Origin of the sequence: Proteus sp. LHD240705, from assembly GCF_047921555.1 — a bacterium.
In the GTDB taxonomy this organism is placed as follows: Bacteria; Pseudomonadota; Gammaproteobacteria; order Enterobacterales; family Enterobacteriaceae; genus Proteus.
On the sequence record NZ_JBLRMI010000003.1, the window covers coordinates 511,775 to 569,445 of the forward strand.

Here is a 57,671-nt window from a genome sequence, read left to right on the forward strand (position 1 = left end):
GATGAAAATATTGAAGAAGTGGTTACAAAAGCGGCTAATTAAGCGTTTTGGACATATGAACCCCGACCAGTATAACGGTGCTTCTCTGTTAGGATTACGCGGTATCGTCATTAAAAGCCATGGTGGCGCAAATGAAAGCGCGTTTACAGCAGCAATAGAACAGGCTGTTCATGCCGTTGAGCGAAAAATTCCAGAGCGAATTGCTTCACGACTGACAACAGTATTACCCAAGAGCGATTGATAGAATGTATACAAAAATCTTAGGTACTGGTAGTTACTTGCCTGTACAAGTGCGAACTAATGCCGATTTAGAAAAAATGGTTGAAACATCTGACGAGTGGATTGTTACCAGAACGGGTATCCATGAACGTCGAATTGCAGCAGAAGAAGAAACTGTTGCCGTGATGGGTGCGGGTGCTGGCGAAAAAGCATTAGAAATGTCAGGTATTGATAAGCAAGACATTGGATTGATTATTGTTGCAACTACATCTGGCTCTCATGCATTTCCAAGTGCGGCTTGCCAAATTCAAAATGCATTAGGTATTAGTGATTGTATTGCTTTTGATGTTGCGGCTGCATGTTCAGGTTTTGTTTATGCATTAAGTATTGCGGATCAATTTATTAAAGCGGGCACTGTTAAAAAAGCACTGGTTATTGGTGCTGACAGATTATCTCACGCTTTAGATCCAGAAGATCGTGGCACGATTATCCTATTTGGTGATGCGGCAGGTGCTGTGGTTGTTGGCGCATCAGAAGAAGAAGGCATTATCTCTACCCATTTACATTCTGATGGCCGTTTTGGTGATCTATTAGCACTACCTTATCAGAGTAGAGAAAATGACGATTTACCTGCTTACGTGACTATGGCAGGAAATGAAGTTTTTAAAGTCGCAGTTCGTGAGCTTGCCCACATTGTGGATGAGACACTTGAAGCTAACAAAATTGATAAATCTGAACTGGACTGGCTTGTGCCTCATCAGGCAAATTTAAGAATTATTTCAGCGACAGCGAAAAAGCTGGATATGACAATGGATAAAGTAGTGGTGACATTAGATCGCCACGGCAATACGTCAGCAGCATCAGTCCCTACAGCATTAGATGAAGCTGTAAGAGATAATCGCATTCAACGTGGTCAGTTAATCTTACTGGAAGCGTTTGGTGGCGGTTTTACTTGGGGTTCTGCACTTATCCGTTTTTAATATTATCAGGAAAATAAACATGACTGATTTTGCAATGGTTTTTCCCGGACAGGGATCACAATCTGTTGGAATGCTTGCAGAACTTGCAGAGCAATATCCAATCGTGACTGAAACATTTGCTCAAGCATCTGATGTATTGGGTTACTCTCTTTGGGACTTAGTTCAGAATGGCCCAGAAGAAGAGCTAAACAAAACATGGAAAACACAGCCAGCATTATTAGCAGCTTCTGTTGCTATCTGGCGTGTATGGCAAGAAAAACAAGGCAAAATGCCACAAATGATGGCAGGTCACAGTCTTGGCGAGTATTCTGCTTTAGTGTGTGCGGGAGTTATTGATTTCGCTGCGGCAATTAAATTAGTAGAATTACGTGGTCAACTGATGCAAGAAGCCGTACCTGCGGGTACGGGTGCAATGTATGCGATTATCGGCTTAGATAATGACGCTATTGCAAAAGCCTGTGAAGAAGCAGCGCAAGGACAAGTTGTCTCACCTGTAAACTTTAATTCACCGGGTCAAGTTGTTATTGCGGGTAACAAAGAAGCCGTAGAACGTGCTGGTGTGTTATGTAAAGAAGCGGGTGCTAAACGTGCTTTACCACTAGCAGTAAGCGTGCCTTCTCACTGTGCTTTAATGAAACCGGCTGCTGATAAGCTAGCGGTTGCATTACAAGAAATCGAATTTAAACAACCTGAAATTCAGGTCGTTAATAACGTTGATGTGATAGCACAAACTGATGCAAATGCAATCCGTGATGCATTAGTTCGCCAGCTTTATAATCCAGTTCGCTGGACTGAAACGGTTGAACTTATTGCTGAAAAAGGTATCACACAATTATTAGAAATCGGGCCAGGAAAAGTATTAACTGGCTTAACAAAACGTATTTCTAAAGAAATGAACGCTGCAGCAGTTAATGATATTGCATCATTAGATGTTGCATTAGGAAATGACTGAGGGATCTCATGGGATTTGACGGAAAAATAGCGCTAGTTACTGGTGCAAGCCGTGGTATTGGCCGTGCGATTGCAGAAGATTTAGTTGCACGCGGTGCGACAGTAATTGGTACAGCAACGAGTGAAAACGGTGCGAAAGCTATCAGCGAATATTTAAACGGTAAGGGTAAGGGTTTTGTGTTAAATGTCACAGAAAACGACTCTATCGAAAAATTTTTAGCCGATGTGCGCGCTGAATTTGGCGAAATTGATATTTTGGTCAATAATGCAGGTATTACTCGTGATAACCTGTTGATGCGCATGAAAGATGATGAGTGGCAAGATATCATTGACACTAATCTTTCATCAGTCTTCCGTCTGTCTAAAGCAGTTATGCGTGCTATGATGAAAAAACGTTATGGTCGTATAATTACGATTGGTTCTGTTGTTGGAACCATGGGTAACGCAGGACAGGCAAACTACGCGGCGGCGAAAGCGGGTGTGATTGGTTTTAGTAAATCATTAGCACGCGAAGTTGCTTCCCGTGGCATTACGGTGAATGTTGTTGCTCCAGGTTTTATCGAAACTGATATGACTAGAGCATTAACAGACGACCAAAGAGCAGGTATTTTATCTCAAGTCCCTGCTAACCGTTTAGGTGATGCCAAAGAGATTGCCAGTGCTGTAGCTTTCTTAGCTTCTGATGAAGCAAGCTATATCACGGGTGAAACATTGCATGTCAATGGTGGCATGTACATGATCTAATTATGGGGACGTCTTTATATTTGCTTTTTGCGTACAATATAATGCAAAATATAGCAAATAAAGTAGTCCACACAGTCGGGATTGGTTAGATCTTTTCCTGTATTTATAAACTAAGAAAATCATCGCGCAAGCGAGTTTTGATAGGAAATTTAATAGTATGAGCACTATCGACGAACGCGTTAAGAAAATCATTGTTGAACAACTGGGTGTTAAAGAGGAAGAAGTTGTAAATTCAGCTTCATTTGTTGATGACTTAGGCGCTGATTCTCTTGACACAGTTGAGCTGGTAATGGCTCTGGAAGAAGAATTCGATATCGAAATCCCAGACGAAGAAGCAGAAAAAATTACTACAGTTCAAGCTGCTATTGATTACGTTGAAAACGCAGGTAAATAAGCTTGCTAATCTAGGCGGTCACTCGACCGCCTATATTTTTAATCCTAAACTTTTTCCCTCCTTGGAGGATAAGCGTGTCTAAGCGTCGTGTAGTTGTGACCGGACTAGGCATGTTATCTCCTGTCGGTAATAACGCAGAAGCTTCTTGGGAAGCAGTGTGTGCCGGACAGAGTGGTATCGGCCTTATCGAAGATTTTGACACCAGTCATCATGCGACTAAATTCGCTGGATTGGTAAAAGATTTCAATCACGAAGATTATAATCTTTCGCGTAAAGACGCGCGTAAGATGGATCTTTTCATTCAATATGGTATTGCAGCAGGTGTGCAGGCCATTGCGGATTCAGGTCTTGAAGTAACAGAAGCCAATGCAAGTCGTATCGGAGCTGCTATTGGTTCTGGTATTGGTGGCTTAGGCCTTATCGAAGAAAACCATACATCTATGATGAATGGTGGTCCTCGTAAAATTAGCCCATTCTTTGTACCTTCAACCATCATTAACATGGTTGCAGGGCATTTAAGCATTATGTATGGTCTTCGTGGCCCTACAATCTCTATTGCAACAGCGTGTACTTCAGGTGTTCATAATATTGGACATGCTGCTCGTATTATCGCTTATGGTGATGCAGATGCAATGCTGGCAGGTGGTGCCGAAAAAGCAACCACACCATTAGGTTTGGGTGGCTTTGGTGCTGTTCGTGCATTATCAACACGTAACGATAATCCTCAAGCGGCTAGTCGCCCATGGGATAAAGATCGTGATGGTTTTGTATTAGGTGATGGTGCGGGTGTTCTTGTTCTTGAAGAGTACGAACACGCTAAAAACCGTGGCGCTAAAATTTATGCTGAAGTGGTTGGTTTTGGTATGAGCAGTGATGCTTATCACATGACTTCACCGGCAGAAAATGGCGAAGGCGGTGCGCTGGCTATGACAAATGCACTGAAAGATGCGGGTATTGCCTCATCAGAAGTGGGTTATATCAACGCACACGGTACATCAACAAATGCAGGCGATGTTGCTGAAGCACAAGCAGTGGCAAACGTATTTGGCAAAGGCACTGATGTATTAGTTAGCTCAACAAAATCTATGACAGGTCACTTATTAGGTGCTGCGGGTGCAATTGAGTCTATCTTTACAATCCTTTCGTTACGTGACCAAATTGTACCTCCAACAATAAACCTAGATAATCAAGACGAAAACTGCCATCTTGATTTCGTTCCACATAAAGCACGTAAAGTTGAGAACATGGAATATGCTCTGTGTAACTCATTCGGCTTTGGTGGTACCAACGGTTCAATTCTCTTTAAGCGCGTATAACCCGTTTTTTGTAGAAAACTGAAAAATACCTAAAGGCCCAGGATTATTCTGGGTCTTTTATTTTGTCCTTTTACTGCCAGTTGTTTTATCATGTACAGATTGATATCAATAACATAGATGTAGGGTGTGTTAGATGTATTGGGTAAATGGACAACAGCAACAAAATGTCGATGCAAGCGACCGCGCAATACAGTTTGGTGATGGTTGTTTTACTACGCTTGCCGTTGAGTATGGCAATCCTATTTTGTTACCTGCCCACATCAATCGCTTAAAACAAGGTTGTGATGCGCTTTTTCTACCACATCCAAATTGGTCTGACTTAGAAAGGCACATTATAGATATTGCCTCAGACACTCAAACGAAAGGTGTTATTAAGGTTATCATTAGTCGTGGCTATGGTGGACGAGGATATTCCTCCAATGGATTTATAACGCCGACAGTAATAATATCACTATCATCTTATCCTACCCATTATCTCCACCAGCAAAGTGAAGGTGTATCGCTTGGTATAAGTCCTGTTACCTTAGGGCAAAATCCTTTGTTGGCAGGGATAAAACATCTCAATCGCTTAGAACAAGTCCTTATCAAATATCATTTAGAAAAAACAGAATTTGATGATGTTTTAGTGTGTGATAATGAAGGATATTTAGTTGAAGCTAATGCAGCAAATCTTTTTTGGCGCAAAGGAAATAGGCTTTTTACACCAAATCTGACTAATTCAGGGGTAAATGGCATTATGCGTCAATCCATTTTTCAATTAGCTCAAAAAAATCATTGGGAAATTGATATTGTGAGAGAAAAACCTGAAACACTTTATCAAGCTGATGAAATATGGTTAACAAATGCGTTGATGCCAGTGATCCCCGTTTCACAAATCACTTTTTCAGATGATAAGTGCTATCAATATCCTAGTAGGGATTATTATCATGTTGTTTTACAACACAGTTTGTCACTTAAATAGAATTTAATGAGTTATAAATGAAGATAAAAAAAATAGTATGGATAGTTTTTTTTGCCTTATTAATTAGCCTTGGTGCAATGGCGTTGTATGTGATGCAGCATATTCGAGGCTTAGAAGAAAATATTATTGTAAAACAAGATGAAATGTTACTTACTGTTCCAGCAGGAACGGGGCGTGTTGCCATGGAGCAACTGCTAATAAAAAATAATCTGCTTAATGAAGGAGATTATTTCCAAATTTTGCTAAAAGCAAAGCCAGAGCTAAGCCAATTTAAAGCGGGGACTTATCGCTTAACAAAGGGTATGACGTTACGTGATGTTTTACTGCTTATCAAAAGTGGTAAAGAGGCGCAGTTTACAATCCGTTTTATTGAAGGAAGCCGTTTAAAAGATTGGCAATCTATTTTTGATCAAGCGCCTCAACTAACAACCGTTGCACATACTCTGGACGCTGATAAATTACGCCAAGAAATAGGAATAAAACCTGAAATTACTAATCTAGAAGGTTGGTTCGCGCCAGATACATACCATTACACCGCAGGTACGACTGATGTCGCAATTTTAAAGCGTGCCTACCAACAAATGGAAAAAACATTAGAAGAAGAGTGGATTAAACGCGATAGTGACTTACCGTATAAATCGGCTTATGAAATGCTTATCATGGCATCAATTATTGAAAAAGAGACGGGTATTGATGCTGAAAGAACAAAGGTTGCGTCTGTTTTTGTCAATCGATTAAAAACTAATATGCGATTACAGACTGATCCAACAGTCATCTATGGTTTAGGTGATAAATATAGAGGCACGATTTACCGTAGTGATTTAAATGGCTATACACCTTATAACACGTATCAAATTGATGGCTTACCACCAACACCAATAGCAATGCCTGGTGTTGCTTCAATTAGAGCTGCTGCACATCCAGCGGATACACGTTATCTCTATTTTGTTGCGGATGGAACGGGTGGTCATAAATTTTCAACCACACTCAATGAACACAATAAGGCCGTCGCGCAATACCGACGCTTACAACAAAGATAATTATGAACAACAGCAAATTTATTGTAATTGAAGGATTAGAAGGCGCTGGAAAAACCAGTGCAATTCAAACGGTTATTGATACATTAAAAGAACAAGGTATCACCAATCTGGCTTTTACCCGTGAACCGGGTGGCACACCGCTTGCTGAAAAACTACGTGAACTCATCAAGCAAGGTATTGATGGCGAAAAAGTGACAGATAAAGCAGAGCTTTTAATGCTATATGCAGCGCGTGTTCAGCTTGTTGAGAACGTGATAAAACCTGCGCTTGCAGAAGGTAAATGGGTGATTGGGGATAGACACGATCTCTCTTCACAAGCTTATCAAGGTGGTGGACGCGGCTTAGATAAAGATCTTATGTTGTCACTTCGTAATACGGTTCTTGGTGATTTTCGCCCTGATTTAACCTTATATCTTGATTTAGATCCGGCTATTGGTCTTGCCAGAGCGCGTGCTAGAGGCGAATTAGACCGAATTGAAAAAGAATCAATGGATTTCTTTTATCGTACTCGTGAACGTTATCAGGCCTTAGCCAAAGGTGATGACTCTATTATCACAATAGATGCATCTCAAGCTATTGAAAAAGTACAAGCAGATATCCGTCAAACATTAACAACGTGGCTAGTTCAGCAGGAAAATAAATCACTATGAATTGGTATCCTTGGCTAAATCAGGCATATCGACAACTTATTAGCATGTATCAAGAAGGGCGAGGTCATCATGCTTTGCTTTTACATGCGATAGAAGGCATGGGAGGAGAAGCACTCTCTTATGGGTTAAGTCGTTGGTTAATGTGCCAGAATAAACAGGGATTAAAAAGTTGTAATGAATGCCATAGCTGTCGATTGATGCTTGCTGAAACACATCCTGATTGGCATGTTTTGCAGAGTGAAAAGGGTAAGTCCTCGATTGGTATTGAAGCAGTAAGAAAAGTGACTGAAAAGCTGGAGCATCATGCTCAGCAAAGTGGTTTTAGAGTTGTTTGGATAAAAGACGTTGAAGCATTAACTGAAGCGGCAGCCAATGCATTGCTTAAAACGTTAGAAGAGCCGCCTAAAAACACCTATTTTTTACTGAATTGTCAGCAACCAGAGGTTTTATTAGCGACATTGCGTAGCCGTTGTTTTTATTACCATTTGGCAACGCCAGATATCCAACACGCAACGCACTGGTTACAGCAACAATTACCAAACATACCTTATGCAAATAGTGTGACAGCATTAAATTTATCTCAGAATGCCCCCGTTTTAGCGCTTTCATTATTGAAAGATGAGTGGAAAGAAAGAGAGGCTTTTTGCCAAGCTTTATATGCAAGCATCCAACAACGTGATTTATATGCATTTTTACCACAATTAAATCAAGATAATGCAGAACACCGCTTGTATTGGCTATTATCACTACTGCTTGATGCATTAAAATACCAAACCAATGCACAGGTGTATTGCGTGAATCAAGACCAGCAAGCATTGATTATGGCGTTATCACAATGGCCTTCGGATATTTTATTATCCACTATTGATGGATGGAAACAGTGTCGCTATCAGTTAATGACTATTCCAGCCTTAAATAAAGAATTATTACTGGCAGAGCAACTGCTAGATTGGGAAAATCAGCTAGCCACAAAAAATTAATTAGCTATATATTAATTATGATTTAGCTGTAATAAAAAACACCTATATTCTAAATCATTCGAGTTGTAGGTAGGGGGCAAGCAAAGATATCCCGATGAGCATACTCATGTGTGTGATTCGGGTAGCTGAGCGTAGCCAACACCCCTGCAACTTGAAGGATGACGAGTATATAAGTCGTACCAGATAAATGAGAGTAAGTTATGTTTTTAGTTGATTCACACTGCCATCTCGACTGCTTAGATTATGAAAAATTACATGAAAATATTGATGATGTTGTCGAAAAAGCACAGCAGCGTGATGTTCAATATATGTTAGCAGTGGCAACCACATTACCGGGCTTTAAGAGTATGCGTGAGCTAATCGGTAAACGTGACAATATCGCCTTTTCTTGTGGGATCCATCCTTTAAATTTAGATGAAGGTCATGATATTGAAGAATTAGCACGTTTAGCCGCTGCCCCTGATGTTGTGGCTTTAGGTGAAACAGGGCTAGATTACTATTACCAACAAGAAAATGCGGCTTTACAGCGTGAAATTTTCCGTGAGCATATTCGTATTGGACGCCAAGTTAATAAACCCGTTATTGTGCATACACGCAGTGCTCGAGAAGATACTTTATCCATTTTAAAAGAAGAGAAAGTTCAAGATTGTGGCGGTGTTCTGCATTGCTTTACTGAAGATAAAGAAACTGCAACAGCATTACTTGATCTTGGAATGTATATTTCTTTTTCTGGCATCGTAACATTTAGAAATGCTGAACAAATTAGAGAAGCTGCTCGCATTGTTCCTCTTGATAGAATTTTAGTTGAAACAGACTCCCCTTATTTAGCGCCAGTTCCTCATCGCGGAAAAGAAAACCAACCAGCTTATGTCCGTGATGTTGCAGAATATATGGCTGTCTTAAAAGGCGTCAGTGTTGAAGAGTTAGCGCAACAAACAACACGCAATTTTGCTAAGCTCTTTCATATTCAAAACTTACCTGCTTAATAGAATTAATCAGGAATTAAAATAAATAATAAGGTGATGGAAATGGCAGAAGAAACAATTTTCAGTAAAATTATTCGTGGTGAAATCCCAGCCAATATCGTTTTTCAAGATGATACAGTGACTGCATTTCGTGATATTTCACCTCAAGCACCCACTCATATTTTAATTATTCCTAATAAACTTATTCCTACTGTAAATGATGTTACTGCGGAAGATGAGCAAGTATTAGGACACCTTTTTGTAGTTGCGGCAAAAATTGCACAACAAGAAGGCATTGCTGAAGACGGTTACCGCTTAGTGATGAACTGTAATAAACATGGTGGACAAGAAGTTTTCCATATTCATATGCATTTGCTTGGCGGAAAACCATTAGGGCCATTATTAAGCCAGTAATGGATGTGATGCTAACAGCAGGATAACAGGAAGTAATACATGATAAGACAAGGTAAGGCCATTTGTTCATTACTTATCGCTGTATTTATGACGACATTGCTTTCAGGATGTTTATCATCTCATTCAGATAATAAACTCTATTTCAATCGTCAGCAGGCTATTATTATGGAGCCTTCGGTATTAGTTGTAGGCGTTGTTGCTGGTCAGCCAACCATTGAACACCATGCTAATGGCACAAAAGCGACAGTCATGTTATCAAATACACAATCTTACCCTGTTTCTATTCGCTATCGTTTTTATTGGTATAACGAACAAGGACTTGAAGTTTCTCCTGCTGGGAATGTAAATGATGTGACTATTCTTGGTGATGGTGATGCCGAAATTAGTGGTGATATACCAGATAAAACCATTAGTTATGTCAGAGTTTATCTCTTTACTTAGGATAAGGTAACACGAGCATGAAAAGAGTTCTATTTGTGGCGATGTCTGTATTTTTATTAGCGGGTTGTCCATCTATGTTGCCACAACAACCGCCTGTACCTGTGGAGCCTGTGACACCTACAGAGCCAGTAGAGCCACCTAAACCGATAGAGCCACCAATTGAAGTTGTGCCAACGCCACCTAAAATCACGAGTATTAATTGGAATGCTGCTGTCACTCCTTTAATTAGAGAAATGGCGGTTACTGGTGATTTAGAGGCAGGTAAGCTTATCGTTGTTGATAATGTTAAAAATAATTCGGGTGGAAACATCCAAGCGGTAAATGCAACCAATACGATTATCGAATCAGTTAATAGTATTAGTGCGTTACAAACCGTGCCTTACACGCAAATGATGTCAGCACGAAAAGCCCTTGGTTTATCTGGTGAAGATAGCCTAGGTCTTCGTAGTGCAGCGATTGGCTTGGCCCGCTATTTGAAAGCTGATTATATTTTATTCTCAACCGTTGATGGTAAAAAAGATAACCGTGTGATTAGTATGCAGTTAATGTCGGTTTCTTCTGGTGAAATTCTTTGGAACGGGCGCCATAAGGTTGAGTGATCTGCATTACTCAAGTTTGCTTAATGCCTTGCAAGCGCTTTTCCCTGCAACGGCATTAAGCAAATGGAAAATCACAGCATTAGAAGGCGCTGGCGGTGGTGCTTTTCGTGTGCAATGTGCAGATATTGACTGGGTTGCTCGCTATTATGGCGATGAAAAAAAAGCGCTTTATGTACATGGAAGAAAAGAATACGCTATTTTAAAACAGCTATCAGGATCTAATTTATCACCTAAAGTTGCCACACGTTATAAAAAGTGGTTTTTTCTTTATTGGTTACAGGGCGAACATCTTACTCACCAATCACTTTTTAGTACTTATTTAAAACCGTTGGCTGAAAAAATAGCCATACTTCATCAACACACACCGTTAGGTTTTCCTCTTAACCTAAATCATGAATTATTAATTTATTGGCAGAGTATTGATAGAAAACGCTTATCTGCTAAATGGTTACGCTTACAACAACATTTTTTACGCCAACCGCGATGCAATTTCATAAAATACGCGCCTGCTCACATGGATTTACATGTTGAGAATATTCTTCTTAGTGATTCGGGTATAAAATTTATTGATTGGGAATATGCGGCCGATATTGATACAGCGGATTCATTGATGACGTTCTTTGCAACAAACCAACTCAATGAAGCGCAACAAAATACGTTTTTGGATTATTATTATTCGTATCATTGTCATTATGCTCAATCCAAAGAGACGGATGTTTATTCTGTGAAGGAATTGAGAAAGCGTATTCTATCAAGAGAGCCATTCATTTTTTATATGATGCTAATGTGGTATGAAGTCCGTTGGCAACAAACAAAAGATGGATCATTTTTAATAATGTCTGAACCTTTACGTCGCTATTTCAGTCTGACGAATTAAAGACATTATCTTGTCACAATTACAAAGAGAGGAATGTTATGGGTCCGGTAATGCTTGATGTTGAAGGATATGAACTCGATAGTGAAGAGCGTGAAATTTTAAAGCATCCTCTTGTCGGTGGATTAATCCTTTTTACCCGCAACTTCCACGATGCTGAACAATTAAATGAATTAGTTCGCCAAATTCGTGATGCATCTCATGAGCGCCTTGTGATTGCAGTAGACCAAGAAGGGGGACGTGTACAGCGCTTCCGTGATGGTTTTACACGATTGCCTGCGGCTCAATCTTATGCGGCACTAAATGAAGGTTATCAAGCGAGTCATTTAGCACAAGAAGCGGGATGGTTAATGGCATCAGAAATGATTGCCATGGATATTGATATCAGTTTTGCACCTGTGCTCGACCTAGGTCATAACTGTATCGCCATTGGCGAGCGTTCTTTCCATGATTCACCAGAAATTGCTATGACAATGGCTGAGAGCTTTATCAAAGGTATGCGCTCTGCGGGCATGAAATCAACAGGAAAACACTTCCCTGGACATGGTGCTGTAAGGGCTGATTCTCATAAAGAAACGCCTCGTGATGATCGCTCTTTAGATGATATTCGCCAACATGATATGTCCATTTTTAAAGATTTTATTCAACGCCAGTTATTAGATGCCATTATGCCAGCTCATGTCATTTATTCTCAGATTGATGAGCGTCCGGCAAGTGGCTCATCGTACTGGCTGAAATCCATCTTACGTGAACAATTAGGCTTCCAAGGCGTTATTTTCTCTGATGATTTATCGATGGAGGGGGCAGCTATTATGGGAAGTTACGCAGAAAGAGCACAACGTTCGCTAGATGCTGGCTGTGATATGCTTTTAGTGTGTAATAACCGAAAAGGGGCGGTGAGTGTGTTAGATAACCTGTCCTCTGTCAAAGCAGAACGCATTTCCACATTGTACCATCACCGAGGTCGTTACACATTGAGTGAGCTACAAACCTCTGATCGTTGGAAAAAAGCGAATCAGTTGCTGACCCAATTACAGGAGCAATGGCAGGAGCGAGCATGATTATATATTTACATGGTTTTGATTCCACAAGTCCTGGAAATCATGAGAAAGTTTTACAGCTACAGTTTATTGATCCTGATGTCCGCTTTTTAAGCTACAGTACGTTGCATCCTCGTCATGACATGCAACACTTACTGAAAGAAACGGATAAAGTGATTAAATCCACGAAAGAGCCAGTATTAATTTGCGGCGTAGGATTAGGTGGATATTGGGCAGAGCGTATTGGTTTCTTATGTAATATTCGTCAGGTAATGATTAATCCTAATCTTTTTCCTTACGAAAACATGACAGACAAAATCGACAGACCTGAAGAATATTTAGATATCTCAACGAAATGTATTAAAGATTTTCGTTCTAAAAACAAAGATAACGCTTTAGTGATTTTATCTCGTAATGATGAGGTTTTAGATAATCAGCGTTCTGCTGATGAATTATCACCTTATTACTCCGTAATTTGGGATGAAGTGCAAACGCATAAATTTAAGAGCCTCTCTGAGCATCTATTTAAAATTAAAGCATTTAATCGTAAAGAGTAAGACTAAAGTCATATGTTTAAAATGGATGGTGTTTGTTCCATCCATTTTTTTATCTAACGTAGCTAAAACGTTCATACCGTCCTCTCTATCTATCTCTTTTCAACATTTTTCCGACCCCTTATTTTTATCACCTCAATGATCACGACTGATTTTAACAATCCTTTTATGCTTATTTTTCTAGTTCATTGTATTAATTGATAAAACCAATATCCCTATGTTTTAAATGGTGATTTATTTGTCACTAAAAGGCAAAAACAACTATTTTCTTCAAAAAATAGATATGAATATTCAAATATTTTTGATATAAATCAACTTTGGTATGACCATCTTTCCAATTAACTTGCTTAAGAACAAAAATAACAGCAGAAACGATTTAACTGTCATTATTTAAGTAGATTTCACTAAGGCTATTTAAATAACAACAGTAAATATCTTTATGGAGTGACGTTAAATGTCATTAAAAAAAATTGTTATTGTCGGTGGCGGCGCTGGTGGTTTAGAACTGGCGACCAAATTAGGCAATAAATTAGGACGCAGCAAAAAAGCAGAGATCACCTTAGTGGATCGCAACAACAGTCATCTATGGAAACCCCTTTTACATGAAGTAGCAACGGGCTCTTTAGATGATGGTGTTGATGCTTTAAGTTATCTAGCACACGGCTATAACCATCATTTTAATTTCCAATTAGGCTCATTAACAGGGCTTGATCGTGAGCAAAAAAATATCACATTGGCTGCTATTTATAATGAAGAGCAAGAATTGCTCGTACCTGAACGTACATTAGACTACGATATTTTAGTGATGGCGTTAGGCAGTAAATCAAACGATTTTGGCACACCAGGTATTAAAGAGAACTGTATTTTCTTGGACAGTCCTCAACAAGCACATCGTTTCCATAACGAAATGTTAAATTTATTTTTAAAATACTCAGCAGATACCAATGCACAAGAAGAAAATCGTAAGGTAAATATTGCGATTGTGGGTGGTGGTGCAACGGGTGTTGAACTTTCAGCTGAATTGCATAATGCAGTACGTCAGCTTAATAGTTATGGATTAAAAAAATTAGCACCTTCAGCATTAAATATTACTTTGGTTGAAGCTGGAGAGCGTATCTTACCTGCATTACCAGTGCGTATTTCTAGTGCTGCACATCAGGAATTAACCAAATTAGGTGTGCGAGTGATGACCAAAACCATGGTCACAAGCGCAGATGAAGGTGGATTAAACACCAAAGATGGTGAGCATATTGATGCTGACTTAATGGTGTGGGCAGCAGGTATTAAAGCACCTGATTTTATGAAAGAGATTGCTGGCCTAGAAACTAACCGTATTAATCAGTTGGTCGTTAAACCTACCTTACAAACAACCTTAGATGAGTCTATCTTTGCAATTGGTGACTGTTCTTCTTGTCCAAGAAAAGAAGGCGGTTTTGTTCCACCAAGAGCACAATCCGCACATCAAATGGCAAGTCGTTGTTACAGCAATATTTTAGCAATGTTAAAAGATAAACCGCTAAAAGATTATGTGTTTACCGATCACGGCTCATTAGTTTCACTCTCTAAATTTAGTACCGTGGGGAGTTTGATGGGGAATTTGATGAAGGGGGACATGATGATCGAAGGGCGCATAGCGCGGATTGTTTATATCTCTTTATATCGAATGCATCAAATAGCGTTGCATGGTTATATCAAAACTGGACTTATGATGTTAGTCGGATCAATCAACCGAGTAATTAGACCTAAACTAAAACTTCATTAATTTATCTTTTGCTTTACAGATAAGACAAAAGTTACTTTTTTAAACCCTCATATTTTATGAGGGTTTTTTATCTATTTTTTATTTTAAATTAAATAATTAAATGAGAATATCCAAATAAAATAAATAAACATAGCATAAAGCACTAGATGATTTGTCTGCCTATATCAGAAATAATCGGTAACGCTAAAGCTCAATAGAGTAATGATAAATATAATTTTATTATTAAGGTTAAACTTGTAATATTAAAGATAACATTTATTTTATTTATTACGCTAAATTATTTAAGACTTTTCTTAAATAAAAAATGATGTTTAATTCATTAATTCATCAAATAAAATGTTATGGTGTTTCGTAGATTTGTATTAGAAAGATAATAAGTGAAAATTATTAGAAATAAGCTTAACTTGTTATTTTTACTCGTATTTAAATGGGTAAAATAATTTTACAAATCTTAAAAGTAAATTTTATAATATGCGTTAAATATGGAATATCGCCTATTTTTAGGCGACATTTGTTAACTTAGTGTTATCATAATGATGTATCATAAGTAGCATGACGATTTTTATTTTTTCAGCTTAATAAATTAAGATCTATCTTAATATAATGTGTAAGTCCTAAGAATGTAGTTAGTATTTAATTAAGTAATTAAAACAGAAATAAGTGGTGTATTTAACATGTCATAAATACGTGGTTTACTTATTATGTTAATCAGCATGGATGTTGAATTAAGCTATCAGATTAGAGAATTCATTTATTGAATAGTAAATATATTAGCCAGTTAGAGTGAAACCGTGGCTTTTATTACGTATCTGTGGCAATTAAGGATAAAACAAATAAAAAGGGGTAAAAGTGGGTGTTAATGTCAGAAAGTACACACTAATAGGACTAATCATTGTATTAGCTATTCTTTCATTTATTGCATGGAGGTGGGTATTTCCCCAGCCTCAATACGCTCATGTCGTTTCGGCTACACCTATTAAATCGACTGTTTTTGTAACAGAAGAGTATTGTCATCGAATTGGCTTACCTACACCTTTTACACCAGAAAAATTGTCACGATTTCATCCCGCAGAGCAAGAGTGTCGAGTGTTTTATATGATTGAAGCACTCAATAACAGCAATATTGCTAATTTCCCTTATCCTCAATTTAAAGAGTGCATCCCGATTTATCGTCAAGAGCGTAGAATTGTTGGTTATGATGTGCTTTATACTATCGATGGAACACCGGGCAAAGTACGTACCACGTTTAAACCTGGTGAAATTATCGCATTAGATTCTGATGGTAGGCTGATTTTAGAACAAGAACCTTATTGTTCTATGAATGAAAAAGTACCTTGCCGTAAAGATTAAATCTAAAGAATAAAAAAGGCGTAATGAAGGAGTGAAACCACTTCAATTACGCCTTTTTACTGATTCAAAAAATCATAAATATGTGGTTATTTGATCTTATGATCATTGAACGCACTTAACATATCATCAATAAAGGTGAGTCGTTTCTCACGCTCAGTGAGATCTGTAATAAATTTCAGTTTTGATGGACCATCTAAACGGAAAATAGCAGGTTGTTCTTGAAGTAGGCTGATTAAATATCCTGGTTCAACCTTATTCTTTTCACCAAACTCAATAAATCCGCCTTTATCATGAGCTTCAATTCGAGTGATACCCAAGCTCATTGCACTTAAGCGAATAGCAGCATTACGCAGTAGATAACGCCCTGCATCAGGCAGCTTACCAAATCTATCAATTAACTCTGCTTTTAGATCATTAAGCTCTGTTAAGTCGATCGCACTGGCAATTCGTTTATAGAATGAAAGTCTGACATTTACATCAGGAATGTAATCATCAGGCAACAAGACAGGCATTCTTAATTCAATTTCAGTTTGTTGATTGGTGAGATCTTCAAGTGATGGCTCTCTACCCTCTTTAAGTGCTTCTACTGCACTTTCTAGCAATTCCATATAAAGAGAGAAGCCGACGGTATTCATTTGACCGCTCTGCTCTTCACCTAATAGCTCACCCGCACCCCGAATTTCTAAATCATGGGTGGCTAATGCAAAACCAGCACCCAGATCTTCCAGTGAAGCAATCGCTTCTAAACGTTTATGAGCATCCTTTGTCATTGCTTTAGGATGAGGTGTCAACAAATAAGCATAAGCTTGATGATGAGAACGACCTACGCGACCACGTAACTGATGCAATTGCGCTAAACCAAAGTGATCTGCACGTTCAATAATAATGGTGTTCGCGGTTGGTATATCGATACCTGTTTCAATAATTGTGGTGCAAAGTAACACATTAAAACGTTGGTGATGGAAATCATTCATCACACGTTCAAGTTCACGCTCACGCATTTGTCCGTGACCAATACCAATACGTGCTTCAGGAACGAGTGCAGCCAGTCTCTCACGGGCTTTTTCGATATTCTCAACATCGTTATACAAGTAATAAACTTGTCCGCCACGCAATGTTTCACGCAAGATAGCTTCGCGCACCACTAAGTCATCATATTCTCGCACAAAGGTTTTCACCGATAAGCGACGTGCTGGTGGTGTTGCAATAATAGAAAGATCACGCATACCGCTCATTGCCATATTCAACGTACGAGGAATAGGCGTTGCTGTTAGCGTTAATATATCGACATTAGCACGCATGGCTTTTATTCGCTCTTTATGGCGAACACCAAAGCGGTGCTCTTCATCGACAATTAATAGCCCCAAATCTTTCCACTGAATATTTGGTTGAAGCAATTTATGTGTGCCAATGACAATATCAACTGTACCTTCGGCCAGTTTTTCTGTGATTTGCTGTTGCTCTTTTGCGCTACGAAAACGTGAGATCATCTCAATGTTAACGGGCCAATTAGCAAAACGATCACGGAAATTATCAAAATGTTGCTGAGCCAATAGGGTGGTTGGTACTAAAATAGCGACTTGTTTATTGTTGTTAACGGCAAGAAATGCAGCGCGCATCGCCACTTCTGTTTTACCAAATCCGACATCGCCACAGACGAGTCTATCCATTGAAATGGCTTGGCACATATCGCTAAGCACAGCATTGATAGCCATTTCTTGATCAGGTGTTGTTTCAAAAGGAAAGCTTTGGCGGAATGATTGGTATTGCTCTTTATCCATTTTAAAGGCGAAGCCTGTTTTTACTTCGCGTTGAGCATAAACATCTAATAACTCTGCTGCGACATCTCGCACTTTTTCAGCAGCTTTTTGGCGAGCTCTTACCCATGCATCGCCACCCAATTTATGTAGTGGGGCATTTTCATCTGCGCCACCAGAATAACGACTGATTAAATGCAGTGATGAAACAGGAACATAAAGCTTGTCATTACCCGCGTAGCTTAACATCAAATATTCAGCTTTAACGCCACCAGCTTCTAGTGTTGTCATTCCTTGATAGCGACCAACACCATGTTGAAGATGAACAACGGGCTGTCCTATGCTTAATTCAGCAAGGTTGCGAATTAAGGTATCTGTATTAATAGCACGACGATTGTCTTGGCGACGACGATTAACGCGTTCACCTAACATATCACTTTCACAGATCATGGCTAATTGGCGATGGTTATCAATAAATCCATGTTCAGCAGCACCAATGATAAAGTAAAAACCTTTCTCTTGAGCATCAGATAATTCAATGATTTGCTTAGGTGCTATTTTTATCCGCGATAAAAGCTCTTGTACGGTTTCGCGTCGTCCTTCACTTTCAACGGAGAAAATAACACTACCTGAAAATTGTTCTTGGAATCGGCGTAAGTTATCTAAAGGTGATTTGCTTTGAGCGTTAATCGATAAATCAGGAAGAGGTTGATAGCCTAAATTGGTCTGTCCCGCTTTTTCTGGCAACGTTTCTGTTTTAAGTTGAATACGAGGCCACTGTTTTAACTCTTTATTAAATTTATCAACATTCAGCCAAATATCATCTGGTGGTAACAGTGGTCGCATAGGATCAACGCGACGGCTTTCAAAACGTTGATTAATGTCTTGCCAAAATTTTTCTGCAAAATCTTGTAGATCTTGCGTCACTATCAATGTGTTTTTAGGGAAATAAGCAAATAAGTTAGATAAAGGCTGTTCAAAAAACAGGGATTGCCAATATTCAATTCCCGTTGGCAATATGTGTTTACTTACTTGCTGATAAATATGTTCAGGATCACGTCTTACATCAAACCGTTCACGCCATTGGCTACGGAAAGTTTCTATCGCATTTGCATCTGTTGGGAATTCATGTGCAGGCAGTAAATTAATTTGATCAACTTCAGCTAATGTCCGTTGTGTATCGACATCAAAAGTACGCAGGCTATCTATTTCGTCATCGAAAAAATCAATACGATAAGGAAATTCACTTCCCATAGGAAATAAATCTAATAATGCACCACGCGTTGCGTATTCCCCATGTTCTAATACTTGTTCGACATGGCGATATCCCGCTTCATCTAATGTTTTACGTAAATTATCACGAGAAAGTACCTCTCCTTTTTGCATTACCAACGCATGACTTGCGAGATAATCCGTTGGGCAGACTTTCTGCATTAACGTATTGACAGGTAAGATTAAAATTCCCTTGAGAAGTGATGGAATACGGTATAGCGTAGAAAGGCGGTTTGAGATGATTTCTTGGTGAGGTGAAAAACTGTCGTATGGCAGCGTTTCCCAATCCGATAATGTCTCTACTGGATAATCACAAAACTGACGGATTTCATCTTGTAAACGCAATGCATTTTGCATATCACGAGTAACAAGAACGACTAATCCAGAGTGACGTTTGATGATCTCGGCACATTCTAGAGCACAAGCGACACCAGTCAGTTGACCTAGCTGACGAGTATCCCCTTGTTTTATAGGAAGTTGATAACGATATTCTGAGGACATAAGCGTGTAATGTGAACTCTTTGTTGTAGTTAACTCCCAACACATCTTTAGCTTAATGGCTAAAGCTTAAACTGGCGGGCAGGTTAAGATAAAAGAAAAAACCACAGTTTGGGAATAGAGTGGTTCCATTCAGTAAGACTACCCTTTATTATCCCTGAACACTTCGCATTAGCAACAGGAACAGCACAGATTTCATGTACAATTCTGTCTCATTTTATATAGGGCTCCGTTATATGCGGGGTCGTGCGGTCGATAAATTCGGTCGCTTCGTCTCATGGCTATCCGCTTTAGGGATTATGTTAGGTGTAGCGGCACTGATTACAGTGACTTCTGTCATGAATGGCTTTGAACGTTCATTGCAAGAAAGCATTCTTGCTTATATTCCACAAGCCATCGTGACATCACCTAACGGGCAATTACCCCGAGATTCAAATATAGCTGAAAGATTACTGACGCGTGAAGGTATCATAAACGTTACCCCTTTAGTAGAAGGCGATGTTGTTTTGCAAAGTAAAGACAATATCAGCGTTGGTGTTATGTTGGGTATAGAAAAAGAGCAAGATGAACCTTTAACGAAACATATTCGTTATGGCGATTTTTCTATGCTGAAAGCGGGTGATTATGGTGTGATTTTAGGAAGTGGCCTTGCTAAACAGTTAAAAGCAAAAGAAGGCGATAACATCCGCCTTATTGTGCCAAGCGTAAGCCAATTAACACCAATGGGAAGATTACCTAGCCAACGGTTATTTACCGTTAAAGGTATTTTCCAAAGTGGTGGCGATGCAGATGCCTCACAAATCTTAGTTAATCAGCAAGATGCGGCACGTTTAATGCGTTATCAGCCGGGTAATATTACAGGATGGCGTCTTTTCTTTACTGATCCTCTCAATATTGAAAAATACAGTGCACAATCTTTAGATAAAAATCTAAGTTGGAGAGATTGGCGCGAACGTAAAGGTGAATTTTTCCAAGCTGTAAAAATGGAAAAAAATATGATGGGATTATTATTAAGCTTAATTATAGCAGTGGCAGCTTTTAATATTATTACCTCACTTTCTTTGTTGGTCATGGAAAAACAAGGTGAAGTTGCTATTTTGCAAACTATGGGTTTAAAACGCTCTCAGATTATGTCCATTTTTATGCTACAAGGTGCAGGTGCAGGTATTTTAGGGGCGGTAGCTGGTGGTCTGTTAGGCGCATTACTCTCAAGCCAATTAAACGTTATTATGCCAGCGGTAGGACTTATCCCTCAAGGTGTGGAATTGCCCGCAACACTTGATTGGGGACGCGTCTTTATGATTGGTTTCTCCGCTATTATCATTTCCCTTTTATCCACTTTATACCCGTCTTGGCGGGCCGCGGCTATTCAGCCAGCAGAGGCGCTACGTTATGAGTAATTCTTCTTTGAATAAACAACCAATGGCATCAGAAAAACAAATGCACATTAATAAAGATGGTTTATTGGATTGCCACGCCCTATGTAAACAATACCAAGATGGTTCTATTTCCACACAAGTGCTGAAATCAGTCTCTTTTAAAATGGATAAGGGCGATTTTCTTGCCATCGTGGGGAGTTCTGGCTCAGGAAAAAGTACCTTATTACATTTACTGGGTGGATTAGATTCTCCAACATCAGGTGAAGTCTTTTTTAAAGGGCAATCACTTAATAAATTATCCTCTTCTGAAAAGGCTGATCTACGTAATAGCCAATTGGGTTTTATTTATCAATTTCATCATCTATTACCTGATTTCACCGCACTTGAAAATGTTGCTATGCCACTGATGATTGGCGGCACGAGCGCTTCAGTTGCAAAAGAAAAAGCGATGTCTTTACTTGAAGCTGTTGGGTTAAAAGATCGCGCTCATCACCGTCCTTCAGAGCTTTCTGGTGGTGAGAGACAACGCGTTGCGATTGCGAGAGCATTAGTGAACGATCCTGCATTAGTCCTTGCTGATGAACCAACGGGTAATCTTGACCAGAAAAATGCAGAAGGGATTTTTGAATTGTTGATTAAGTTAAACAAAGAAAAACAAACCGCTTTTCTGGTCGTAACGCATGATTTGTCACTGGCGGCTCGTTTTCAGCGCCAACTTGAAATGAAAGATGGTCAACTACAGTCACAAAACGCAATTTCAGGAGTGAAATAATGGCGCAATTGCCACTTGCATTAGTGACCGCATTACGTTTTTCAAGAGGGCGAAAACGTGCGGGAATGGTTTCTTTAATTTCAGTTATTTCAACACTGGGCATTATGCTGGGTGTTGCTGTCTTAATTATTGGCTTAAGTGCCATGAATGGCTTTGAGCGTGAATTAAAAAACCGTATTTTATCAGTTGTGCCTCACGGACAAATTTATTCAGTAGAACAGCCATTTGTACAATGGCAATCAGCATTACCTCGTATTGAAAATACCCAAGGTGTTGTCGCTGCTGCTCCTTATATTTTACTCACTGGATTGTTAGAAAAAGGAACAGAGTTAAAGGCAGTGCAAGTGATGGGGGTCTCACCTGAAAAACAAGGTGATATCAGCCTGTTGCCTCGATATGTACAAAACAATGCATGGCAAAATTTTAAGGCAGGTAAACAACAAATTATTATAGGACAAGGTGTTGCCAATGCGTTGAAAATAAAACAAGGTGATTGGCTGACGGTATTAATTCCTAATAATGATGATCCTACTAAGCTTTTACAGCCTAAACGTATTCGCTTACAAGTGAGTGGTATCTTTAAACTCAGTGGAATGCTTGATCACCAATTAGCGTTAATTCCTTTAGCCGATGCTCAACAATATATGGATTATGGGCAAGGCATTACAGGGATTGAAGTGAAAACAGTAGATCCTTTTTTCGCGAATGAAATTATTCATAATGCGGGTTTAAACAGTAAAGAATATGTTTATGCGAAAAGCTGGATAAGTGACTATGGCTATATGTATAGCGATATTCAGATGATCCGTAGCATTATGTATTTATCGATGATCTTAGTGATTGGTGTTGCTTGTTTTAATATTGTCTCAACGCTGATTATGGCGGTAAGAGATAAAAGTAGTGATATTGCTATTTTACGAACGTTAGGTGCACGAGATAGCCATATTCGTAATATCTTTTTATGGTACGGTTTATTATCAGGCATGATTGGTTGTGTCGCTGGTGTGATATTTGGTGTATTGGTTGCTTATAATTTAACGCCATTAGTGTCTGTTATTGAATCATTAACGGGACACAGTGTGTTGTCAGGCGATGTTTATTTCGTCGACTTTCTACCTTCAGAAGTTCATTTAATTGACGTTTTCTCTGTATTTATTACCACTGTGATCTTAAGCCTGATTGCAAGTTGGTATCCTGCACGTCGAGCCACTAAACTAGATCCTGCAAGAATTTTAAGTGGACAATAAGTTTATTGACATACAAAGAAGAAAAAACGCTTAAACTAGTGAAGATAAGAAACGCGATATTTAAATTTGAAAACCAAGGATTGTAATGATGAAACTTAAACTTCGTCATCGTCGGCTTAGGAAGTTTCGTAAGATCAAAAATTTACGTAGGCAGCATTCACGTTGTCGTTATTTTCATCTCACCCATAAAACGGAACATGAAATGAATTTACCCAAAGTTGTCGTATTAACAGGGGCTGGCATTTCTGCTGAATCAGGAATTAAAACATTCCGATCAGAAGATGGATTGTGGGAAGAACATCGCGTTGAAGATGTTGCAACACCTGAAGGTTATCAACGCAATCCCCAATTGGTTCAGCAGTTTTACAATGAACGTCGCCGCCAATTGCAACAACCTTCTATTCAACCTAATGAAGCGCATTATGCATTAGCTAAACTAGAGCAACGTTTAGGTAAAGACAATTTTTTACTCGTTACGCAAAATATTGATAATCTGCATGAAAAAGCAGGTAGTAAACATATTTTGCATATGCATGGTGAATTGCTAAAAGTGCGTTGCCCTCAATCTCGTCAAGTATTTGAGTGGAAAGGGGACTTAGAAACAACCGATCGTTGTCATTGCTGCCAATTCCCATCGCCACTACGCCCACATATTGTCTGGTTTGGTGAAATGCCAATTGGTATGGAAGAGATTTATCACGCTTTGGCTGAGGCTGATATTTTTATCTCTATCGGTACATCTGGAAATGTTTACCCAGCAGCTGGTTTTGTCCATGAAGCTCGATTAACAGGCGCTCATACTGTTGAGTTAAATCTTGAACCCAGTTTGGTTGAAAGCCAGTTTGAAGAGAAACATTATGGCCCTGCAAGTCAGGTAGTTGATGAATATGTTCATAAATTGTTTGAATTAATTAATGATCCTAAAGCTGATTTGACGCAATAATTATTTTATAGAGTTCCCTATTATTGTTCTTAGAGAGATCTTAGGGGGCAAAATGGATAAATTATTAGAACGTTTTTTTGAATATATTAATTTTGATACACAATCAAAACCATCTTCAAAAATGTCACCAAGCAGTGATGGACAATTAAAACTTGCCAAGGCATTGGCTCAAGAATTAAAAAAGCTGGGCTTTTCCGATGTAATGCTCAGTGACAAGGGATGTGTAATGGCAAGTTTACCATCCAATGTATCTTGGCCAGTGCCAGTTATTGGCTTTATTTCGCATCTTGATACATCTCCTGACTTTTCAGGAAAACATGTAAAACCACAAGTGCTTGAAGATTATCGTGGTGGTGATATTGCTTTAGGTATTGGTGATGAAGTGTTATCGCCAGTTATGTTCCCAATCTTACATTCAATGATTGGTAAGACATTAATTACTACTGATGGCAAAACATTACTGGGTGCGGACGACAAAGCAGGTATTGCTGAAATTATTACTGCGATGGTGCGCTTAAAAGAAACGAATCGACCTCATGGGGATATTCGCATTGCTTTCACTCCTGATGAAGAAATCGGGCGTGGCGCGCATTATGTAGACTTAAAAGCATTCGGTGCAAGCTGGGCTTATACCGTTGATGGTGGTGGTGTTGGCGAACTGGAATATGAAAACTTCAATGCCGCATCCGTGAATATCAAAATTGTAGGTAACAATGTTCACCCAGGCAGTGCAAAAGGGGTGATGGTTAATGCATTAGGATTAGCAACACGTATTCATCAAGAATTACCTGTTGACGAAACACCAGAAAATACCGATGGTTATGAAGGTTTTTACCATCTGCAAAGTATCAAAGGCTCGGTAGAAAGAGCGGAAATGCATTATATTATCCGTGATTTTAATCGTAACTTATTTGAAAAACGCAAACAGAATATGATTGCGATTGCAGAGAGAGTGGGTAAAGGCCTGCATCCTGATTGTTATATTGAGCTAACGATTGATGATAGCTATTACAATATGCATGATAAAGTTGTTCAATTCCCTCACATCATTGAAATAGCCAAACAAGCCATGATTGATTGTGATATTGAGCCAAATATCAAGCCTATTCGTGGTGGTACAGACGGTGCTCAACTTTCTTACCGTGGATTACCTTGCCCTAATATTTTCACAGGCGGCTATAATTTCCATGGTAAGCATGAATTTATCTCTTTAGAAGGCATGGAAGCGGCGGTGAGTGTCATTATGCGCATTGCTGAAATAACGGCTGAAAGAGAAAAGGCTAAAGTAGTTAGCTAATCGCTTATTGAGCTTCGAAATGAAAAATAATAGCCGAAATATCGGCTATTATTTTTTTAGTAAAAAGAATATATTAAGTTTATTTACGTTTTTCGTAATCTTGTTCAACAGAAGATTTCCAATCTTGATTTAACTCTTTTCCTTCAATTTTAGATTGAACGGCTTTATTAACAGACTCATAGGCATTTTCATAGCCTTTAGCATCTTGGATATATTGAGTTGAGTTGGATGATTTAATGCCAATACTTTCAGCCGCACTTATTGCATCAATGTTGGCACCTAAAAAGATAAATTCCCAACCTTTCTCTTTTTCTGCTGAATTAATTAATGATTTTACTTTTTCTAGCGAATATTCACGGCTACTATTTTCTTCGCCATCGGTGATGATCACCATCATGACATTCTTATAGGGTGAATTTGGTTTATTTCCTTCAGTGATCGCATTTCCCACAGCATCTAACAGTGCGGTATTACCCGATGCAAAATAATCGTTAGTCGTTAAATTCTCTATCTTATTAATATCAATACGGTTATGTAACTTTTTAGCCTGACTATCAAATAAAATAGTGGTGATATAGACTTTTTCAGGGCGATTTTTATTTTCTGCTAAAATAGTATTAAATCCACCAATAGTATCTTTTTCATACCCTTGCATTGAGCCACTTTTATCTAACACAAAAATGATATCCGTTTGTGCTGGTGGTGCCTTCATATTTGCTGTTTCTACTGTTTTTGCAAATACCACGGTCGGTAAAATAAAAGCAGCGATTAAAACAATAAATTTTTTCATAGACGACTCCATTGTCGAAAAAAGAAGTAAAAATCTAATTTTATCTTAGGGGCAATTGATCAAATAAAATAGGAGAAACGGCTGAAAAATAAACGAGATATTAATGAAAAAATTTACTTAATTAAAAATAGAGTGATTTTATAATAATGGGCTAACATATTGTTTATTATTAAGCTTTTAATATAGGCTTAATATTAATAACTCTTTGATAAATTGAGTTTCCTGAAATTCCCTTATAATTAAAGAGAAATAAATATAATATAAGGATATTGAATGAAAACCATAACAGGAAAATTATTAAAACCTGTAATAGAAGAGCAACTAAGCTCTCATAAAAAGAAAGTGATTAAAAAATCTGAGCAACAATCATTTATTATTATTTTTAGTTATTTTCTAATCACTTATTTAATCTCATTTTCTCTTTATGTGACAAATAGCAAACATACATTATTACTTTTTTTCTTACAAAGTACATTTTTTGTTGTGATTCCTTTTTTCTTTCGTAATACAAGAGTACTTTTAAAAGAGTCGATAATTTATTTAATTCGTTAGATTTTAAAATAAGACTTATTTTAATATTTCTAGTAATAAAAAAGCCCTGCAATAATATGTCAGGGCTTTATAAATTATCATTGATAATTAATCTTCAAAATACCAATAACCTTGGTTTACCAAGTGTGTTAATAAACGTACAAATTTGGGATCGGTTAATGCATCACCTAAGTGTTGTTTATCAATATAATCATATTGACAAAGCGCATCAGCAGCTTCGATATAATCAGTATCTATCAACTCGCCATTAACAAAACAGCTATCACCAACACGTAGCGCACGAAGACCATTTAAGCGGTGAAGTTGTTCACCTTGTTGCAGCAAATCATGAATTTCTGCGTTTTCGTATAAAGGTTCTGGCACTGCAAGATCAAGCTCATGACGAGATTGAGAAATAAACTCACCAAACCAATGACGGAATACTTCTGGTTGAGCAAGTAGATCTTCCATCATGTCATGAAGTTTATTTAACTCTTGATGTTGCACTAATGCTGGGTTTTCACGCGGAGTTAGATCAGGATCGCTATAACGATAGCTGCCTAAATCATTTGCTAACACATAGTCAGCGAAACCACTGAAAAGTTCACGAGCATTAGGTGATCTGAAACCAACAGAGTAGTTTAGCGATTCTTCAATCGCATATCCTTCATGTGGGAATCCAGGTGGGATATAAAGAATATCACCCGGTTCTAATTCTTCATCAATAATTGCTTCAAAAGGATCAACTTGAAGCAGATCAGGGTGAGGGCAGTGTTGTTTCATTGGGATTTTTTCACCCACACGCCAACGACGACGACCTTGTCCCTGAATAATAAAGACATCATATTGATCAAGATGTGGGCCTACACCACCACCGGGAACAGAATAAGAGATCATTAAATCATCAATGCGCCAATCGGGTAACACACGAAATGGCTTCATTAATGCCGCACTAGGAAAATGCCAGTGATCGACGGCTTGTACAAGTAAAGACCAATCTTTATCACCAAGTCCTTCAAAGTGCTCGAAAGGCCCGTGTTTGACTCCCCATTGTCCGTCTTGACAGCTAACAAGACGGCTATCTACTTCATCTTCCATTGCAAGACCAGCAAGTTCGTCAGGAGATAAAGGATCAACAAAACGAGAGAAGCCGTTTTTAATTAATAAAGGGCGTTTTTGCCAATGGCTTTCGAGGAATGATTGCCAATCTAAATTAAGTTTATAGTCCATTGTGTATATCCTGAATTCGGGAAGCCTGAAGCCATAGTATAATGAATTCTAACTTCCTGCTAAACATTCCTTTGAGCAATGTGAGTAATAGCGAGTAACTCGATAACAACTGAACAGATATCATACATAACGCCGTATATTTGGCGATAACTTTAAAAAGAGAGGTTTTTTTATAAATAAGGGTTATTCGCGTTCTGTAGTGAGTTGTTGCTCAGCAAATGTCACAGTGATACGAGCGCCTCCTAACGGGCTATCGGTAATAGTAATTTCACCACTGTATTGTTCAATAATATCTACCGCGATAGATAATCCTAAGCCTTGCCCAGGACGCAGAGTATCTGCTCTTGTTCCTCGTTGGAAAATGGCCTCTCTTTTTTCAGGGCTGACGCCTGGGCCGTCATCATCAACAATAATCATTACACTACTTTCATTATTGCTAACATTGATTTCAACAAATTCTAAGCAGTATTTACAGGCGTTATCAAGAATATTACCCATCACTTCCATAAAATCATTTTTCTCACCTAACCACATGATTTCAGGTGAAACATTGAGTGTTAAATCAACCCCTTTTGACTGATAAACTTTACTCAATGCACTGCAAAGATTATCTAGCAATCCTGACAGTGAATGAAGTTTTCGCGTGGTAATATCGTGATCACCGTGGATGGATGCTCGATGCAGATAATAACCGACTTGTTGCGAAATTCGTTCTATTTGATCGAGCATGATAGGTTCAGCTTGCTCTATCGTCATCTGTTTGCCCGAACGTAAAGAGCGTAATGTTGATTGCAACACGGCAAGTGGTGTTTTTAGGCTGTGGGTAAGATCAGATAAACTTGTGCGATATTTACTATAACGACTGCGTTCATTACGCAATAACACATTTAAATTTCGGACTAAGCCTTTTAGCTCGGTTGGCGGGTTTTCATCCAAATCATTGCGAGTCCCTTTTTCTAATGCACTAATTTGTTCAATAACTTGTTTTATCGGTCTTAAACTCCAATGTGCAGCTAACCAAATTAAGGGTATAACCAAAAATAGATTTGCAAGAATGATATATAAGAACCAATCCCAAACTTGACTGACTTTTTGCATACGCTGAGGAATAGGATCGATAACCGCGATCGCCATATAAGGCATATTGTCAGCCGCAGGATAATGATTAATCACAACTGAGTGAGTCAAAAACTCATTACTAGAGTATTCCTCAAGACGTTTGAGATAAACACGATATTGCGGTAACTGCTTTAACATTAACCGTGTTGTTTTGATATCAACTGAGATCTCAAATAAGCCTTCTTCATGACGCCATTTATGTTTAATGCTATCGGGAATGGCTTTGGGGAGATCGGGAGGCATCCACAATACACCGCCTTTATCATCAAAAATGATCACCAGCGAGGTATTGTTGTTATTGAGATTAGTTGGAAATTCAATGTTCAGCTTTCCCTTATTCCACTGCGCTAAGCTGTAATAAAGATTGCTTTGGCTACGCATTAGCATAAATGTGGTTTTATCTATACTCACAATCGAACCAACAATTGCCACTAACCCATATGAGAGTGTGAGTGCCAAAATAATGGCACTGGTAGCAAGTAAAAAGCGTGTTCGTAATGAGAATGGGGAGCGCTGTTTTTTTTGCATATTAAGGTTTCATATCGAAACGATAGCCTTGTCCACGTACGGTAACCACCACATCATCAGGATATTTTTCTAAGATTTTTTTACGTAGTCGTCCCATAAGTACATCAATAGTATGGCTTTCTTTGAGTTCAGCATCAGGATATAGCTGGCGCATTAATGCATCTTTGCTAACGACTTTGTTTTGATTGCGCATTAATGTTTCTAAAATCGTATATTCAAATGCAGTTAACTTAATTTGTTCTCCTGAAATCATGAACTCTTTACGTGACAAATCCAACTCAAAAGGTTCAATGACGAGTGTTTGTGACGCAATTCCCATGTTTCTTCGCATTAATGCCTGAATACGTGCGACAATTTCCTCAAAATGAAAGGGTTTTGTCACATAATCATCAGCGCCCGCATTTAACGCTGAAACTTTTTCTTGCCAACTTTCGCGCGCAGTTAATACCATTATTGGCAGGGTAATATTATTCTCCCGCCATCTGCGAATAAGGCTAATGCCATCTTCATCTGGCAATCCTAAGTCCACAATGGCAACATCAGGTGTACCTTCTGCAATAAAATTATCTGCTTCTTTGGCATCTTCTGCGGCATCAACCTGATGTCCTGCGTCACGAAATTGCACAGATAAGTGATGGCGAAGTAAAATATTATCTTCAATAATTAAGATCCGCATATTCCACCTTGAGTACAATCAGCAAAAATTCACTGTTGTAAAATAAATATAGGAAATGAATGTCATCCTATAAGATAAAAAATATATTGTTATCATAGTCAATCTATCACTTAAAAAATACCGTAGCGGGTAAAGTGTTTAAGTTACAGAGAGTTTTCTAATTTTTTGATATAAAAAAAGGCAGAGATTATCTGCCTTTTTAGAAAGATAAATTAGTTTAATTTATCAACAAGTTGAGTGGCAAAACCAATATAGCTTTCAGGTTTCATTGCTTTTAAGCGCGTTTTTTCATCTTCTGGTAGTTCTAAACCATCAATGAAAACTGCCATATCTTGTTCAGTGATTCGTTTGCCGCGAGTAAGCTCTTTTAGCTTTTCGTAAGGTTTTTCAATGCCATAACGACGCATTACAGTCTGAATGGGCTCGGCTAATACTTCCCAGTTACAGTCTAATTCTTCACGAAGGTGGTTTTCATTCACTTCAAGTTTATTAAGACCTTTCATGGTTGATTGATAAGCAATCAGCGCATAACCCATCCCAACACCTAAATTACGCAGTACCGTTGAGTCTGTTAAGTCACGTTGCCAACGTGAAACGGGTAGCTTGCTAGAAAGGTGTCCCATTACTGCATTTGCTAACCCTAAGTTGCCTTCAGAGTTTTCAAAGTCAATTGGATTCACTTTATGAGGCATGGTTGATGAACCAATTTCACCTGCAATTGTTTTTTGCTTGAAGTGGTTCAGTGCTACGTAACCCCAAATATCGCGGTCGAAATCGATCAAGATAGTGTTGAAGCGACTAATGCAATCAAAAAGCTCCGCAATATAATCGTGTGGTTCAATTTGAGTTGTGTATGGGTTCCATGTAATACCCAATGAAGTTACAAATTCTTCACTAAATTGATGCCAGTTTACTTCAGGATATGCAGCTAAGTGTGCATTGTAGTTACCTACTGCACCATTGATTTTACCTAAGATCTCAACTTGTGTTAGTTGACGATATTGGCGCTCCATACGGTAGGCAACGTTAGCAAACTCTTTGCCAATTGTAGATGGTGTTGCTGGTTGACCATGTGTGCGAGAAAGTAATGGCAAATCACGGTATTCTTGAGCCATTTTGCTAATGGTATCAATAATTTCACGCCATGCAGGCAGTAAGATCTCTTGGCGTGCTGTTTCCAGCATAATGGCATGAGACAGGTTATTAATGTCTTCAGAAGTACAAGCGAAGTGAATAAATTCAGAAACCTGATGTAAAGCAGGGATAGTCGCCACTTTTTCTTTTAAGAAATATTCTACGGCTTTTACATCATGGTTAGTGGTACGTTCGATCGTTTTAATACGTGCTGCATCTTCTTCATTGAAGTTAGCAACAATCGCATCAAGGTAATCGTTTGCGTTTTTTTCAAAGGCTGGAACTTCTTTAATGTCGGCGCAAGATGCCAGCTTTTGTAGCCAGCGAACTTCTACCTGTACACGGAATTTCAGAAGACCGAATTCACTAAAAATAGAACGTAACGACGAGGTTTTACTTCCGTAACGACCGTCAATCGGTGAAATCGCTGTCAGCGAAGATAATTCCATTGTTGGCAACTCCCAGGTTGAATTTAAAGTATTAACATTGAGCGAGAAAATCATCAGCTTGTCGTAGGATAGCCTTTTGATGCAGTAAAAAATCAAAACGACGACCACCGACTTGACGCCAGAGCACAGCACTTCGAATGCCAGTCAGTAATAACGCTCTAACTTTAGCTTGAATAATAGGGGTATTTAATAGATCAATCGAGCCATGAACCTGAATGCGAGGGCCAACAGGGCTAACTGCATCAACATAAACGCCAGCAAGGGCATTAAATACACCTTCGGACATGGGTTCAAAATAACTTTTTTGACGCTCTAATTGAGAAATTTTTTGCGATAAATGTGAGCTGTAATTATCATTTCTGCTGATAATACGCTCTAGGTTGATTAAACCTTGTTGGTAAGTCATTAACTCAAGCGTTAACTTTTCTCTTCTTACCGCTTGATGAATGGCTTTCAATGTTTGAAAGCCTAATTTTAGGTGACTGATTTGATTACCATAAACATCAAGTGTTGAAGTCGGATTGAGGTTAAAAACACTGTTAACCATCACTTCAACATCATTCTCGTTCGCATTACCTTGGTAAGCAACTTGTTGAACAAGACGACTTGCTTGGCAGATGCCTGCCAATGCAAGTGTTATATCACGAAAATCTTTAGCCACGTCTACTCCTGAATACGGGTTTCAATAATACCGCCACCTAAACAGACTTCGTCTTGATAAAAGACGGCTGATTGTCCCGGGGTAACTGCTGCAACAGGATAATCAAAGCGGACTTCAATTTTGTCTTCACCTAATGGTGTTACTGTACACGCAATATCAGGTTGGCGATATCGTGTTTTAACAGTACAGCGGAAAGCCTCAGTAATAGGTTCCCTTGATACCCAATGTAATTGTTGAGCAATCAAACCTACAGACATCAATCTTGGGTGTTCATGACCTTGAGCAACGATAAGAATATTGTTTTCAACATCTTTATCAACAACATACCAAGGGGCATCGCCACCGTCTTTCGTTCCACCAATACCTAACCCTTTACGTTGACCTAATGTGTGATACATCAACCCTTGGTGTTCACCAATGGTTTCTCCATCAACCGTGATGATAGGACCAGGTTTAGCAGGTAAATAACGCGATAAGAAATCGGTAAATTTACGTTCACCAATAAAACAAATACCAGTTGAGTCTTTTTTCTTTGCTGTCGCTAAATCAAGTTTTTCAGCAATTTTTCTCACTTCAGGTTTTTCCATTTCACCCACAGGGAAAAGGCTTTGTGCAATTTGCTCGTGACTTAACGTATATAAAAAGTAGCTTTGGTCTTTGTTGTTATCAACACCGCGAAGCAATTGGCTTTTGCCATCAACATCACGACGACGAACATAGTGACCTGTTGCGATATAGTCAGCACCCAAATCTTCCGCTGCATATTCTAAAAATGCTTTAAATTTTATTTCTTTATTGCAAAGAATATCGGGGTTAGGGGTACGACCTGCTTTATATTCAGATAAAAAATGTTCGAAAACATTATCCCAATATTCAGCAGCAAAATTGATGGTATAAAGCTCAATGCCAAGTTTATCGCACACAGCTTGCGCATCGGCAAGATCGGTAGATGCTGAGCAATATTCTGTATCGTCGTCTTCTTCCCAGTTCTTCATAAACAGACCAACGACCTGATATCCCTGTTCCTTAAGAAGATAGGCTGAGACGGATGAATCTACGCCACCGGACATTCCTACGATGACTTTTTTTTGGCTGTTATCTGACATGACTGGATCTCACTGCGGAAAAATAAGCGCCATACTTTACCATATCACTGACACAGGTGCATCATGTCTTACTCTGTTTTTGATGCTTTGTTTTTTCTTTAATATTATTTAATTAAAAGGAACACCAAAACTGCTTAATAGAGATAGGGGATAACGTTCACCTTGTTGATAACATAGCAGGCTTTCTCTGACTAAAGGTGAACGTAATTGTTGGCTATGAATAATTTCATCGGCACTGACCCAGTGACAACAATCAATATCACTATCATGAGGATGAGTTTCATATTGCTCTTGCGCTTCAATAAGAAAAAGAAAACGTAGAAAAGGTGTTTTATCAGGCGCAATCCATTGGTGTAATTTTAGAAAATGTTGAACAGGAAGTGTTAACCCTGTTTCTTCCCATAATTCACGTTGAACCGCCTGAATAAGTGTTTCATTGGCTTCAAGGTGTCCAGCGGGTTGATTCCACGTCGCTTTTCCATTGACCATTTCTTCAACAACGAGAAACTTATTTTTTGCATGAACGATACATGCGACAGTCACATTAGGTTTAAACAAAATCAATCTCCTTCCATTCACCGGGTAATAAATTATCCAATGTAATATTTCCCATACTAAAGCGGATCAAACGCAATGTTGGATAACCGATATGCGCCGTCATTCGTCTCACTTGACGGTTTTTACCTTCAAATAACGTTATTTTTAACCAAGTTGTCGGGATAGTTTGACGTTCTCTAATAGGCGGATTTCTCTCCCATAGCCATTCGGGTTGTTCAACTATTTCGACTTGTGCAGGTAATGTTTTGCCATCTTTAAGCTCTAATCCATTTCTAAATTGTTGTAATGAGGCAGCACTTGGAATGCCTTCAACCTGAGCATAGTAGATTTTTCCTGTTTTTTTACCCGGTTGTGTTAATTGTGCTTGTAGCTTCCCATCATTTGTTAAGACTAAAAGTCCTTCACTATCTCTATCTAAACGTCCTGCCGCATAAATATCACGAATAGGAATAAAATCTTTTAGTGTTTTTCTGCCATTTTCGTCTGTAAATTGCACAAGAACATCGAAGGGCTTGTTGAAGATAACGACTTTACGCTCACCTCTTGGGCGCACTGGCTTTCTTTGTGCGAGTGGCGTGTGATGTTTTCTCGATTTAGCGCTATTTTTAAGTTGATTTGCCATAGTTAATTTTTGTAAAAAATGGGAGATTGATTATACCTTAAAAGAGAAGCGATTGGCGTTAGCTGAATAATCAAGTAGTATTGACAGGTCTCTTACAAAAAATTAACAAAGCGTGCGCTTACATGAAAGGAGAGGTAAATGGAAAGCAAAGTAGTTGTTCCGGCTAATGGCGCTAAAATTACACTAGATGCTAAAGGTAAGCTTGTTGTTCCAAATAATCCGGTTATCCCTTATATCGAAGGGGATGGTATCGGTATCGATGTTACGCCAGCAATGTTAAAAGTTGTTGATGCAGCAGTTGAGAAAGCTTACGGCAAAGAACGTAAGATTGAGTGGATGGAAGTTTACACCGGTGAAAAATCAACGCAGGTATATGGTAAAGATGTTTGGTTACCAGAAGAAACCTTAGATCTTATCCGTGAATATCGAGTTTCTATTAAAGGTCCTCTTACTACGCCAGTTGGCGGTGGTATCCGTTCATTAAATGTTGCATTACGCCAACAACTTGACCTCTATATTTGCCTACGCCCAGTACGTTATTACAAAGGCACTCCAAGCCCTGTTAAACAGCCAGAACTAACCGATATGGTTATCTTCCGTGAAAACTCAGAAGATATTTATGCTGGTATTGAGTGGAAAGCGGGCTCAGCAGAAGCAGATAAAGTGATTAAATTCCTGCAAACTGAAATGGGTGTTACTAAAATCCGCTTCCCACAAGATTGCGGTATTGGTATTAAGCCTTGTTCAGAAGAAGGTACTAAGCGTTTAGTTCGTGCCGCAATTGAATATGCTATTGATAATGATCGCGATTCAGTCACATTGGTACACAAAGGTAATATTATGAAATTTACCGAAGGTGCCTTTAAAGACTGGGGTTATGAGTTAGCTCGCGAGGAGTTCGGTGGTGAATTATTAGATGGCGGTCCTTGGGTCAAAATCAAGAATCCAAAATCAGGTAAAGAGATTATCGTTAAAGACGTTATCGCTGACGCATTTTTACAACAAATTCTGTTACGCCCAGCAGAGTATGATGTTATCGCATGTATGAACCTAAATGGCGACTATATTTCTGATGCATTAGCAGCTCAAGTAGGTGGTATTGGTATCGCACCAGGTGCAAATATTGGTGATGAGTGTGCATTGTTTGAAGCAACACACGGCACAGCACCAAAATATGCAGGCCAAGACAAAGTTAACCCAGGTTCGATCATTCTTTCCGCAGAAATGATGCTACGCCACATGGGTTGGACAGAAGCTGCTGACTTAATCATTAAAGGTATGGAAGGCGCAATTGCCGCTAAGACTGTAACTTATGATTTCGAACGTCAGTTAGAAGGCGCTAAACTGCTGAAATGTAGCGAGTTTGGTGACGCAATTATCAAACACATGTAATTGTTGATTTGATAAATAGTTAACGGGAGCTTATTAGTTCCCGTTTATTTTTTGTACTATAAAATTCTTCCCCAAAATATCCCCAAAACTCTTCCCCAAAACTGTTCAATTAAACAGCAATAATTTGCCATTCTTTGCCTCTATCATCGTGGTATTTATCAGTCATATTTTGTGTTTTATGACCCAATAATTTTTGTGTATTAATTCCTTGCTCACGATAAAGTCGCTCAGATAAAGATCGTTGTTCATGGAAAGTAGGGGCAGCGCCTTTTTCCCAAGTTAACCCACATTTATCTCGTGCCTTTTTAAACGTTGTGGTTAATGTATTTGGTGTGACTTGTTCACCGCGTTTCGCTTGCGCGGTGGTATGTCGATAATGCACGAGATATTTGCTCACAACCGCGTCACGACATTGAGCAACAACATCCCTTAAGGAGAGATTGATAGCCTCACATTTTAGCGAGAGAGGGATGGCCAACTTACTGCCCGTTTTCTCTTGCTGTATATGTAACATATCATCCCAAATATCAGAGAATTTCATTTTACAAATATCACCGATCCGCTGACCTGTGGTTAAAGCCAATAACATGCCACATTGCAGGTAAGGAGGGTGGTTCTTAGCTTGCTGGTAAATAGTGCGCCATTCGTCCAATGTCATGCGTTCTCTTTTCACTCTGTTCCGTGGTTGTTTAGTTGCTTTCGCAGGATTGTAACCAGGCGGAACATAGCCTGCATGTTGAGCTTCTTTAAATACATCAATAAGCACCATGCGAACGACTTGAGCCATTCTTGAATGTCCTAATACTTTGATGGAATCTATTATTTCAGCGATATCTAATGCGGTTATCTCTTTTAATATTTTCGTACCACAATATTGACGGAATAAATTAATAGGTTTCATTTTTTGTCGATAAGAATTAATTTTTAATTCACCGATATCTAATCTTTCTTTTTGAATATCTAAATATTTATCCACCCATATATCGACAGATATTTCAGACTTATTTGTCTTAATTTTTGATAACCGTTCATTAATACTTAATAACTGTCGAGTATGTTGTTCAGCAATAATTGTATTGGCTTGAATGGCGGTTTCTCTCGCTTCTTGCTCGTCGGTGCCTAAGCTATGAAATTTACCGGTGATGGGATGTTTATATTGCCAATAAATTTTGCCGTTACGTTTATCTAACTTTCGATATAGATTAGGGATGATAATTTTATGGGTTCGAGGTCGGGCAGCCATCTGTAATTATCCTCTTAAGTCGTTCCGTTGATTTAGTAGGAATTTGAGGGAGAGACAGATAGCCCACATAACGAGCTTCTCTATCGACCATCCACTTGCGACCCACTTTCATTGCAGGTGGTGCAATAAGGTTATTCTTTGCGTATTTTTGTAATACCGTCATGCAAGGAGAGGCATCTCCAAATTCCAACCTTGCCCACGCTTCAAGAGTCACCATTCTTGACATATTTTCTCTCCATACTGCCGTATACAGTTTAAATAGACGTTAATAATGCTGGTGGTATTTATTTAAACTTTTTAGAACTGTTTATTTAGCTCCTTTTACTTAATTCATTAAATCTACGTAAAAATAAAACTTTGGCTTGTAGTGGGGTTAATGGATTAACAATAAAATCACTCGTAGGAATACCTTCAAGCATTAGCCAATTGCTACCCACATCAATTTCTAAATCTCGTTTTTCGGTTGCTAACATCATTAAGTCGGCTAAATGAACGGAGTCCGACATAACGGGTGGTAAGTTATATTTTTGACGAATAACAGCATCAATTCTTTTTTCTATCTCCTTATATTCAGGTAATAGCTTTTTAAGCGGTGATGGCAGATCTTTTACATAGGCCTCACTGGCATCATGAAGTAAGGCTTCTAAAGCATATTCAGGAGCAACTAAATAGCTGACATATACTGAGTGTTGAGCAACAGAATAGAAATTATCAATCTGTCCATTAAAGCGACATTCATTAGCTAAACCTGTCGCGATGTCTTGAATATCTATATCCTCGATCCGTACATCGAGGTAATAGAAGTGCTTATTCGTTGCAGTTGCAATATAAGACATTATTCTCTCCACATAATTTAAGTAATAAAAATCCCTCTCGAATTAATCGAGATTAAATTTCCCTGATGTTGGTTAATGGTAAATAAAGACTTATTTTTTATGTTTCAATTATTGAACTTGATTATTGCTTACCTCAAGTTGTGGCGGTTTCTGCTGTTTTCTATGAAGTGGGAAAGACTCTTCATCTAATACTAAGTTTTGTTAGAATCAAATCTAATAAAACTTATATTTTATGTCAACACAAATCTAAGTAAATTTAGATTTGTGTGATGGTGAGATTACAATTCGTACTGAACACCTTTTACAACACCAACAATTTCACAATTGCCATTGATCGGGATGTTTGGATAGCGGGGATTGAGTGGAGATAGGTATTTATTAGGGCCATCAATAATTAATTTTTTAATTGTTACCTCGTCACTTCCTGTAAGGCGAGCGACTACAATTTTGCCACTAATTACCTCTGCTGCGGGATCAACAATAACTTTCGCACCTTCTGGAATAGAAGGCATACCCGAAGGATTAGTCATCGAATCACCTCTCACTGTAAGGGCGAAGCTTGAAGGTGATACCTTTAAAGAAGTTTCTAGATATTCCAACGTTTCATCATAAATCTCTGTTGCTAGGTATTCCGTGAATTTACCTGCTTGTACATATGACAAAACGGGAAGTTTTCTCATTGTTGTAATCACAGAAATATTTTCCTTCGATGATATGCCGTAAAGGATGTAAGACTCAGTTGTATTAAAAAATTGAGCAAGCTTTATTAGAGCATCGCCATTTGGCAAATTAAGATCTTTTTCCCAATAGCCAACCGCAACACCCGATACGCCACAGTATTTCCCTAGTTCATTTTGTGTCGTCTTGGTTGTCTTACGAAGCTTTTTTATTCTGCTTCCAACAGTATCCATTTTTATTCCGAGGTTAGTTTTTAACTAAGTTATCTTAGTTTTTATTGATAAAAGAAAACTTATATTTTAATATCTAATAAAACTTATATTGGAGGTGCTTATGACAACTAATGAAGTTGAAGTTTACTTTGGTGATGCTAGTAAAGTCGCTAGTTTTTTTAAAATTACGCCAGAAGCCTTTTATCAATGGAAGAAAAGACCAGGTCAATTAATACCTAAAAATCGAGCAATTGAAGCTGACTTACTAACTGAGGGAAAACTTAAATATAACCCTGAACTTTATAGAAAAAATACCAAAACAGCATAAGGCAATTAACTACCAATAAAAGATAGAGCAGGTAGATATGAGCAAACATTCAATTAAAGAAGTTATTAAAGAAATGTGCAAAGCACTGCCGGGTGGACGTTCTGCTATGGCAGGGGCTCTAGGTATGTCACTCGAGACGTTTAATAACAAGTTATACGAAAAAAATGGCTGTCGTTTCTTTGATATTGATGAACAAGAAGCCATGGAAGATATTTCGGGCACTAAGTTGCTGGTGGAATATCACCTAGAACGTCATGGCATGAGTGCATTACCAAAAATAGAAGCAGAAAAGATAGATCAAGTAGAGCTATTTGATATGCGAATGACATTGGCTGCTATGCAAGGATCACTCGCCGTTTTAATTCAAGAAAGCCTTGTTGATGGTGTTTTAACGGATGAAGAAATAGGGCGTATTTATCGAAAAACAGGGAAAGTTTTTGCGTATGCAATTGGGTTCTTGGATTCACTGAAAGTGTTATACGGTGAAAAACAGGAAGCGACTAAGAAAGGGTGAAGCCAAAGGTATACGGCCTCTGGCTTCGGTTGCCAATTTCAATGATGTGAAGAGAAATAAGCATGAGTAGATTAGCGCATCTAATACCTAAAAAGCAATTTCGCTGTTTACCCTTAACTAAAGAGGGAACATTTCGCTATATAGAAAGCATACCGAGTGACAATCGATCACACAACTACCGAAAAAATATCGATTTGGTAGATAAGAGGACACTGAAAAAGTCATGGGCTGATTTCTATTTCTTGAGTGGAGGAAAATGCAATGCGAAATGAAGATCCCAATCGTCTTGATCGCTATTACAGAAACCCTCGAGGGCTCCTTGTTCATGTCATTCGTTATGATCGAGAAAAACAGCGCGTTATTTTTATGATTGATGGTTGTGAATACGAACAATGCGAGCCAGTTCAAAGATTTAAAGAGAGATATACCCGAGTTAAGTGAGGCCTCTTATGAGTGTTAAATTATCTAGTTATGTTTGGGATGGTTGCGCCCATGCAGGTTTAAAACTCACATCAGTCGCTATCATGGCAAGATTAGCTGATTTTTCTAATGATGAAGGCATTTGTTGGCCTTCTGTTGTGACAATTGCTCGTCAAATTGGTGCGGGTGAAAGCACGGTGCGCACAGCAATAAAACAGTTGGAAAAAGAAGGGTGGTTAACCAGCGAAAAGCGTAGAAAAGGCAATCGCAACGCAAGCAATATCTATCAGCTGAATGTAGAGAAACTATACCAATCAGCAAAGAAAGCACTTTCTCAACCAATAAAATCTGACGCGTCAAAATCTGATGCATCAGGAGTTGACCCATCAAAATTTGTTGCATCAAATTCTGTTCCCTCAAAATCGAGCAAAAATAGGGATTTTGACCCGCCAGCTCCTGAGGGCGATCCATCAGTAACTTCAAAATATGATCCATCAATAAATCATTCTTCGTCGCAGAATTCTGGCGAATCCAGCGACCAGCCCAAAAATGATTTTTTAACTCGTTATCCTGAAGCTGTGATTTACAGCGCCAACTTTCAAAAATGGGGCTCCGCTGACGATTTGAAGTGCGCTAAATGGTTATTCAGCCGTAAATGCGAAGTGTTTCAAGAGATGGGATTAAAAACGCCTAAAGAGCCAAATTTCACTGATTGGGCTAATGATATTCGCTTAATGGCAACGATTGATGGGCATACTCACAAAGAAATTTGTCAGTTCTATAAACGAATTACGCAAGATGATTTTTGGAAAAAGAATGTTCAGTGTCCTCGTACACTTAGGGCTCAATGGGATGATTTAACCTTACGTTTGGCGGGTAAGAAAAAAATCACCATCGACTCCGTAGAGCGTGATGAAACATTCCGGCTTATCTGGGGTACGGGTTGGAAACCTAAAAATAAAATCCAAGAATTAGCCGCTATTCAGGCAAAGAAAAATGGTCTAGGCCGAATGAATGAGGTTGCAGGTTTAGCTGCGTGGCGAGGTATTTGGCAACAAGTTGCAGAACAAGTTGCTCAGGAAGTTTTGCTATAAACGAGAGTGGAGAAAAATAACATGAATGGACTAATTGTTATTGATGGTGTTCAAATTCGTCGAGATACCGCAGGGCGTTATTGTTTAAATGACCTTCATCGAGTCTCAGGTGGTGAAAAACGGCATCAACCTTCGAATTGGAGTGCTTTAACCCAAACTAAAGAATTGATTGATGAAATTTCAACCGCTCCTGAGATCACAGGAGCGGTTCCCATTATGACCATTGTTGGTGGGCTTAACCAAGGAACGTATGTTTGCAAAGAATTAGTGTATGCCTATGCAATGTGGATAAGCCCATCATTTCATTTAAAAGTGATCCGTACTTTTGATGCATTGATAACACAGCAACACGACGAAAAGTTAGCCGATAAAGTTCAAGCTGGGGTTATATTGCTTGAATCGATGGCTAAGAGCCTAAATTTCTCAAACTCTTCAAAATTAGGGGCGTATCAAAAATTACAAGCCATGGCAGGCTTACCCGAATTAGCCCCTGTGTATGCGATTGATGCGCCAAGTGGATCAATGGATGGTTCAAGTCGTCCAACAGTAGCTTTATCAACACTGATTAGAAAACACCAATTACCTGTTTCAGCGCAACAAGCTTATAAGCGGTTGGCTGATCTCGGTATTGTTGAACGTTCATCTCGTCCAAGTACGAAAACTGCCAACAAAATGAAAGAGTTCTGGTCAGTGACTGCCCGAGGCTGTCAGTTTGGGAAGAACATGACCAGCCCTAATAATCCTCGTGAAACCCAACCCCATTTCTTTGAAAGTAAAACGGATGAATTGATCCGTATGGTGATGCTGAATAAGCAGGTGAGTGCATGAAATTATTGTTAACACCCTATATTCAGTCCGATCTTGGTGTTGTTTTATTGAAGCCTGAAGCGGAGTTGTTTGAGCAACTTAAACAACATTCTCGTGTGATTATTAGTGATGTACCAAAGAGTTTAAATAAATGGCCTTCTGGTGAATTAACAGGGAACGAACAGCCATTATTGAATAACAAGAGCATTGTTGATTTTTTGAATAATGAAAAAGTGATCCAAGCTATGGGCGGGCTGGTATCGATGAATATGTGGATAGGCAGGAATATCCATTGCTGCCAGATTAACGATAAGCATGACAGTTATCATCATCATGAATTAACAACCACATGGCATAAAGACGGTGTGATACGAACCTGTTGGTACCATGATAATCATATTCGTAATTCATCGGCGGGGTGGGTTGCTGAGTTAGCGTATAAAAATCGTATTGCTTGGATGATAGATACTATTCGCAGTCGTTTGAGATTAGATGATAGCCATTCGCTGACGATACCTGACTTTTTTGCTTTTGCCGTGATGCATAAACTGGTTAATGAATTACCTGATGCTATATTACGTCGTATTCTAAATTGGTCTGATAAACCTAAAGATCGTAGAGTGCATGGCGGTTTTCCTGAAGCTGATATTGTTCCCAATGAAGTAACAGCACTATCAGCAATGAATGCGCGTTTAGATGCCATAAAACCCGTTATTAATGTGACTGTCGATCCTGAACCTCCAGCCTCATTTCTTCTTAAACCTAAAATGTGCCGTTGGGAGAATTCTCAATGGCTTCAATGGGTAAAAACACAGCCTTGTTGTGTTTGCGGACAACAAGCTGATGATCCGCATCATATTATCGGACATGGTATGGGAGGCATGGGAACGAAAGCTCATGATTTATTCACTATTCCATTATGTCGGCAACATCATGATGAGTTGCATCGTGATCCGAAATTGTGGGAAGCCAATTATGGTAACCAAATCGAATTGTTATTTTCTTTTTTAAACCGTTCATTAGGAATGGGGGCATTGGTTTAACGTGTATACGGCACGGGGAGTATTAGTATGAGAGATATGCAGGAAGTTTTATCACGTTGGGGTGCGTGGTCAGCTAATGAGGGAAATAGTATCGATTACTCATCAATCGCTGCTGGTTTTAAAGGATTAATTCCAAGTTCAAGACGAAGCCGAGAGCAATGTTCAGATGATGATGGCTTGAAAATAAATAAAGCGGTATTACATTTAAAGGTAAATAATAGTTACTTGTTTCAATTGGTTATTATGTACTATGTGAAGAATTATCCTTTGCGTTCAATGGCTTCAAAACTTGGTATTTCGCATAATGAAGTGGCTAAGCGATTGCAGACAGCGGAAGGATTTATTGAAGGGTGTTTATCGGTTGATAACGTAAAATTAGATATGGATAAAATAATTAGAAAACACCATATTTATAGTCTTGCGTAATTACAAAACACAATATATTGTGTTAATAATGGTTTTGATGTTACACCTCTTATCAATTAAAAACCTCGTGAGTATAGTGGGGTTATGTTTTTTAGAGGCACACTTAAGCTGATTTATCGCTAAAAAATAAAGTTTGCTATCTGAATTTTTCTATGGCTTAATAGCGTCACTGGTTTGGAAGTACAGACCTATTTATGTTAGTAAGTTTAAAGTTGTTCCCGTTTAGCGTTATCCTCGATACCTCTTCATTGTGAATTCCTTCTAATTAATACCCATAAGTAAAAATACAAAACAAACCGCATATGCCTTATGGAAAATTAAATAAATTAAAGGAAATTCTATGTCTAATACAATGACTGGTACAGTAAAATGGTTCGATGAAGGTAAAGGTTTTGGTTTTATTACTCCAGCTGATGGCAGCAAAGATGTATTCGTACATTTCTCTGCAATCCAAAGTGATAGCTTCAAAACATTAGCTGAAGGGCAACAAGTTTCATTCACCATGGAAAATGGTATGAAAGGCCCAGCAGCAGGCAACGTGGTGGCTCTCTAAAGGCGCTATTACTATTCGCCTCTATTTTAAATGCCCTTGTTGTAGCGGTTCACAATATAGAACATCACAATTCGATGTCACAGTGAACAATCCACACGGCGCAAAATGTATCTTTTGCAAAAGTGTGATGACAGCTCAAATGAGTTAAGCATTAAATAGTTGAATATACAAAACCTCGCTTCGGCGGGGTTTTTTGCTATCTACAATCTCATATTGGTTAAAGATAAAAAATTTAGATTTTAGGGCTTGAAAAATACTTGCTCGTTCATATTTATATTTTGGGTAAATAAGATACCGCCCATAATTCACTAAATACTGAAGGAGGAGTTATATGCCTAACATTAAACCTTTTTCATTATTCCCAACATTATCTGACAACTTACTTTCAAATCGTTTTGATCAGATAGATCGCCTGTTTAGTCAGTTAACAGGCAGTAAGCCAATAGCATCACCTATACAGACTTATAACCTGAAACAGATTGATGATAACCATTATGAACTGACAGTGAGTGTGCCTGGATATCAAGAAAATGACTTATCGGTTTCATTAAAAGGTAGTCGTCTATTGATTGAAGGGAAAAAAGAAGAAAAATCAGAAGAAGACAATGATAAATGGATCCACCGAGGCATATCTCAAGGACAATTTACGTTGCAATTTGACCTCGGTAAAAATGTTAAAATAGAAAAAGCCGATTTATCAAGTGGACTTCTGACCATCGCTATTGAGTATGAGTTGCCTGAAGAAGAAAAACGGCAAACAATAGCGATAGAAAATAAAGATAAAAAATAATTGAGTTAGATAACGTGAATAAGATTAAGGCTACGCATGATGTGTAGCCTTAATTGTTTTTGTCAGGGGCTCTAAATTGTATTAACTCAGACTAGGGTATCTGCGGACTAACTAATGTACTCACTGCTACGAGGTTATCTGAATGCTACATATAAAAAAACATGCAATAAATTATACTTTAAATTTATTTTTTGCCGACTGAGACCGTAAGAGTCTCAAAGAAAGTTTTTTGTTTAGAGTTGTTTAGAGTAAAGGTGGTTGAACAACCACCTTTACTCCTAGGATAGCCGACGTATGTTTATACCATTGTCACAACAGGCCCCATTTTGCGCTTCTTGGCTGTATCTTCTGAGCGTTTGTGTGTTTGGGCACGCCAACTCTCTAGAGCGATAATATCAGCAAGAAGTTCCTCTGGTTCAGGAACTGCAACTCCGCCCGTCATGGCTTTGTCATGGGCGTAGTTAGAGCATTTACTCATCCCAGCATGGACTTGTGCATAGTCATTATCGTCAACAATAACACCAATGAGCCTTTGCGTTTCTACGCCCTTGCGGAAGCGAAGAATAACCTCGCGCAGGAGAACTTCTTCTACCGCTCGTTCCCATGCCATACGTAAGCGAAAATATGCGTCAACTGTTTGTCGTTGATGTTCTTGCTCATTACCTTCTTTGTATAGTTTTGCGATTAATTGTTGCTGCGCTTTCAACGTGCCAACGCGTTTACTTGTATTTTTTCCCTCAAACGGCAGCTCAGGATCTGCAATACCGAAACCTTCTGCGCGGCGAGTAAGGCTTTGTGTGAACACTGTGGCGCCTGCTTGTTTTGCTTCTTCGGTCAACAAACAGAGGAAGTAGATGTCATGGGTGAAAATGATAACTTGTCGCTGCAATGCTTCAGTTGCGAGACGTTTGGCCACGCGTTCGCGTCTGCGATGGTCTAGGGAGGATACAGGATCGTCGAAGACTACACCTCCTTTACTACCGCTCAATTCTACTTCAGCTAGAAACGAGCCGAGTGCAATGGCTCGTTGTTCACCTTCGCTCAATATTTCTCCTGGAGAGCGACTTTGCGGCAAATGAAGTTTAAGTTTGTGCAGTGCTTTTCCTCGATCTGTACGGCTTTGCAGGGAAACACTCAAACTACCAACTCCCAATGTTTTAAATTCTCGGTTCAATGCGTCAGCTAGTTCTTTGGATACAACCTTTTCCGCTAGTTCGGATGCTTTAATGGATATCGCATTTGTTCTGACTCCACTAAGACAGCTTTTGAGTTTTGCTAGGTGTCCAAGTTTCGTCACAGCAGTAAGTACGGCTTCTTTGACTTGACTGAGTTTTAGTCGCGCATCCAATTCTCCAAGTTGTTTCAGTAAAGCAGCGCGAGCTTCTTCATTTGAAGCTTTTTCCAAGGATTCTGCTTCAGTATTCAGTTTGCTTGCTAGCTCTTTTAACTTATCTACTGGGCTGTCTAATACTGTATCTAGTTTAGTCCAGTCATGCGAAGTAATAGCTGTTTTGATTGCTTCGTGCCGGACTGCCAATGCAGCTTCGAAAGACTTAATATCGAGTACTAATGATGGGGCAAATTCGGCTATTTCCGCCTGTGTTATTTCATCGAAGTTTAACGTGATAATGGCGGCATTGAATGGGCGATATTCATCAGCGAGTGCCTTGCGGCATATCTGAGCAGTTTTTTCGGTCTCTGCTTGTATAAACGACTCAAATCGAAGCAATCTTTCCGCACCTTTAGCCAATGGTTGCTGGCATAACGGGCACGGATCGTCTTGTTCGAGATTCGGGAACTGCTTATTTGGATGAGCTTCTAAAGCAAATTTTCGGGCTGCATCAAATAGTTCTCGCCATGCTTCTCCACCTGTTCCTGGTAAAAGGTTTTCTCCCTCCTTGAAGCTTTTTGCAGCGAGAGCAGCAGCAGCTTGGGCTGTACGGAATTTATCAGCAAGGATTTTAAACTTTGCAATAGCTTCTGGGCCAACGATAATCCCTTTCTCGACTGTATTTGTAGCAAGTGCTATAACACGGCGTGCACGTAAGCGCAATAAACCAGCTTTTTCCTTTGGGTTGTTCTCTTTAAGGCTTTTCTCTAGGGTCTCTCGTAATGTAAGTTCATCTGGCTTGAGAGTTGCGAGGGCTTCAATTTTTAGAATGTCGGATTTTTCAGAGAGTGTAGAGATCAGCTTGCCCACAGCTGTTTCACCATGCAGATGAGCAAATGTGGTGAGATCTACTGCTGATTGTTTTTGTTCTGCCTCAATAGAGGTTCTCAGTTGCTGGCATACTTTTGCAAGAGCCTCAAATACTCCCAAACCGTATGGCACATAAGAAAAATCATCCTCATTATCTAAATAGGCACGAGCGCAACGCGTATCGAAGATAGAGAAAGAAGAAAGTTCAGGTGGTGCTTCTTTTCCTTGATGCCAAGTTACCTCCTTATCAGTGCCATCAATAGTGATATTGAATGATGCCTGAGCATTGCCCGCTTTGACGTCTGGTAAATTAGCATTGGGATGAACCGGTTCTGACTGATCGCGGGCACGGCAGGCTTGTTTCAGAACTCGCGAATATCCCGATTTTCCAGAACCATTATCGCCATAAATAATAGTCATGCCTGTTGAACCTATCACTAACTGTTGATTTCCGGCAATGGCATTAACATTGTGAAGATTTTTGATGGCGGATAGTTTGATATCTGTGTCTTTCTTAGCCTGTACTGGAATTTGATCGGCAGTTAGCGGCTTAGCATGGCGATTTTTGGGGTCAGGAATGCCAAAATTAAGTTTGAGTAACGCATACAAATCTTCATGATCCTGTGGCGTAAGCGCCTGTTTTACTAATAAGCGAGAAACTGCATCGCTTTGCCACGCAGGCAGTCCCTGCGTCCAAGTTAATATTTCCTGCAATATTGCCATAGTTCCACCTGTAGTTATCATTTTTAAATGTAAAACCAAAAAAAATTCATAACGTTAGAGAAGCATAGCACATTACTCTGTAGCACTTTGGCGACAATTTATTAGTTGTGACAACGGCTAAGTTTTTGGCATACGGTTTTGTTCTTTACTAACTATAATAAACCAGATTTTTGAGTGTTTTTTAGTAATGATAATCAAGGATGTTATTGTGGATAAAAGAGAAACTGAAATTCATATACTGGAGCTTTCATTAGATTCAGCCTTGGATTATCGTTGCATCAGGTTAAATCTAAGTATATACATCTGAATTTTTAGTACGAAATTATCCAATATAATAAAAAAATGCCGATACGCTAGGAGTCATATCGGCATATAAAATAAACGCAAGAAGCAATGTAAGTCATGTCGTACTAATTCGTATCAAACCTGTCAATTTGATACATATGTAATGATAATTATTCTCATTAATATATTCAACCCTAAATTAAATAAGGTTACTTTGTAGCCTTTTCATCTACGCCGACCACAGAATCAACACCCACTTATACCGTTCACACAAGAGCTGTGAGTCGGCACCTTATTAACTAAAATAAATCGGTAAATGTTATGGCGGATTATAGTTTTAGTTTACAGTATGCCTTAGAAATAGATGGTGAAATGAACCTCTGTCATTAAAAGTAAGTCGTTTATTGATTGAAAGGAAAAAGAAGAAAAACCAGAAGAAGACAATGATAAATGGATCCACTGATGCATATCCCGAGGGTAATTTACGTTACAATTTGACCTCAGTAAAAATGTAAAAATAGGCAAAGCCGATTTATTAAGTAAATCATCCAATAAAAAAAGCCCCCAAGATGAGTTGGGGGAAGTGGGTTATATAGTTATAATAAGAAAAAGATTATGAATTTTCTTTATATTATAAAATAATTTAAATTTCCATGGTTTTTGTTTTTTTTATTAAGATGAGATAAAAAAATATCAAAGTATTATAAAAATAATCGTATCTTTTTTATGGGTAAGGATTTTTAAGGATAAAAAAAATCCATCAGGAGAAGATGGATTAAAAGTACAACTAGTACCAATCATATAATGAAGAGAACATATCTACAAAAAAGAGGACAATTAAATGAAATAAATATTTAAATGAGATCTAATGCATTAACAGTGTTATTAATAAAATAAACAAAATAAAAATGCAATAACTATATGGTAATAAAGAAGGGTTGTAATAAAAAAATATCAAAAAATCATAAAAACAAGAATAATAAAAAAAATCCATCTGAGTGAGATGGATTTAAAAAAACAAATAAAATATGCAGTGGGAAGGAATTTAAATACTTGTTTTAAATAAGTATTTTTGAAATCAATGATTACACATTTTGTATAAATAATTAATTTCGATATTATTAATAAATTATTTTTTTATAATGGTCAATATTTGTTGTTAATGATTTTATTGATTTTGATCACAAATTTATATTTTTAATTTCCTAATTTTAAATGTAAAAAATCATTAATAAAGATAGCTTGAATAATAAAAAATAAAACGTTGATAAATAAAAAAACCACCTACGGTAAGTAGGTGGGAAAAGGAAGAATTAATGTGAGTTGTAATGTACATTATTGAAAATAACACGAAGTAAGTAAAAAACAACAAAAAGAATGAAAATTATCATTTGGAATTATAAATTTATCATTTTTAGTTTGAATGTGATTTAACAAATAAGCTTATAATTTCTAGGATGTATTTTTATTAGACTTTGTTTAATTGAATCCTTTCATATTTCATGAGGATATTTTCATTATGTAAGTATAAAAAAAATCCATCTGGGATAGATGGATTAAACGGAAAATCATGCTGATTTATGTAACATATAAAAAAGAGATCATATTAACTAAATGAACAAATTAGAATATATAAATCTACAGCATTAATGACATTATTATTAAAAACAAAATAAAATGAAAACTCAATAACTATATTGCAAAAATAATTAATTGTAATATAAAAATATCAATATGTTTCATCTAAATAAATCGGTAAATATTTATGTCAAAAGAGATAAGCGAATTACAGTTTAGTCTTCACTATGCATCAGAAACAGACAGTGAAAAGAATACCTCCGTCATTTTAACGGCGAATATCCATACGGCTGATGGCGAAACTCAACAACTCACACAACTAATTTGCACGACATCTCCCGCAGGTAAAAAGCAATATCGAATCGGCTTGCAAAAAATTAGTGATGCTGGTGCTCCATTGCTGGTGGCGATTGAATCCTATTGGCGCAAAAACACACAAGAGAGTTGTGTTTATTTGTTAGAGAAAGCGAGGCAATTTATTCAGGGACACTTACAACAAACGAATACATGGATATCCATGTACGGTCTTGTGATTGTTTCTAATGCCTCACTTGAAGAGCAGGTGCCTGAAGGTTTATTAACATTAATTCATTCAAAATATGCTAGTCTTTCTTGAATGTAACTTATTGGTTTAAATTAACTTTATAAGCTATCTAATATATGAGTCTTTTAATGATCGTGATCTTATAATAAAAACATCTTTAAAGTAAAAAGACTAATAAGTATTATTTTTATATTGATGAGGCTTGAATAACAATAAGAGGCGATATGAAAATTAAAGAACCAGATGAGCTTATAGCTGATGCGGATAAATATGAGTCAAAAGTAATGTTTAAATCAATGAGAATAGCTTGGTTGATATTTACCATTGTACTACTTAATTTAATACCAATGCTTATTCATGGCGGAGTATTATCATTATATAACTTTTTGATTTTTAATGTATTTGTTATTTGTATTATGCTATGGATATATATCAAAAAAATATTTTATACATATTCCAAGAAAAATTCACATTAAGATAATGTTACTCATAATGTGAGTAAAAAGAATTTTAAAAACAGTTTTTCTAAAGGTATTACTTAAATTTTAGAAGAGACAACCTTACCTTAGATAATGAATGCTGTGATTTAGGGAGAGTAACGATCGTTTCATGAGATTTATAAAAAAGAAGCCCTCGGACGAAGGCTTTAATAGCGATACTATATAATAATTAGAAGCAATCGATAACTAAAATAGATTAGCTATATATCAACTAAACTTTAGCCATCTCTCATAGTTTACTCGTTTTACTAATATAGAAATTTGCACTAAGTCAAATAAGTTTTTTTTGTAAAAATATTATCCTTAATAGAACTGTAAACTTTCGTTTTAATCTAAATCATAACGTTAGTTCAAGTTTCACCTTCACATGTTTAACTCTCTCTCACTAATTATCAACGGACACTCCTCAGGGGGTGACTATGCGCATGGAAAAATTAACCAATGTAACTTATGGAACAGCAGGCCTAACGGCCTTTTTTGCCAGTCTTTCGTTATATGAATGGGGATTTGTCATCGGGATGGCGTTCAGCATGGTTTTGGGTTTAGCCACTTATTTTATGACACGCCGAGAGCAACGAAAACGCACTCAATTATTCGAAGAGCTTGTTCGTCATGTTGATCCACAAAATCCGACCGAAACGTTAAAAAGGCTTGCTGAATTAATGGTGAAAGCACCAAAGGATATTTAATGTCTCTCAAACAGAAAATAGCGGCGATAACAACAGCAGGAGCAACAGCAATTGCGTTAGTAGTAATAGCCCATTTTGAAGGTGTACGTTATGAACCTTATCGTGATGTGGCGGGTGTTCTAACAGTTTGTTATGGGCATACAGGGAAAGACATTATTCAAGGTAAGAGATACACACAACAAGAATGTGATGCGTTATTACAACATGATTTTATTAAGACACAACAGCAAGTCGATGTATTAATCAAAGTACCACTCGATGACTACACCAAAGCCGCTTTATATTCCTTTGCTTTTAATGTGGGTACAACCGCATTTGCTCGCTCAACATTACTTAAGAAACTAAATGTTGGTGATAGAGCGGGAGCCTGTGAAGAAATGAAACGTTGGGTTTATGCAAGAGGAAAGGTCTGGCGAGAGCTTGTCAGTCGTCGAGAGGCGGAGTCAGCACTATGTCATGGAAACCTTTAATCGTCATTATCGGCTTTATTCTTGCATTACTCATTACAGTCGCTGGTGGCATTTATCTCTTGATTGATAACTCATGTACTAAAGACCAAGTTAGTTTAGAAAAGCGCTGTCAGATTGCACTCTCACATCATCGGTACTAATCATGAAATACGGGAAACTCTATGCTGTCATTGTGATGGTAGGCATCATTGTGGGTAGTTATTGGGTGATTAACAGGCAAGCTAACAGAATTAATCTGTTAGTAGAAACAAACAAAGAACTAACGATTGCTCTCGAAGAACAGAAGTCTATTAATACTGATTATCAAGCACGCATAATGCGGTTAAACCGACTGGATATTCAATATACGCAGGAGTTAGCGAATGCTAAGAATGAAATTAGCCGCTTGCGTGATATTAGCGAGCATCATCCTAAGCGGGTGTATATCAAAGCCGAGTGCCCAAAAAGCAAAACCACTTCCGCCACCAGCTTGGCTTCTGCAACCACCGCCAGACCTACTGACACCGCTATCCGAAATTATTGGTTACTCAGAGAGCGAATTGCCGAGTCAGAGCAAATGATTAAAGGGTTGCAGGATTATATAAGGCTGGAGTGTTTGAAATAAAAAAAGACTTAGTTATGTATTCGCCACTAAGTTAGCAACAATGACACCTGTCAGTTATTTTTTCTAGGAGTATTACTTATGGTAGTTGTGTAACTCGAAGGATATTCTGTGAAAAATTAATTGCTGAGGTCATAGACATGGGTATTCTTTCTAGAATAAGTAACTTATTGTTGGTGATTATAGGTTTGTCGATGATATCTGTTTCTTCTTATGCTGATCCAGATAATGGGCATGGAAGAGGTCAAAGTAAAGGATATCAAGGAGAGAAGCCAAACAAATGGCATAATAAATCACAAAATAATCACTTTGATAATGAAACCTCTTTCTCAATTTCTTTATCTTATAATGAGGCTAGAGCAATTGCGTTGAATGGTGGATTTACTGGATATTCATCACTCCCTCCAGGTATTGCTAAAAATTTAGTAAGAGGAAAGCCATTGCCTCCGGGTATTGCGAAGAAAATGGTTCCTGAAAAAATGCTTAGCCAATTACCTTACTATCCTGGTTACGAATGGCGCATTGTTGGAAATGATTTGGTATTGATCGCATTAAGTACAGCGATAGTCACTTCAATTATTAATAATGTTTTTGATTAAAACATAGTGGGTTAAATATATTCGGTATCATTGTGGGGTTTTAATCTATAAAAATAACCTTGTGAGTTTGAGCTCTCACTAGTATTACCAATATCCACTCAGCCAATCTGTTAATAATCAAAGTAATTTTTATATTTTCCTTGAATAAATATCCATTAAAGGATCATGGTAGATAGAATATTGCTATAAAGGCCATCAGTTCAATATCGCTGGTGGCTTTTTTTATACACATTTCATCGCTCATTCACAGAGCAATTCACAAACGTCGGATCCAATCACTTTGATATGAGCCTTCGAGGAAGTCAGTTATAGCTGGCGAGCTTCGACGGGCTGATTTTCTATGTGAACGAGGGTTCATTTCAAATGAAGGTAATACGCTATGAATAAATCCTTAGTTTTTAAAGGTAACAAAATCACCCCATTTGATAAGGGTGATGGAAAAATCTGGTTTACCAACAAGCAACTTTCAGAATTACTTGGGTACAAAGATGAGTCATCAGTAACTCGTATCTTTAATCGAAATAAAGATGAGTTTACCGATGGCATGTCTCAGACGGTCAATTTGACCGTTAGTAATAAAAACAATGAGATACAAAATAAAAGAGTGCGGATATTTTCGGTTAGAGGTGCTCATTTGGTCGGTATTCTCTCTAAAACTGATATTGCTAAAGCACTTCGACGCTGGTTACTAGACTTAGCTGAGAAGGAGTCAAAACCTCAAGCAGAGCTAGCGAATCTTGATATGGATGAGCTCAAAAGCCTTACCATTAACGAAATGCAAAATAGATTAGTAGCAGCGGATAATTGGTCTTTCGAAAATTTTGGTAAGAAAGGTAGTGACCTGATGAATTTGCGCAAGCGTCATTTGAAGAAAATACGCAAAGCAAAGAAAGCCATTATTGATTTATCACAACTTACTTTACCTGATATGGGTGATTTTCCAGATGGAGGAGAACCCGCATGAATCACGAACAATTCATAGAAAAGAACATACAGGCCGAGTTAAAGAAGCTCGGCTTTTCTTTATCTGTCACCCAGAGAGCAAGCTACATGGCAGTAGATCATTATCGCCGAATCGCTCAAGCGAGTAAGAAAGGGCGAATGTTTGACGATTGCTTGCATATCGCCAAAGTATGGGCGAGTAAATTTGCTAAAGAGAAAACAAAATAGACCCTAGTGGTCTTTTTTATTGGAGAACATTATGTCAGATAAACAGATTAACTATGAAGCCATAGGACGTTGTAAAGTCTTGTTTGACAAAATCAAAGTACAGCATCTTGAAAGATCTAAGGCTATAAATGAACTGCGAGCAGTAATCTATTCTCTTCACCAGAAAGGGAATATCAATCATGTCCCGCCAGAAGTCGTTGTTTTTGATACTGAGAGCTTAACTTTCTTAGTTGATAAGATTGGACGGACGGATAGTGATCTCATGCGTGCTGTCAGTGAATATAATAATTGGTGTCATGAGGCTGGTGAGAAACCAGTTAAACTGATTGAGGTAGAATGAGCAGTAAAAGAGAATAATAAACAGAATAAACCATGAAAAAACGCAATGTCTATGGTGGTCGCTGGGCTAAAGTGCGATTAGCGTTTCTTAATGAACATCCACTTTGCGTCATGTGCCAAGAGCAAGGGCGCATTACTGCTGCCACAGTAGTTGACCACATTACTCCGCATCGTCTTAAAGAAGCGCTTGAATCAGGTGATAAAGAACGTATCGCAAAAGCCCAAGCCTTATTCTGGGACACAAAGAACTTCCAAAGCTTATGCGAACTGCATCATAACTCAACCAAACAACGTATCGAAAAGAGTGGCAAAGTCATTGGCTGTAATGCGGATGGCATTCCACTCGATCCCAATTCTCATTGGCATCAATAACACCATGAAATACAGGGTGGGGGCGGGGTAAAAGTTCAAACACTTTCGCTCTGATTACCTAGCGCCCTCATTTGTGTGCACAACCGCGAAATGAAAAGTTTTTTTCTGGGAGGTTCCGATGGCAGGAAGACGCCCGAAACCGACCCACTTGAAGGTGGTCACTGGTAATCCGGGAAAACGAAAACTCAACGATAAAGAACCCCAACCCAAACGTGAAATTCTAAGCCCACCCGAACATTTAACGGATTGGGGGAAAATGGCGTGGGCAAAATTAACCTTATTACTCGATGGAATGGGCGTTTTAACCGTGGCTGACACGCTGGCATTAGAACGGCTGTGTGATATCTACGCTGATATTCTTCAATTGCGAGACACCATTGCCATTGAAGGTCGGACATACACCACAAAAACGCAACTAGGGGATTTTTTAATTAAAGCGAATCCTGCTGTTGCCATGTTGGCTGATGCAGATCGCCGTTTTAAAAGTTATTTAGTCGAGTTTGGTTTAACCCCCGCCGCTCGTTCGAAGGTGAAGATGGATGGTGGAGAAGAAGAGGAAGATCCGCTCAACCAATATTTCGGTTGATCCCGCAACGCAATACGCGCAAGACGTGCATCAAGGCAAAATCTTAGCGGGGCCTGATATTCGTCATGCATGTGCACGTCATCTCAAAGACTTAAACGAAGCCGAGCAACGAGGATTAGTCTGGGATGTCGAAGCCGTCAAAAGAGTGATCGATTTTTTTGCGAAAGTCTTAAAGCTCAATGGCGGGGAGCATGAAGGCAAACCGTTTATTTTATTGCCTTGGCAATGCTTTGTGATTGGTTCTATTTTTGGCTGGAAAATGACAGACGGCACACGCCGATTTCGCATGGTGTACGTTGAATCAGGCAAAGGTTCAGGAAAATCACCGATGGCGGGTGGCGTTGGGTTGTATTGTTTAGTCGCTGACAGTGAACCGCGTGCCGAAGTGTATGCAGCAGCCACGAAAAAAGACCAAGCCATGATTTTGTTTCGTGATGCGGTGGCGATGGTTGATCAATCTCCCGCATTAAGTCAGCGGATCACCAAATCAGGCGGAACAGGCAAAGAGTGGAACTTGGCTTATTTGAAAACGAGTTCATTCTTTCGCCCGATTAGCTCAGATGATGGGCAATCAGGGCCTCGTCCCCATTGTGCGTTGATAGATGAAATTCATGAGCACAAAAATAATACCGCTGTCGAGATGATGCGAGCGGGTACTAAAGGTCGGCGACAAGCCTTGATATTTATGATCACCAATAGTGGGCATGATAAAACCAGTGTGTGTTATGACTATCATGAATACGGACGAAAAGTTGCCGAAGGCACTATCGAAGACGACAGCTTCTTTTCCTATATTTGCTCACTGGATGAGGACGATGATCCCTTTAAGGATGAGTCTTGCTGGGGGAAAGCCAATCCGTCATTGGGCTACACCTTTTCTGATCGCTACTTACGTGAACAAGTGACACAAGCTCGAGGTATGCCCGCAAAAGAAAGCATTGTGCGTCGGCTTAATTTTTGCCAGTGGGTGGATGCCGATAATCCGTGGATTAACAGTGAAACATGGATGCAGTGTGAAAACACGTTCACCTTCGATGATCTTCAAGGTGAAGAATGTTATGGCGGATTGGACTTATCGGGAACCAAAGATTTGACCGCATTAGCCCTGTATTTTCCTCGCCTCAAACGTCTTTATGTTGAATTTTGGACACCCAAAGACACTTTATTGGATAGAGCGAAAACCGACCGAGTGCCCTACGACTTATGGGTAAGGCAAGGTTTTATGCATACCACTCCAGGGAATGCGGTGAGGTATGAATTTGTGGCAGAACGCATTGCTGAAATGGCGATGCACGTCAGCATGAGAGCCATTGCCTTTGACCCTTATCGCATTAAATACCTTGAACCCAAACTCGATGAAGCGGGTGTGACGGTTCCTTTAACTCCGCATGGACAAGGATATTACAAAGCCAAAGATTCAGGGCTATGGATGCCACACTCTATCGAACTGTTTGAACAGCTAATTGATGACAAGAAGATTGAGATCCACACCAATCCTTGTTTGAGATGGAATGCCGCATCTGCTGTGCTTGAGGCTGACCAAAAAGATAACCGCGTCTTTGCCAAGAAAAAAAGCACTGGTCGAATTGATGGTGTGGTGGCATCAGCAATGGCGATTGGGGCTGCGGAAGGTGAGGTTGATGATGGCAACCTTGATGATTTTTTCTCTAACCCATTGAGTATGTGATGACAGATAAACAATATTCAATCGATTTGCGCACTAATCATGGTTGGTTTGCGCGTCTGGCTTCCTTCTTTGTTGGGGGAAGACTTGTGACACCTGAACAAGGTTCACAATCAGGCGCTATCTCAGCGCAAGGCTCGCTTGGTGATTCTTCTGTAAATGATGAGCGAATACTCCAAATATCCACGGTTT

The 57,671-nt window shown here is 38.6% G+C and carries 64 protein-coding genes (2 of these 64 running past the window's edge); 49 read left to right on the plus strand and 15 right to left on the minus strand.

Annotation, left to right across the window (positions count from 1 at the left end):
• From plsX to umoD, 19 genes are all read left to right on the plus strand, one after another.
• Window positions 1–241, plus strand: the 3' portion of a protein-coding gene (gene plsX, locus ACNART_RS08640; protein WP_088493193.1) for a phosphate acyltransferase PlsX. It extends 797 nt beyond the left edge of the window; 241 of the gene's 1,038 nt are visible here — the last part of the coding sequence; its start codon lies beyond the left edge, outside the window; its stop codon occupies window positions 239–241.
• A gap of 4 nt (window positions 242–245) precedes the next feature.
• A complete protein-coding gene (locus ACNART_RS08645; protein ID WP_198620648.1) occupies window positions 246–1,199 on the plus strand; it encodes a beta-ketoacyl-ACP synthase III in 954 nt (317 codons plus the stop codon).
• A 19-nt stretch (window positions 1,200–1,218) separates the two neighbouring features.
• Window positions 1,219–2,151, plus strand: coding sequence for an ACP S-malonyltransferase (fabD, locus tag ACNART_RS08650; protein ID WP_151434798.1), 933 nt, complete (start codon window positions 1,219–1,221; stop codon window positions 2,149–2,151).
• A gap of 8 nt (window positions 2,152–2,159) precedes the next feature.
• The gene (fabG, locus tag ACNART_RS08655) at window positions 2,160–2,894 is read left to right on the plus strand and encodes a 3-oxoacyl-ACP reductase FabG (RefSeq protein WP_196533127.1); all 735 of its coding nucleotides are present in this window, start codon (window positions 2,160–2,162) and stop codon (window positions 2,892–2,894) included.
• Window positions 2,895–3,051: 157 nt separating this feature from the next.
• Entirely contained in the window at window positions 3,052–3,288 is a 237-nt protein-coding gene (gene acpP / locus ACNART_RS08660) for an acyl carrier protein (RefSeq protein WP_004247087.1), read from the plus strand.
• 74 nt (window positions 3,289–3,362) lie between these two features.
• Complete coding sequence (gene fabF / locus ACNART_RS08665) at window positions 3,363–4,604, plus strand: beta-ketoacyl-ACP synthase II (protein ID WP_368926950.1); 1,242 nt, start codon at window positions 3,363–3,365, stop codon at window positions 4,602–4,604.
• A 133-nt stretch (window positions 4,605–4,737) separates the two neighbouring features.
• Window positions 4,738–5,565: an aminodeoxychorismate lyase gene (pabC, locus tag ACNART_RS08670; protein ID WP_368888047.1), complete on the plus strand. Its 828-nt coding sequence runs from the start codon at window positions 4,738–4,740 to the stop codon at window positions 5,563–5,565.
• A gap of 17 nt (window positions 5,566–5,582) precedes the next feature.
• Complete coding sequence (gene mltG / locus ACNART_RS08675) at window positions 5,583–6,605, plus strand: endolytic transglycosylase MltG (protein ID WP_368926949.1); 1,023 nt, start codon at window positions 5,583–5,585, stop codon at window positions 6,603–6,605.
• Window positions 6,606–6,607: 2 nt separating this feature from the next.
• Window positions 6,608–7,255 (plus strand): dTMP kinase, encoded by a 648-nt coding sequence (gene tmk, locus ACNART_RS08680; RefSeq protein ID WP_109372884.1) that lies wholly within the window; start codon window positions 6,608–6,610, stop codon window positions 7,253–7,255.
• Window positions 7,252–8,235 carry a DNA polymerase III subunit delta' gene (gene holB, locus ACNART_RS08685; protein ID WP_368926948.1) on the plus strand — a complete coding sequence of 328 codons (984 nt, stop codon included), beginning with the start codon at window positions 7,252–7,254 and terminating at the stop codon, window positions 8,233–8,235. The genes tmk and holB overlap by 4 nt, the downstream gene beginning before the upstream one ends.
• A 200-nt stretch (window positions 8,236–8,435) precedes the next feature.
• On the plus strand, window positions 8,436–9,221 hold the full coding sequence (locus ACNART_RS08690) for a metal-dependent hydrolase (protein WP_196533132.1): 786 nt from the start codon (window positions 8,436–8,438) through the stop codon (window positions 9,219–9,221).
• Window positions 9,222–9,263: 42 nt separating this feature from the next.
• A complete protein-coding gene (gene hinT / locus ACNART_RS08695) occupies window positions 9,264–9,614 on the plus strand; it encodes a purine nucleoside phosphoramidase (protein WP_036913377.1) in 351 nt (116 codons plus the stop codon).
• A 39-nt stretch (window positions 9,615–9,653) separates the two neighbouring features.
• Window positions 9,654–10,055: a YcfL family protein gene (locus ACNART_RS08700; protein WP_109372888.1), complete on the plus strand. Its 402-nt coding sequence runs from the start codon at window positions 9,654–9,656 to the stop codon at window positions 10,053–10,055.
• 17 nt (window positions 10,056–10,072) lie between these two features.
• The gene (locus ACNART_RS08705; protein WP_109372889.1) at window positions 10,073–10,654 is read left to right on the plus strand and encodes a penicillin-binding protein activator LpoB; all 582 of its coding nucleotides are present in this window, start codon (window positions 10,073–10,075) and stop codon (window positions 10,652–10,654) included.
• Complete coding sequence (locus tag ACNART_RS08710; protein WP_368926946.1) at window positions 10,647–11,531, plus strand: phosphotransferase; 885 nt, start codon at window positions 10,647–10,649, stop codon at window positions 11,529–11,531. The genes ACNART_RS08705 and ACNART_RS08710 overlap by 8 nt, the downstream gene beginning before the upstream one ends.
• A 38-nt stretch (window positions 11,532–11,569) precedes the next feature.
• Window positions 11,570–12,589, plus strand: coding sequence for a beta-N-acetylhexosaminidase (gene nagZ / locus ACNART_RS08715; protein ID WP_109372891.1), 1,020 nt, complete (start codon window positions 11,570–11,572; stop codon window positions 12,587–12,589).
• Complete coding sequence (gene ycfP / locus ACNART_RS08720; RefSeq protein ID WP_109372892.1) at window positions 12,586–13,125, plus strand: alpha/beta hydrolase YcfP; 540 nt, start codon at window positions 12,586–12,588, stop codon at window positions 13,123–13,125. The genes nagZ and ycfP overlap by 4 nt, the downstream gene beginning before the upstream one ends.
• A gap of 451 nt (window positions 13,126–13,576) precedes the next feature.
• Window positions 13,577–14,884 (plus strand): NAD(P)/FAD-dependent oxidoreductase, encoded by a 1,308-nt coding sequence (locus ACNART_RS08725; RefSeq protein WP_109372893.1) that lies wholly within the window; start codon window positions 13,577–13,579, stop codon window positions 14,882–14,884.
• Window positions 14,885–15,733: 849 nt separating this feature from the next.
• Window positions 15,734–16,234, plus strand: a complete 501-nt coding sequence (umoD, locus tag ACNART_RS08730) for a flagellar biogenesis regulator UmoD (RefSeq protein WP_109372894.1) — start codon at window positions 15,734–15,736, stop codon at window positions 16,232–16,234.
• Window positions 16,235–16,320: 86 nt separating this feature from the next.
• Here umoD and mfd read toward each other — a convergent pair whose 3' ends face one another.
• Window positions 16,321–19,764 carry a transcription-repair coupling factor gene (gene mfd, locus ACNART_RS08735; RefSeq protein WP_368926943.1) on the minus strand — a complete coding sequence of 1,148 codons (3,444 nt, stop codon included), beginning with the start codon at window positions 19,762–19,764 and terminating at the stop codon, window positions 16,321–16,323.
• A 194-nt stretch (window positions 19,765–19,958) separates the two neighbouring features.
• On the opposite strand from mfd, the gene lolC reads away from it, so the two are divergent.
• The 5 genes from lolC (at window position 19,959) to pepT (ending at window position 25,399) form a co-directional block, all read left to right on the plus strand.
• Window positions 19,959–21,161, plus strand: a complete 1,203-nt coding sequence (lolC, locus tag ACNART_RS08740; RefSeq protein ID WP_198626534.1) for a lipoprotein-releasing ABC transporter permease subunit LolC — start codon at window positions 19,959–19,961, stop codon at window positions 21,159–21,161.
• A 40-nt stretch (window positions 21,162–21,201) separates the two neighbouring features.
• Window positions 21,202–21,912, plus strand: coding sequence for a lipoprotein-releasing ABC transporter ATP-binding protein LolD (lolD, locus tag ACNART_RS08745; RefSeq protein ID WP_232799426.1), 711 nt, complete (start codon window positions 21,202–21,204; stop codon window positions 21,910–21,912).
• Window positions 21,912–23,159 (plus strand): lipoprotein-releasing ABC transporter permease subunit LolE, encoded by a 1,248-nt coding sequence (lolE, locus tag ACNART_RS08750; protein WP_198629777.1) that lies wholly within the window; start codon window positions 21,912–21,914, stop codon window positions 23,157–23,159. The genes lolD and lolE overlap by 1 nt, the downstream gene beginning before the upstream one ends.
• An 85-nt stretch (window positions 23,160–23,244) precedes the next feature.
• Window positions 23,245–24,102, plus strand: coding sequence for a Sir2 family NAD+-dependent deacetylase (gene cobB, locus ACNART_RS08755; RefSeq protein ID WP_196736451.1), 858 nt, complete (start codon window positions 23,245–23,247; stop codon window positions 24,100–24,102).
• A 52-nt stretch (window positions 24,103–24,154) separates the two neighbouring features.
• Window positions 24,155–25,399: a peptidase T gene (gene pepT / locus ACNART_RS08760; protein WP_109372899.1), complete on the plus strand. Its 1,245-nt coding sequence runs from the start codon at window positions 24,155–24,157 to the stop codon at window positions 25,397–25,399.
• Between the two features lie 79 nt (window positions 25,400–25,478).
• On the opposite strand, the gene ACNART_RS08765 is transcribed toward pepT, so the two are convergent.
• Window positions 25,479–26,201 carry a vWA domain-containing protein gene (locus ACNART_RS08765; protein ID WP_269812697.1) on the minus strand — a complete coding sequence of 241 codons (723 nt, stop codon included), beginning with the start codon at window positions 26,199–26,201 and terminating at the stop codon, window positions 25,479–25,481.
• Window positions 26,202–26,462: 261 nt separating this feature from the next.
• On the opposite strand from ACNART_RS08765, the gene ACNART_RS08770 reads away from it, so the two are divergent.
• Window positions 26,463–26,741, plus strand: coding sequence for a hypothetical protein (locus ACNART_RS08770; RefSeq protein WP_368926941.1), 279 nt, complete (start codon window positions 26,463–26,465; stop codon window positions 26,739–26,741).
• 87 nt (window positions 26,742–26,828) lie between these two features.
• On the opposite strand, the gene ACNART_RS08775 is transcribed toward ACNART_RS08770, so the two are convergent.
• From ACNART_RS08775 to rluE, 8 genes are all read right to left on the minus strand, one after another.
• Window positions 26,829–27,950, minus strand: a complete 1,122-nt coding sequence (locus ACNART_RS08775; RefSeq protein WP_109372901.1) for a cupin domain-containing protein — start codon at window positions 27,948–27,950, stop codon at window positions 26,829–26,831.
• A 183-nt stretch (window positions 27,951–28,133) separates the two neighbouring features.
• Window positions 28,134–29,597, minus strand: a complete 1,464-nt coding sequence (gene phoQ, locus ACNART_RS08780) for a two-component system sensor histidine kinase PhoQ (RefSeq protein WP_198620638.1) — start codon at window positions 29,595–29,597, stop codon at window positions 28,134–28,136.
• A gap of 1 nt (window position 29,598) precedes the next feature.
• Window positions 29,599–30,273 carry a two-component system response regulator PhoP gene (gene phoP / locus ACNART_RS08785; protein ID WP_198620637.1) on the minus strand — a complete coding sequence of 225 codons (675 nt, stop codon included), beginning with the start codon at window positions 30,271–30,273 and terminating at the stop codon, window positions 29,599–29,601.
• 212 nt (window positions 30,274–30,485) lie between these two features.
• On the minus strand, window positions 30,486–31,856 hold the full coding sequence (gene purB / locus ACNART_RS08790) for an adenylosuccinate lyase (RefSeq protein ID WP_109372904.1): 1,371 nt from the start codon (window positions 31,854–31,856) through the stop codon (window positions 30,486–30,488).
• Between the two features lie 31 nt (window positions 31,857–31,887).
• Window positions 31,888–32,517 carry a high frequency lysogenization protein HflD gene (gene hflD, locus ACNART_RS08795; protein ID WP_198620636.1) on the minus strand — a complete coding sequence of 210 codons (630 nt, stop codon included), beginning with the start codon at window positions 32,515–32,517 and terminating at the stop codon, window positions 31,888–31,890.
• 2 nt (window positions 32,518–32,519) lie between these two features.
• Window positions 32,520–33,623, minus strand: a complete 1,104-nt coding sequence (gene mnmA, locus ACNART_RS08800) for a tRNA 2-thiouridine(34) synthase MnmA (protein WP_349443365.1) — start codon at window positions 33,621–33,623, stop codon at window positions 32,520–32,522.
• Window positions 33,624–33,731: 108 nt separating this feature from the next.
• Entirely contained in the window at window positions 33,732–34,181 is a 450-nt protein-coding gene (locus ACNART_RS08805) for an NUDIX hydrolase (protein ID WP_349443366.1), read from the minus strand.
• Complete coding sequence (rluE, locus tag ACNART_RS08810; RefSeq protein WP_196533145.1) at window positions 34,174–34,803, minus strand: 23S rRNA pseudouridine(2457) synthase RluE; 630 nt, start codon at window positions 34,801–34,803, stop codon at window positions 34,174–34,176. The genes ACNART_RS08805 and rluE overlap by 8 nt, the downstream gene beginning before the upstream one ends.
• Before the next feature lie 138 nt (window positions 34,804–34,941).
• Here rluE and icd point away from each other — a divergent pair, with 138 nt between their 5' ends.
• A complete protein-coding gene (gene icd, locus ACNART_RS08815) occupies window positions 34,942–36,195 on the plus strand; it encodes an NADP-dependent isocitrate dehydrogenase (protein WP_023582546.1) in 1,254 nt (417 codons plus the stop codon).
• A 109-nt stretch (window positions 36,196–36,304) separates the two neighbouring features.
• Here icd and ACNART_RS08820 read toward each other — a convergent pair whose 3' ends face one another.
• The 4 genes from ACNART_RS08820 to ACNART_RS08835 all read right to left on the minus strand — a co-directional run bounded on the left by ACNART_RS08820 (window position 36,305) and on the right by ACNART_RS08835 (window position 39,185).
• Complete coding sequence (locus ACNART_RS08820; protein ID WP_416303565.1) at window positions 36,305–37,438, minus strand: site-specific integrase; 1,134 nt, start codon at window positions 37,436–37,438, stop codon at window positions 36,305–36,307.
• Window positions 37,413–37,664, minus strand: coding sequence for an excisionase (locus ACNART_RS08825; RefSeq protein WP_196570574.1), 252 nt, complete (start codon window positions 37,662–37,664; stop codon window positions 37,413–37,415). The genes ACNART_RS08820 and ACNART_RS08825 overlap by 26 nt, the downstream gene beginning before the upstream one ends.
• Before the next feature lie 85 nt (window positions 37,665–37,749).
• Window positions 37,750–38,274 carry an HD family hydrolase gene (locus ACNART_RS08830; RefSeq protein WP_196726978.1) on the minus strand — a complete coding sequence of 175 codons (525 nt, stop codon included), beginning with the start codon at window positions 38,272–38,274 and terminating at the stop codon, window positions 37,750–37,752.
• A gap of 278 nt (window positions 38,275–38,552) precedes the next feature.
• Window positions 38,553–39,185 carry a LexA family protein gene (locus ACNART_RS08835; RefSeq protein ID WP_196563448.1) on the minus strand — a complete coding sequence of 211 codons (633 nt, stop codon included), beginning with the start codon at window positions 39,183–39,185 and terminating at the stop codon, window positions 38,553–38,555.
• Between the two features lie 100 nt (window positions 39,186–39,285).
• Here ACNART_RS08835 and ACNART_RS08840 point away from each other — a divergent pair, with 100 nt between their 5' ends.
• From ACNART_RS08840 to ACNART_RS08880, 9 genes are all read left to right on the plus strand, one after another.
• Window positions 39,286–39,492, plus strand: a complete 207-nt coding sequence (locus ACNART_RS08840; protein WP_006537203.1) for a Cro/CI family transcriptional regulator — start codon at window positions 39,286–39,288, stop codon at window positions 39,490–39,492.
• Between the two features lie 37 nt (window positions 39,493–39,529).
• Complete coding sequence (locus ACNART_RS08845) at window positions 39,530–40,006, plus strand: YmfL family putative regulatory protein (protein WP_072062657.1); 477 nt, start codon at window positions 39,530–39,532, stop codon at window positions 40,004–40,006.
• 261 nt (window positions 40,007–40,267) lie between these two features.
• On the plus strand, window positions 40,268–40,447 hold the full coding sequence (locus ACNART_RS08850) for a DUF4222 domain-containing protein (protein WP_017628377.1): 180 nt from the start codon (window positions 40,268–40,270) through the stop codon (window positions 40,445–40,447).
• 8 nt (window positions 40,448–40,455) lie between these two features.
• Entirely contained in the window at window positions 40,456–41,520 is a 1,065-nt protein-coding gene (locus ACNART_RS08855) for a helix-turn-helix domain-containing protein (protein ID WP_237612525.1), read from the plus strand.
• A gap of 21 nt (window positions 41,521–41,541) precedes the next feature.
• The gene (locus tag ACNART_RS08860; RefSeq protein WP_416303566.1) at window positions 41,542–42,348 is read left to right on the plus strand and encodes a KilA-N domain-containing protein; all 807 of its coding nucleotides are present in this window, start codon (window positions 41,542–41,544) and stop codon (window positions 42,346–42,348) included.
• Entirely contained in the window at window positions 42,345–43,370 is a 1,026-nt protein-coding gene (locus tag ACNART_RS08865; RefSeq protein ID WP_049219745.1) for a DUF968 domain-containing protein, read from the plus strand. Before ACNART_RS08860 ends, ACNART_RS08865 begins: the two co-directional genes overlap by 4 nt.
• Before the next feature lie 27 nt (window positions 43,371–43,397).
• Window positions 43,398–43,796, plus strand: a complete 399-nt coding sequence (locus ACNART_RS08870) for an antiterminator Q family protein (RefSeq protein WP_049219743.1) — start codon at window positions 43,398–43,400, stop codon at window positions 43,794–43,796.
• A 340-nt stretch (window positions 43,797–44,136) separates the two neighbouring features.
• Window positions 44,137–44,349, plus strand: a complete 213-nt coding sequence (cspA, locus tag ACNART_RS08875) for an RNA chaperone/antiterminator CspA (RefSeq protein ID WP_004244726.1) — start codon at window positions 44,137–44,139, stop codon at window positions 44,347–44,349.
• Between the two features lie 331 nt (window positions 44,350–44,680).
• On the plus strand, window positions 44,681–45,139 hold the full coding sequence (locus ACNART_RS08880) for an Hsp20 family protein (protein WP_075672634.1): 459 nt from the start codon (window positions 44,681–44,683) through the stop codon (window positions 45,137–45,139).
• A gap of 298 nt (window positions 45,140–45,437) precedes the next feature.
• On the opposite strand, the gene ACNART_RS08885 is transcribed toward ACNART_RS08880, so the two are convergent.
• Window positions 45,438–48,062: an AAA family ATPase gene (locus ACNART_RS08885; RefSeq protein ID WP_087802753.1), complete on the minus strand. Its 2,625-nt coding sequence runs from the start codon at window positions 48,060–48,062 to the stop codon at window positions 45,438–45,440.
• Window positions 48,063–50,112: 2,050 nt separating this feature from the next.
• Between ACNART_RS08885 and ACNART_RS08890 the strand changes: the two genes are divergently transcribed.
• The 14 genes from ACNART_RS08890 to ACNART_RS08955 form a co-directional block, all read left to right on the plus strand.
• Complete coding sequence (locus ACNART_RS08890; protein ID WP_416303567.1) at window positions 50,113–50,541, plus strand: hypothetical protein; 429 nt, start codon at window positions 50,113–50,115, stop codon at window positions 50,539–50,541.
• 152 nt (window positions 50,542–50,693) lie between these two features.
• Window positions 50,694–50,945 (plus strand): hypothetical protein, encoded by a 252-nt coding sequence (locus ACNART_RS08895; RefSeq protein ID WP_416303568.1) that lies wholly within the window; start codon window positions 50,694–50,696, stop codon window positions 50,943–50,945.
• 443 nt (window positions 50,946–51,388) lie between these two features.
• Window positions 51,389–51,658, plus strand: a complete 270-nt coding sequence (locus tag ACNART_RS08900) for a bacteriophage protein (protein WP_046334538.1) — start codon at window positions 51,389–51,391, stop codon at window positions 51,656–51,658.
• A complete protein-coding gene (locus ACNART_RS08905; RefSeq protein ID WP_416303569.1) occupies window positions 51,658–52,128 on the plus strand; it encodes a lysozyme in 471 nt (156 codons plus the stop codon). Before ACNART_RS08900 ends, ACNART_RS08905 begins: the two co-directional genes overlap by 1 nt.
• Window positions 52,110–52,268, plus strand: a complete 159-nt coding sequence (locus ACNART_RS08910) for a hypothetical protein (RefSeq protein ID WP_173807699.1) — start codon at window positions 52,110–52,112, stop codon at window positions 52,266–52,268. The genes ACNART_RS08905 and ACNART_RS08910 overlap by 19 nt, the downstream gene beginning before the upstream one ends.
• A gap of 2 nt (window positions 52,269–52,270) precedes the next feature.
• A complete protein-coding gene (locus ACNART_RS08915) occupies window positions 52,271–52,732 on the plus strand; it encodes a lysis protein (RefSeq protein ID WP_416303570.1) in 462 nt (153 codons plus the stop codon).
• A gap of 137 nt (window positions 52,733–52,869) precedes the next feature.
• Window positions 52,870–53,328 (plus strand): anti-virulence regulator CigR family protein, encoded by a 459-nt coding sequence (locus ACNART_RS08920; RefSeq protein ID WP_088495860.1) that lies wholly within the window; start codon window positions 52,870–52,872, stop codon window positions 53,326–53,328.
• 379 nt (window positions 53,329–53,707) lie between these two features.
• Entirely contained in the window at window positions 53,708–54,292 is a 585-nt protein-coding gene (locus tag ACNART_RS08925; RefSeq protein WP_416303571.1) for a BRO family protein, read from the plus strand.
• Window positions 54,289–54,498, plus strand: a complete 210-nt coding sequence (locus ACNART_RS08930; RefSeq protein ID WP_108716960.1) for a hypothetical protein — start codon at window positions 54,289–54,291, stop codon at window positions 54,496–54,498. The genes ACNART_RS08925 and ACNART_RS08930 overlap by 4 nt, the downstream gene beginning before the upstream one ends.
• 31 nt (window positions 54,499–54,529) lie before the next feature.
• The gene (locus ACNART_RS08935; protein WP_198621064.1) at window positions 54,530–54,838 is read left to right on the plus strand and encodes a hypothetical protein; all 309 of its coding nucleotides are present in this window, start codon (window positions 54,530–54,532) and stop codon (window positions 54,836–54,838) included.
• A gap of 32 nt (window positions 54,839–54,870) precedes the next feature.
• Window positions 54,871–55,209 carry an HNH endonuclease gene (locus ACNART_RS08940; RefSeq protein ID WP_088495858.1) on the plus strand — a complete coding sequence of 113 codons (339 nt, stop codon included), beginning with the start codon at window positions 54,871–54,873 and terminating at the stop codon, window positions 55,207–55,209.
• 118 nt (window positions 55,210–55,327) lie between these two features.
• Window positions 55,328–55,795: a phage terminase small subunit P27 family gene (locus ACNART_RS08945; protein WP_416303572.1), complete on the plus strand. Its 468-nt coding sequence runs from the start codon at window positions 55,328–55,330 to the stop codon at window positions 55,793–55,795.
• Window positions 55,749–57,482 (plus strand): terminase large subunit, encoded by a 1,734-nt coding sequence (locus tag ACNART_RS08950; protein ID WP_416303573.1) that lies wholly within the window; start codon window positions 55,749–55,751, stop codon window positions 57,480–57,482. The genes ACNART_RS08945 and ACNART_RS08950 overlap by 47 nt, the downstream gene beginning before the upstream one ends.
• On the plus strand, window positions 57,482–57,671 hold the beginning of the coding sequence (locus ACNART_RS08955; protein WP_004242475.1) for a phage portal protein. The gene runs 1,079 nt beyond the window's last position; the window shows 190 of its 1,269 coding nt (coding positions 1–190); its start codon is at window positions 57,482–57,484; the stop codon falls past the right edge of the window. Before ACNART_RS08950 ends, ACNART_RS08955 begins: the two co-directional genes overlap by 1 nt.

Bases quoted from the DNA above. Each gene is read 5' to 3' on its own strand.
- ACNART_RS08645 (WP_198620648.1), top strand. From the start codon at position 246: ATGTATACAAAAATCTTAGGTACTGGTAGTTACTTGCCTGTACAAGTG.
- fabD (WP_151434798.1), top strand. From the start codon at position 1,219: ATGACTGATTTTGCAATGGTTTTTCCCGGACAGGGATCACAATCTGTT.
- fabG (WP_196533127.1), top strand. From the start codon at position 2,160: ATGGGATTTGACGGAAAAATAGCGCTAGTTACTGGTGCAAGCCGTGGT.
- acpP (WP_004247087.1), top strand. From the start codon at position 3,052: ATGAGCACTATCGACGAACGCGTTAAGAAAATCATTGTTGAACAACTG.
- pabC (WP_368888047.1), top strand. From the start codon at position 4,738: ATGTATTGGGTAAATGGACAACAGCAACAAAATGTCGATGCAAGCGAC.
- mltG (WP_368926949.1), top strand. From the start codon at position 5,583: ATGAAGATAAAAAAAATAGTATGGATAGTTTTTTTTGCCTTATTAATT.
- tmk (WP_109372884.1), top strand. From the start codon at position 6,608: ATGAACAACAGCAAATTTATTGTAATTGAAGGATTAGAAGGCGCTGGA.
- holB (WP_368926948.1), top strand. From the start codon at position 7,252: ATGAATTGGTATCCTTGGCTAAATCAGGCATATCGACAACTTATTAGC.
- ACNART_RS08690 (WP_196533132.1), top strand. From the start codon at position 8,436: ATGTTTTTAGTTGATTCACACTGCCATCTCGACTGCTTAGATTATGAA.
- hinT (WP_036913377.1), top strand. From the start codon at position 9,264: ATGGCAGAAGAAACAATTTTCAGTAAAATTATTCGTGGTGAAATCCCA.
- ACNART_RS08700 (WP_109372888.1), top strand. From the start codon at position 9,654: ATGATAAGACAAGGTAAGGCCATTTGTTCATTACTTATCGCTGTATTT.
- ACNART_RS08705 (WP_109372889.1), top strand. From the start codon at position 10,073: ATGAAAAGAGTTCTATTTGTGGCGATGTCTGTATTTTTATTAGCGGGT.
- nagZ (WP_109372891.1), top strand. From the start codon at position 11,570: ATGGGTCCGGTAATGCTTGATGTTGAAGGATATGAACTCGATAGTGAA.
- ycfP (WP_109372892.1), top strand. From the start codon at position 12,586: ATGATTATATATTTACATGGTTTTGATTCCACAAGTCCTGGAAATCAT.
- ACNART_RS08725 (WP_109372893.1), top strand. From the start codon at position 13,577: ATGTCATTAAAAAAAATTGTTATTGTCGGTGGCGGCGCTGGTGGTTTA.
- mfd (WP_368926943.1), bottom strand. From the start codon at position 19,764: ATGTCCTCAGAATATCGTTATCAACTTCCTATAAAACAAGGGGATACT.
- lolC (WP_198626534.1), top strand. From the start codon at position 19,959: ATGTACAATTCTGTCTCATTTTATATAGGGCTCCGTTATATGCGGGGT.
- lolD (WP_232799426.1), top strand. From the start codon at position 21,202: ATGCACATTAATAAAGATGGTTTATTGGATTGCCACGCCCTATGTAAA.
- lolE (WP_198629777.1), top strand. From the start codon at position 21,912: ATGGCGCAATTGCCACTTGCATTAGTGACCGCATTACGTTTTTCAAGA.
- cobB (WP_196736451.1), top strand. From the start codon at position 23,245: ATGATGAAACTTAAACTTCGTCATCGTCGGCTTAGGAAGTTTCGTAAG.
- pepT (WP_109372899.1), top strand. From the start codon at position 24,155: ATGGATAAATTATTAGAACGTTTTTTTGAATATATTAATTTTGATACA.
- ACNART_RS08765 (WP_269812697.1), bottom strand. From the start codon at position 26,201: ATGGAGTCGTCTATGAAAAAATTTATTGTTTTAATCGCTGCTTTTATT.
- ACNART_RS08770 (WP_368926941.1), top strand. From the start codon at position 26,463: ATGAAAACCATAACAGGAAAATTATTAAAACCTGTAATAGAAGAGCAA.
- ACNART_RS08775 (WP_109372901.1), bottom strand. From the start codon at position 27,950: ATGGACTATAAACTTAATTTAGATTGGCAATCATTCCTCGAAAGCCAT.
- phoQ (WP_198620638.1), bottom strand. From the start codon at position 29,597: ATGCAAAAAAAACAGCGCTCCCCATTCTCATTACGAACACGCTTTTTA.
- phoP (WP_198620637.1), bottom strand. From the start codon at position 30,273: ATGCGGATCTTAATTATTGAAGATAATATTTTACTTCGCCATCACTTA.
- purB (WP_109372904.1), bottom strand. From the start codon at position 31,856: ATGGAATTATCTTCGCTGACAGCGATTTCACCGATTGACGGTCGTTAC.
- mnmA (WP_349443365.1), bottom strand. From the start codon at position 33,623: ATGTCAGATAACAGCCAAAAAAAAGTCATCGTAGGAATGTCCGGTGGC.
- rluE (WP_196533145.1), bottom strand. From the start codon at position 34,803: ATGGCAAATCAACTTAAAAATAGCGCTAAATCGAGAAAACATCACACG.
- icd (WP_023582546.1), top strand. From the start codon at position 34,942: ATGGAAAGCAAAGTAGTTGTTCCGGCTAATGGCGCTAAAATTACACTA.
- ACNART_RS08820 (WP_416303565.1), bottom strand. From the start codon at position 37,438: ATGGCTGCCCGACCTCGAACCCATAAAATTATCATCCCTAATCTATAT.
- ACNART_RS08825 (WP_196570574.1), bottom strand. From the start codon at position 37,664: ATGTCAAGAATGGTGACTCTTGAAGCGTGGGCAAGGTTGGAATTTGGA.
- ACNART_RS08830 (WP_196726978.1), bottom strand. From the start codon at position 38,274: ATGTCTTATATTGCAACTGCAACGAATAAGCACTTCTATTACCTCGAT.
- ACNART_RS08835 (WP_196563448.1), bottom strand. From the start codon at position 39,185: ATGGATACTGTTGGAAGCAGAATAAAAAAGCTTCGTAAGACAACCAAG.
- ACNART_RS08840 (WP_006537203.1), top strand. From the start codon at position 39,286: ATGACAACTAATGAAGTTGAAGTTTACTTTGGTGATGCTAGTAAAGTC.
- ACNART_RS08845 (WP_072062657.1), top strand. From the start codon at position 39,530: ATGAGCAAACATTCAATTAAAGAAGTTATTAAAGAAATGTGCAAAGCA.
- ACNART_RS08850 (WP_017628377.1), top strand. From the start codon at position 40,268: ATGCGAAATGAAGATCCCAATCGTCTTGATCGCTATTACAGAAACCCT.
- ACNART_RS08855 (WP_237612525.1), top strand. From the start codon at position 40,456: ATGAGTGTTAAATTATCTAGTTATGTTTGGGATGGTTGCGCCCATGCA.
- ACNART_RS08860 (WP_416303566.1), top strand. From the start codon at position 41,542: ATGAATGGACTAATTGTTATTGATGGTGTTCAAATTCGTCGAGATACC.
- ACNART_RS08865 (WP_049219745.1), top strand. From the start codon at position 42,345: ATGAAATTATTGTTAACACCCTATATTCAGTCCGATCTTGGTGTTGTT.
- ACNART_RS08870 (WP_049219743.1), top strand. From the start codon at position 43,398: ATGAGAGATATGCAGGAAGTTTTATCACGTTGGGGTGCGTGGTCAGCT.
- cspA (WP_004244726.1), top strand. From the start codon at position 44,137: ATGTCTAATACAATGACTGGTACAGTAAAATGGTTCGATGAAGGTAAA.
- ACNART_RS08880 (WP_075672634.1), top strand. From the start codon at position 44,681: ATGCCTAACATTAAACCTTTTTCATTATTCCCAACATTATCTGACAAC.
- ACNART_RS08885 (WP_087802753.1), bottom strand. From the start codon at position 48,062: ATGGCAATATTGCAGGAAATATTAACTTGGACGCAGGGACTGCCTGCG.
- ACNART_RS08890 (WP_416303567.1), top strand. From the start codon at position 50,113: ATGTCAAAAGAGATAAGCGAATTACAGTTTAGTCTTCACTATGCATCA.
- ACNART_RS08895 (WP_416303568.1), top strand. From the start codon at position 50,694: ATGAAAATTAAAGAACCAGATGAGCTTATAGCTGATGCGGATAAATAT.
- ACNART_RS08900 (WP_046334538.1), top strand. From the start codon at position 51,389: ATGCGCATGGAAAAATTAACCAATGTAACTTATGGAACAGCAGGCCTA.
- ACNART_RS08905 (WP_416303569.1), top strand. From the start codon at position 51,658: ATGTCTCTCAAACAGAAAATAGCGGCGATAACAACAGCAGGAGCAACA.
- ACNART_RS08910 (WP_173807699.1), top strand. From the start codon at position 52,110: ATGTCATGGAAACCTTTAATCGTCATTATCGGCTTTATTCTTGCATTA.
- ACNART_RS08915 (WP_416303570.1), top strand. From the start codon at position 52,271: ATGAAATACGGGAAACTCTATGCTGTCATTGTGATGGTAGGCATCATT.
- ACNART_RS08920 (WP_088495860.1), top strand. From the start codon at position 52,870: ATGGGTATTCTTTCTAGAATAAGTAACTTATTGTTGGTGATTATAGGT.
- ACNART_RS08925 (WP_416303571.1), top strand. From the start codon at position 53,708: ATGAATAAATCCTTAGTTTTTAAAGGTAACAAAATCACCCCATTTGAT.
- ACNART_RS08930 (WP_108716960.1), top strand. From the start codon at position 54,289: ATGAATCACGAACAATTCATAGAAAAGAACATACAGGCCGAGTTAAAG.
- ACNART_RS08935 (WP_198621064.1), top strand. From the start codon at position 54,530: ATGTCAGATAAACAGATTAACTATGAAGCCATAGGACGTTGTAAAGTC.
- ACNART_RS08940 (WP_088495858.1), top strand. From the start codon at position 54,871: ATGAAAAAACGCAATGTCTATGGTGGTCGCTGGGCTAAAGTGCGATTA.
- ACNART_RS08945 (WP_416303572.1), top strand. From the start codon at position 55,328: ATGGCAGGAAGACGCCCGAAACCGACCCACTTGAAGGTGGTCACTGGT.
- ACNART_RS08950 (WP_416303573.1), top strand. From the start codon at position 55,749: ATGGTGGAGAAGAAGAGGAAGATCCGCTCAACCAATATTTCGGTTGAT.